The organism is Pseudomonas sp. JAI111, assembly GCF_024809425.1.
Lineage (GTDB): Bacteria > Pseudomonadota > Gammaproteobacteria > Pseudomonadales > Pseudomonadaceae > Aquipseudomonas.
In genome coordinates this window covers 568,966-618,330 of the sequence record NZ_JANUCB010000001.1, presented here as the reverse complement: position 1 = coordinate 618,330, position 49,365 = coordinate 568,966, and the positions used below count along the sequence as shown (strand labels likewise).

36 protein-coding genes and 1 pseudogene (1 of these 37 only partly in view) are annotated in these 49,365 nt (G+C 58.9%); 22 read left to right on the top strand and 15 right to left on the bottom strand.

The genetic code is table 11. The features are described from left to right. The first annotated feature begins 645 nt into the window (after window positions 1-645). Window positions 646-1,005 (top strand): DUF6124 family protein, encoded by a 360-nt coding sequence (locus HNR03_RS02975; RefSeq protein WP_259150575.1) that lies wholly within the window; start codon window positions 646-648, stop codon window positions 1,003-1,005. An 82-nt stretch (window positions 1,006-1,087) separates the two neighbouring features. On the opposite strand, the gene HNR03_RS02970 is transcribed toward HNR03_RS02975, so the two are convergent. Continuing rightward, on the bottom strand, window positions 1,088-1,282 hold the full coding sequence (locus HNR03_RS02970) for a hypothetical protein (protein ID WP_259150574.1): 195 nt from the start codon (window positions 1,280-1,282) through the stop codon (window positions 1,088-1,090). 469 nt (window positions 1,283-1,751) lie between these two features. On the opposite strand from HNR03_RS02970, the gene HNR03_RS02965 reads away from it, so the two are divergent. Next, complete coding sequence (locus HNR03_RS02965; protein ID WP_259150571.1) at window positions 1,752-2,111, top strand: DUF6124 family protein; 360 nt, start codon at window positions 1,752-1,754, stop codon at window positions 2,109-2,111. A 171-nt stretch (window positions 2,112-2,282) separates the two neighbouring features. Here HNR03_RS02965 and HNR03_RS02960 read toward each other — a convergent pair whose 3' ends face one another. The 3 genes from HNR03_RS02960 to acnA all read right to left on the bottom strand — a co-directional run bounded on the left by HNR03_RS02960 (window position 2,283) and on the right by acnA (window position 7,765). Beyond that, the gene (locus tag HNR03_RS02960; protein ID WP_259150567.1) at window positions 2,283-3,848 is read right to left on the bottom strand and encodes a PAS domain-containing methyl-accepting chemotaxis protein; all 1,566 of its coding nucleotides are present in this window, start codon (window positions 3,846-3,848) and stop codon (window positions 2,283-2,285) included. Between the two features lie 103 nt (window positions 3,849-3,951). Further along, complete coding sequence (locus HNR03_RS02955) at window positions 3,952-4,743, bottom strand: CPBP family intramembrane glutamic endopeptidase (RefSeq protein ID WP_259150565.1); 792 nt, start codon at window positions 4,741-4,743, stop codon at window positions 3,952-3,954. Window positions 4,744-5,023: 280 nt separating this feature from the next. Next, entirely contained in the window at window positions 5,024-7,765 is a 2,742-nt protein-coding gene (gene acnA / locus HNR03_RS02950; protein WP_259150563.1) for an aconitate hydratase AcnA, read from the bottom strand. A gap of 222 nt (window positions 7,766-7,987) precedes the next feature. Between acnA and rlmM the strand changes: the two genes are divergently transcribed. Then, window positions 7,988-9,061: a 23S rRNA (cytidine(2498)-2'-O)-methyltransferase RlmM gene (rlmM, locus tag HNR03_RS02945; protein WP_222585449.1), complete on the top strand. Its 1,074-nt coding sequence runs from the start codon at window positions 7,988-7,990 to the stop codon at window positions 9,059-9,061. A gap of 194 nt (window positions 9,062-9,255) precedes the next feature. After that, window positions 9,256-9,507 (top strand): sulfurtransferase TusA, encoded by a 252-nt coding sequence (gene tusA, locus HNR03_RS02940; protein WP_007945068.1) that lies wholly within the window; start codon window positions 9,256-9,258, stop codon window positions 9,505-9,507. Here the strand turns inward: tusA and HNR03_RS02935 are convergent. After that, window positions 9,504-10,913 (bottom strand): MATE family efflux transporter, encoded by a 1,410-nt coding sequence (locus HNR03_RS02935; RefSeq protein ID WP_259150556.1) that lies wholly within the window; start codon window positions 10,911-10,913, stop codon window positions 9,504-9,506. The two genes, tusA and HNR03_RS02935, sit on opposite strands and share 4 nt — an antisense overlap. Window positions 10,914-11,088: 175 nt before the next feature. Here HNR03_RS02935 and pdxB point away from each other — a divergent pair, with 175 nt between their 5' ends. After that, complete coding sequence (gene pdxB, locus HNR03_RS02930; RefSeq protein WP_259150555.1) at window positions 11,089-12,231, top strand: 4-phosphoerythronate dehydrogenase PdxB; 1,143 nt, start codon at window positions 11,089-11,091, stop codon at window positions 12,229-12,231. A gap of 183 nt (window positions 12,232-12,414) precedes the next feature. Here pdxB and HNR03_RS02925 read toward each other — a convergent pair whose 3' ends face one another. Then, complete coding sequence (locus HNR03_RS02925; protein ID WP_222585452.1) at window positions 12,415-12,594, bottom strand: PA1571 family protein; 180 nt, start codon at window positions 12,592-12,594, stop codon at window positions 12,415-12,417. A gap of 239 nt (window positions 12,595-12,833) precedes the next feature. On the opposite strand from HNR03_RS02925, the gene HNR03_RS02920 reads away from it, so the two are divergent. Both HNR03_RS02920 and HNR03_RS02915 read left to right on the top strand, forming a co-directional pair. Then, on the top strand, window positions 12,834-14,621 hold the full coding sequence (locus HNR03_RS02920) for an ABC transporter transmembrane domain-containing protein (RefSeq protein ID WP_259150554.1): 1,788 nt from the start codon (window positions 12,834-12,836) through the stop codon (window positions 14,619-14,621). Between the two features lie 61 nt (window positions 14,622-14,682). Further along, window positions 14,683-15,510, top strand: a pseudogene (locus HNR03_RS02915) (Fic family protein); the annotation flags it as partial. Window positions 15,511-15,577: 67 nt separating this feature from the next. On the opposite strand, the gene HNR03_RS02910 reads toward HNR03_RS02915, so the two are convergent. Then, the gene (locus HNR03_RS02910) at window positions 15,578-17,506 is read right to left on the bottom strand and encodes a transglycosylase SLT domain-containing protein (protein ID WP_259150552.1); all 1,929 of its coding nucleotides are present in this window, start codon (window positions 17,504-17,506) and stop codon (window positions 15,578-15,580) included. Between the two features lie 214 nt (window positions 17,507-17,720). Here HNR03_RS02910 and HNR03_RS02905 point away from each other — a divergent pair, with 214 nt between their 5' ends. Continuing rightward, window positions 17,721-19,640: an ATP-binding cassette domain-containing protein gene (locus tag HNR03_RS02905; protein WP_259150551.1), complete on the top strand. Its 1,920-nt coding sequence runs from the start codon at window positions 17,721-17,723 to the stop codon at window positions 19,638-19,640. A gap of 98 nt (window positions 19,641-19,738) precedes the next feature. Here HNR03_RS02905 and HNR03_RS02900 read toward each other — a convergent pair whose 3' ends face one another. Then, window positions 19,739-20,176 (bottom strand): universal stress protein, encoded by a 438-nt coding sequence (locus HNR03_RS02900; RefSeq protein ID WP_090182088.1) that lies wholly within the window; start codon window positions 20,174-20,176, stop codon window positions 19,739-19,741. A 104-nt stretch (window positions 20,177-20,280) separates the two neighbouring features. Between HNR03_RS02900 and HNR03_RS02895 the strand changes: the two genes are divergently transcribed. The 7 genes from HNR03_RS02895 (at window position 20,281) to HNR03_RS02865 (ending at window position 28,729) form a co-directional block, all read left to right on the top strand. Then, entirely contained in the window at window positions 20,281-20,718 is a 438-nt protein-coding gene (locus HNR03_RS02895; RefSeq protein ID WP_090182090.1) for a hypothetical protein, read from the top strand. A gap of 537 nt (window positions 20,719-21,255) precedes the next feature. Then, the gene (gene fadB, locus HNR03_RS02890) at window positions 21,256-23,403 is read left to right on the top strand and encodes a fatty acid oxidation complex subunit alpha FadB (RefSeq protein WP_222585457.1); all 2,148 of its coding nucleotides are present in this window, start codon (window positions 21,256-21,258) and stop codon (window positions 23,401-23,403) included. Between the two features lie 32 nt (window positions 23,404-23,435). Next, window positions 23,436-24,611 carry an acetyl-CoA C-acyltransferase FadA gene (gene fadA / locus HNR03_RS02885; RefSeq protein ID WP_090182092.1) on the top strand — a complete coding sequence of 392 codons (1,176 nt, stop codon included), beginning with the start codon at window positions 23,436-23,438 and terminating at the stop codon, window positions 24,609-24,611. Between the two features lie 99 nt (window positions 24,612-24,710). Continuing rightward, window positions 24,711-24,947, top strand: coding sequence for a DUF1653 domain-containing protein (locus HNR03_RS02880; protein WP_046047845.1), 237 nt, complete (start codon window positions 24,711-24,713; stop codon window positions 24,945-24,947). Between the two features lie 114 nt (window positions 24,948-25,061). After that, window positions 25,062-27,689, top strand: a complete 2,628-nt coding sequence (topA, locus tag HNR03_RS02875) for a type I DNA topoisomerase (protein ID WP_222585458.1) — start codon at window positions 25,062-25,064, stop codon at window positions 27,687-27,689. Between the two features lie 142 nt (window positions 27,690-27,831). Then, the gene (locus HNR03_RS02870) at window positions 27,832-28,356 is read left to right on the top strand and encodes a DUF6586 family protein (protein WP_259150548.1); all 525 of its coding nucleotides are present in this window, start codon (window positions 27,832-27,834) and stop codon (window positions 28,354-28,356) included. A 139-nt stretch (window positions 28,357-28,495) separates the two neighbouring features. Further along, window positions 28,496-28,729, top strand: a complete 234-nt coding sequence (locus HNR03_RS02865) for a hypothetical protein (protein WP_090188568.1) — start codon at window positions 28,496-28,498, stop codon at window positions 28,727-28,729. A gap of 90 nt (window positions 28,730-28,819) precedes the next feature. On the opposite strand, the gene sulA is transcribed toward HNR03_RS02865, so the two are convergent. Then, entirely contained in the window at window positions 28,820-29,293 is a 474-nt protein-coding gene (gene sulA, locus HNR03_RS02860) for an SOS-induced cell division inhibitor SulA (RefSeq protein WP_259150547.1), read from the bottom strand. Window positions 29,294-29,303: 10 nt separating this feature from the next. After that, complete coding sequence (lexA, locus tag HNR03_RS02855) at window positions 29,304-29,912, bottom strand: transcriptional repressor LexA (protein ID WP_090182100.1); 609 nt, start codon at window positions 29,910-29,912, stop codon at window positions 29,304-29,306. A gap of 229 nt (window positions 29,913-30,141) precedes the next feature. Between lexA and HNR03_RS02850 the strand changes: the two genes are divergently transcribed. The 4 genes from HNR03_RS02850 to HNR03_RS02835 all read left to right on the top strand — a co-directional run bounded on the left by HNR03_RS02850 (window position 30,142) and on the right by HNR03_RS02835 (window position 36,114). Beyond that, window positions 30,142-30,849 carry a TetR/AcrR family transcriptional regulator gene (locus tag HNR03_RS02850; protein WP_090182102.1) on the top strand — a complete coding sequence of 236 codons (708 nt, stop codon included), beginning with the start codon at window positions 30,142-30,144 and terminating at the stop codon, window positions 30,847-30,849. Between the two features lie 158 nt (window positions 30,850-31,007). Then, window positions 31,008-32,018, top strand: coding sequence for a beta-N-acetylhexosaminidase (gene nagZ, locus HNR03_RS02845; RefSeq protein WP_222585461.1), 1,011 nt, complete (start codon window positions 31,008-31,010; stop codon window positions 32,016-32,018). A gap of 12 nt (window positions 32,019-32,030) precedes the next feature. Further along, window positions 32,031-32,768, top strand: a complete 738-nt coding sequence (locus tag HNR03_RS02840; protein ID WP_259150542.1) for an S-methyl-5'-thioinosine phosphorylase — start codon at window positions 32,031-32,033, stop codon at window positions 32,766-32,768. Window positions 32,769-32,823: 55 nt separating this feature from the next. Further along, window positions 32,824-36,114 carry a DEAD/DEAH box helicase gene (locus HNR03_RS02835; RefSeq protein ID WP_259150541.1) on the top strand — a complete coding sequence of 1,097 codons (3,291 nt, stop codon included), beginning with the start codon at window positions 32,824-32,826 and terminating at the stop codon, window positions 36,112-36,114. A 141-nt stretch (window positions 36,115-36,255) separates the two neighbouring features. On the opposite strand, the gene HNR03_RS02830 is transcribed toward HNR03_RS02835, so the two are convergent. The 3 genes from HNR03_RS02830 to mfd are packed head-to-tail and all read right to left on the bottom strand — an operon-like array spanning window position 36,256 to window position 42,999. Further along, the gene (locus HNR03_RS02830; RefSeq protein WP_259150540.1) at window positions 36,256-38,949 is read right to left on the bottom strand and encodes a DEAD/DEAH box helicase; all 2,694 of its coding nucleotides are present in this window, start codon (window positions 38,947-38,949) and stop codon (window positions 36,256-36,258) included. Between the two features lie 11 nt (window positions 38,950-38,960). Continuing rightward, on the bottom strand, window positions 38,961-39,539 hold the full coding sequence (locus tag HNR03_RS02825) for a peptidoglycan binding protein CsiV (RefSeq protein WP_259150539.1): 579 nt from the start codon (window positions 39,537-39,539) through the stop codon (window positions 38,961-38,963). 10 nt (window positions 39,540-39,549) lie between these two features. Beyond that, window positions 39,550-42,999, bottom strand: coding sequence for a transcription-repair coupling factor (gene mfd, locus HNR03_RS02820; RefSeq protein ID WP_090182111.1), 3,450 nt, complete (start codon window positions 42,997-42,999; stop codon window positions 39,550-39,552). 362 nt (window positions 43,000-43,361) lie between these two features. Between mfd and HNR03_RS02815 the strand changes: the two genes are divergently transcribed. Then, window positions 43,362-44,825 carry a glyceraldehyde-3-phosphate dehydrogenase gene (locus HNR03_RS02815; RefSeq protein ID WP_259150538.1) on the top strand — a complete coding sequence of 488 codons (1,464 nt, stop codon included), beginning with the start codon at window positions 43,362-43,364 and terminating at the stop codon, window positions 44,823-44,825. 175 nt (window positions 44,826-45,000) lie between these two features. Here the strand turns inward: HNR03_RS02815 and HNR03_RS02810 are convergent, their stop codons facing one another. Next, on the bottom strand, window positions 45,001-46,299 hold the full coding sequence (locus tag HNR03_RS02810; protein WP_259150536.1) for an MFS transporter: 1,299 nt from the start codon (window positions 46,297-46,299) through the stop codon (window positions 45,001-45,003). 202 nt (window positions 46,300-46,501) lie between these two features. On the opposite strand from HNR03_RS02810, the gene HNR03_RS02805 reads away from it, so the two are divergent. Then, the gene (locus HNR03_RS02805; protein ID WP_259150535.1) at window positions 46,502-47,488 is read left to right on the top strand and encodes an FAD:protein FMN transferase; all 987 of its coding nucleotides are present in this window, start codon (window positions 46,502-46,504) and stop codon (window positions 47,486-47,488) included. 207 nt (window positions 47,489-47,695) lie between these two features. Beyond that, the gene (gene sthA / locus HNR03_RS02800) at window positions 47,696-49,090 is read left to right on the top strand and encodes a Si-specific NAD(P)(+) transhydrogenase (RefSeq protein WP_007907752.1); all 1,395 of its coding nucleotides are present in this window, start codon (window positions 47,696-47,698) and stop codon (window positions 49,088-49,090) included. Between the two features lie 42 nt (window positions 49,091-49,132). On the opposite strand, the gene HNR03_RS02795 is transcribed toward sthA, so the two are convergent. Then, window positions 49,133-49,365, bottom strand: the 3' end of a protein-coding gene (locus HNR03_RS02795) for a glycerophosphodiester phosphodiesterase (RefSeq protein ID WP_090182118.1). The gene runs 490 nt beyond the window's last position; only the last 233 of its 723 coding nucleotides appear in the window; its start codon lies beyond the right edge, outside the window; its stop codon occupies window positions 49,133-49,135.

The following is a 49,365-nucleotide window of genomic DNA, read 5'->3' as shown; positions in this document are numbered from 1 at the left end:
CCAGCCAACCAATTTCTAATTGAATGCACTCAACCCAACTGTGGGAGCTGGCCTGCCAGCGATGGCGGCTTGCCAGCCAACCAATTTCTAATTGAATGCACTCAACCCAACTGTGGGAGCTGGCCTGCCAGCGATGGCGGCCTGACAGCCGACCAATTTTTTACTGGTGTCCCCATCTAAATGTGCAAGCGAGCTTGCTCCGGGCGGCGATCTGCCGAAAGCGGTCTGACCAGATCACATCAAGGGATCAGGGAAATATCCGGCCGCTGTCTGTGCATAAACGTAATCCCGAGAGCACGTTTAAAGTACACGAACCGTTACGCCATAAGGGCTACAACACCTTGCGTCGTTGCCTACGCGTACGCCAGAATCCGCCGGCTTACGCGGCTATGGGGTGGGCTATATCGTATCCCTGTCACTGAAAAACAGTGATCGGGTTTGGTAGCCCGCTTCGAAACCGTCGTATGGCGTCACCGTATGCAGTCCTTTATTTGGGGCTCAGATTTTTATGGTGGGCATGCGTGGGGCTCCTTTGTGAGCGCCGGGTTTCCCGTTTCGACCGGTCTACCAACCCGCGTATGGCCACCACCCTTCGTTTGGTAGCGAGGGTGATGGCTCCTAAAATTCGAAACCGGAGTTACACCTATGTTCAAAGCCACACCCAACCCACCAGAAACCGATCCAACCTCCCACGATCCCGAGCTCGAATCTCAAAAGACAAAAGAAGCCGCCGACCGCGCACTCGACTATTACCTCTGCCCCGAAATCCCGAAGTACTTCCCACCCAAGACCCGCCCCATCTACCAGGTCGACCCCACGCTGGATGACGAAACGCTGCTCGTCGAAGCCAGTGAATCGCTGTCGTCGGCCAATACCATGGCCGGCAATATCGCCAACTCGGTGAGAGGTCCGGAGCGCAAACCGCTGCTGGCGCTGCAACAGCTGATCATGTTGAACGAGCTGCTGGTCAATCGATTGCTGGACAGGCTTCGTTTGCCGCAGTAATCGCGAATAACGCCAAGTCAAAAACAAAAAAACGGGTAGCTCTCACTATCCGTTTTTTTGTTATCACTTACTCAATCAGCGGTTAAACCGCGCCACCAACAAGCAATGAGCCTGGAGCACTCAGCAATGCCGAATTGTGCTGCTTCGCAACAGGCAACTCGCCAGAGATCACAAATTCATCGAACGCTTTCTGTCCATCAACCACGGCTTGCCGGACATCGAGAAAACTCAGTTCATCGCGAACAGGTTTTCTGTCGTTCTTTCTGGTGGTGTTCATTGGTGTTTCCCGATTTTGAATTCGTGATGAGTGCGAACGATGCGGCCTGCTCCTTTGGCGCACAAGTCAGTCGATTCCGGTTTTGCTGTAGGGCGGGGAGGGCATAAACGCAACTTTGCGAGCACGTTTAAAGTACACGAACCGTTACGCCATAAGGGCTACAACACCTTGCGTCGTTACCTACGCGTACGCCAGAATCCGCCGGCTTACGCAGCTTGGAGAGGGATATATCGTTTCCTTGTCACTGAAAAACAGTGATCGGGTTTGGTAGCCCGTCTGTAATAGCTGTATGGCAACACCGTATGCAGTCCCTTTTCATGGGGCTCGGTTTTATGGTGGTCATGCGTGGGGCTCATTCGTGAGCGCCGGGTTCCTATTGCAGCCGGTCTACCAACCCGCGTATGGCCGCCACCCATCGTTTGGTAGCGTGGGTGATGGCTCCTTGAAGTCTGCAATAGGAGTTACACCTATGTTCAAAGCCACACCCAACCCACCAGAAACCGATCCAACCTCCCACGATCCCGAGCTCGAATCTCAAAAGACAAAAGAAGCCGCCGACCGCGCACTCGACTATTACCTCTGCCCCGAAATCCCGAAGTACTTCCCACCCAAGACCCGCCCCATCTACCAGGTCGACCCCACGCTGGATGACGAAACGCTGCTCGTCGAAGCCAGTGAATCGCTGTCGTCGGCCAATGCCATGGCCGGCAATATCGCCAACTCGGTGAGAGGTCCGGAGCGCAAACCGCTGCTGGCGCTGCAACAGCTGATCATGTTGAACGAGCTGCTGGTCAATCGATTGCTGGACAGGCTTCGTTTGCCGCAGTAATCGGTGGCACTGGCGATTGACGTTTCAGCAGGTCAATAAAAAGCCCGGGAGCTTTCGCTTTCCGGGCTTTTGTTGAATGAAGAGCAAGATCAAAAGATCGCAGCCTGCGGCAGCTCCTACATTGGAATGCATTTCCCTGTAGGAGCTGCCGCAGGCTGCGATCTTTTGCTTTTAGCGGTTAAACCGCTCCACCAACGAATACTGGGTATTCGCGGTTTTGGTCAGCTCTTCACTCAATAACGCCGAGTTCTGCGCCTGTTCCGAGGTCTGGTCTGCCAAGTGCGAGATGTTGCTGATGTTGCGGCTGATTTCTTCGGCAACTGCACTTTGCTCTTCGGTTGCCGCAGCAATCTGCGTGGTCATGTCGGTGATGTTGGCCACCGCTTCGCTGATTCCCACCAGCGCCTGATCCGCTTCCAGTACCCGCGCCACGCCTTCTTCAGCCTGGCGATGCCCGGCTTCCATGGTTTGCACGGCGGTGCTGGCGGTCTGTTGCAGCTTGGCGATCAGGGCGTGGATCTGTCCGGTGGATTCGCTGGTGCGTTGCGCCAGTTGGCGCACTTCGTCGGCCACCACCGCAAAACCACGGCCCATTTCGCCGGCTCGGGCCGCTTCGATGGCGGCGTTCAAGGCCAGCAGGTTGGTCTGGTCGGCGATGCCTTTGATCACATCGACCACGCCACCGATTTCGTCGCTGTCCTTGGCCAGTTGGGTCACGGTCATGCCGGTCTCACCGACTACCACCGACAAGCGCTGAATGGCATCGCGGGTTTCGCCTGCGATGTCGCGACCGCGACCGGTCAGGCGATTGGCTTCCTGAGTCGCATCGGCGGTGCGTTGCACGTGGCTGGCGACTTCCTGAGTAGTGGCGGCCATTTGGTTGACGGCAGTGGCCACTTGCTCGGTTTCAACGCGTTGCCGTTCCAGGCCTGTGGAGCTGTTGTGCGCCAACGCGTCGGACTGCTTCGCTTGCTCGGTGAGGTGTTCGGCGGTGTCCTGCAGACGGGTCAGGCAGGTTTTCAGGCGTGCTTCCTGGCTGAGGATCGACATCTCCAGGCGCGCTTGCGCACCGCGGCTGTCGGTATACATCTGTGCGATCAACGGGTCGGAAGTGGTTTGCCCGGCCAGGACCAGCAGGCGTTTGAGGCCGCGCTGTTGCCAGCTCAAGCCCATCAGCCCCAACGGAACGGAAAGGCCGGCAGCCAGGGCAAAGCCCCATTGGGACGTCAGCGTGGCGCCGATCATGAAGCTCAGCTGGCTGACCAGAATGAACGGCAGCCAGTCCTGAAGCACCGGCAGCCATTTGTCCCTTGAAGGAATCGGCGACTTGCCCTGATTGATGCGTTGGTAAAGCGCTTCGGCACGGCGGATCTGTTCGGCGGTGGGTTTGATCCGCACCGACTCGTACCCGATCACCTGATTGCCTTCGAACACGGGCGTCACGTAGGCGTTAACCCAGTAATGATCCCCGCTCTTGCAGCGATTCTTGACAATGCCCATCCATGGCAAGCCTTGTTTCAGTGTGCCCCACATGTGCGCGAACACCGCCGCCGGCACGTCTGGGTGACGGACCAGGTTGTGCGGCGCACGGATCAGCTCTTCACGAGAAAACCCGCTGATTTCGACAAAGGCGTCGTTGCAGTAGGTGATCACGCCCTTGGCATCGGTGGTGGAAATCAACCGTTGCTGAGCCGGGAAGGTCCGTTCGCGCTGTGTGATGGGCTGGTTATTACGCATGGCTTTTTCAATCCGCAAGGCTTTGAGAGGTTGTCGGCGGTGTCAGGAATTTATTGAAATTATTTTTCGATAATCAGCAGCGCGTCGCAAAACAGCCATTGCATCAGCCGGCGAGCATCGGATACGTGAACAGCGCGAAATGCAGCACGTTCAGGCCGAAATGGGTGGCGATGGCCGCGCCCAAGCCGCCAAAACGGTAGGCCAGACCATAGCCGACACCCGCCAGGCTCGCCAGAAGCACCCATTGCGCGCCGGCACCCGCATGCACCAGGCCAAATAACAGTGAAGCAAGCAGTAACGCCAGATGTTCGCCGTAGGGTCGGTGTTTCAAAAACCGGCTCAGGCTGCCTTGGATATAACCGCGAAACAAGGCTTCCTCCACCAGCGTCACCAGCAACAGGTTGTTCAGCACCCACAACCCGGCTTGGTCCGGCCATTTCGGTGCCCAATGGATTACGCCCAGCAATAGCGCGCCCCCCAAGGCGAGCACGGCGCTCAGGGGCAGTGCGAGTGCGGTGGCAGTCAGGGAGCGGCGCAGCGAGTGCCGGCCGATGATCCACGGGCAAACCAGCAGTAACCAGAAACCGATCAGGGATTTGTCCAGATTCAGGTACATGGCGAACTGCACGGCATCATCGGTGAAGCGTTGCGGGTCGATAGCGCGACCGTTGTAGAAACCCGGCAGCCAGTGCGTCGCCAGCGCCAGGGCCAGGATAATGAACACCCCGTGACCCAGGTAGCGAGCGACGGGAACCAGTTGTTGGCGAACGGCAAAACCGGCAATCAGCAGCAACGCAAAGGAAATGCCGGCGAGCCCGCCAAGGTGACCGTAGGCCAGTGCGAGGGTGTAGCCGAGGGAGAGGAGGGCCAGATACATCCATGGCAGGGCAATCATTGGAAGTCCTTGTGTCCAGAAACTGGCCGGCACCGCGGTTCCCTGTGGAAGGTGTTGTTCAGGGGATTGGCGCTCGACACATAACCCCTGTGGGGGCGAGCCTGCTCGCGATAACGTCATCGCATTCAACTTCAATATTCCCTGATACACCGCTATCGCGAGCAAGCTCGCTCCCACAGTGACGGTGGTGTCCGGCATACAAAAGCGCGGCGATTATAGAGACGAAATATCCACACAACAAAAAACACCGCCCGAAGGCGGTGTTTTTGTCAGCGGTGGATCACGACGCAATCAACTGCCGCAACACGTAATGCAAAATCCCCCCTGACTTGAAGTATTCCACTTCGTTGAGCGTGTCGATCCGGCACAACACCTCGACTTTCTCGCGCTGGCCATCTTCGCGGGTGATTACCAGGGTCAGGTTCATTCGCGGCGTCAGCTCGACGCCAGTCAAACCCAGGATATCCAGGGTTTCCTTGCCGGTGAGGTTCAGGCTCTTGCGGTTCTGATCCAGCTTGAACTGCAGCGGCAACACGCCCATGCCCACAAGGTTGGAACGGTGGATGCGCTCGAAGCTTTCGGCTATGACCGCTTTCACCCCCAGCAGATTGGTGCCCTTGGCCGCCCAGTCGCGGCTCGAACCCGTGCCGTATTCCTGACCGGCGATCACCACCAGCGGCGTGCCCGACGCTTGATAGCGCATGGCGGCATCGTAAATCGGCATCCTTTCCCCGGTGGGGATGTAAATGGTGTTGCCGCCTTCTTCACCGCCGAGCATTTCGTTGCGAATACGGATGTTGGCGAAGGTGCCGCGCATCATCACTTCGTGGTTGCCGCGACGCGAGCCGTAGGAGTTGAAGTCCCGAGGCTCCACGCCTTTTTCGCGCAGGTAATGGCCAGCAGGACTGTCAGCCTTGATGTTGCCCGCGGGGGAGATGTGGTCGGTGGTCACCGAATCGCCGAGCAGCGCGAGAATCCTCGCCGCAGCGACATCCTTGACCACCGGCGGTGGCCCGCCGATGTCATCGAAGAACGGTGGGTGCTGGATGTAGGTCGAATCGTCCTGCCAGACATAAGTCGCCGCTTGCGGCACTTCAATGGCCTGCCACTGCTCGTCACCGGCAAACACTTCGGCGTATTCCTTGTGGAACATGGCGGTGTTGACTTGGTTTACCGCATCCGCGATTTCCTTGGTGCTCGGCCAAATGTCCCGCAGGTAAATCAGGTTGCCATCCTTGTCAGTGCCCAAAGGCTCGCTGCTGATGTCGATGCGTACCGTGCCGGCCAGCGCGTAGGCAACGACCAGCGGTGGGGACGCCAGCCAGTTGGTTTTCACCAGCGGGTGCACGCGTCCTTCGAAGTTGCGATTGCCCGACAGCACCGAGGCGACGGTCAGGTCGGCAGCCTGAATGGCTTTTTCAATCGGCTCCGGCAAAGGCCCGGAGTTGCCGATGCAGGTGGTGCAGCCGTAGCCGACCAGGGCAAAACCCAGCTCATCCAGGTATTGAGTGAGGCCTGCAGCCTTGTAATAGTCGGTGACCACTTTGGAGCCAGGGGCCAGCGAACTCTTGACCCACGGTTTGCGCTTGAGGCCTTTCTCCACGGCTTTCTTGGCCACGAGGCCCGCGGCCATCATCACGCTCGGGTTGGACGTGTTGGTGCACGAGGTGATAGCCGCGATCACCACCGCGCCGTTTTTCAACCGGTAGACCTGGCCGTCGTATTCGTAGTCGGCTTCACCGGCCATATCGGCATTACCCACCGCAACGCCACCGCCACCTTCACTTTCGAGGCGACCGACTTCCTTGCTGGTGGGTTTGAATTGCAGCTCGATGAAGTCGCTGAACGCTTGCGCGACATTCGGCAGCGAGACGCGGTCTTGTGGGCGTTTTGGCCCGGCAAGACTGGCTTCGACGCTGGCCATGTCCAGCGCCAGGGTGTCGGTGAACACCGGCTCCTGGCCCGGCAACCGCCACAGGCCCTGGGCTTTGCTGTAGGCCTCGACCAGTTTCACGGTTTCCAGTGGGCGCCCCGACAGGCGCAAGTATTCGAGGGTGATGTCGTCCACCGGAAAGAAACCGCAGGTGGCGCCGTATTCCGGGGCCATGTTGGCGATGGTCGCGCGGTCGGCGAGCGGCAGGTCGGCGAGGCCGTCGCCGTAGAATTCGACGAATTTGCCGACCACGCCTTTTTTGCGCAGCATCTGCGTGACGGTCAGCACCAGGTCGGTGGCGGTGATGCCTTCCTTGAGCTTGCCGGTCAATTTGAAGCCGATCACTTCCGGAATCAGCATCGACACCGGTTGCCCGAGCATCGCCGCTTCCGCTTCGATCCCGCCGACGCCCCAGCCGAGCACGCCGAGGCCATTGATCATGGTGGTGTGGGAATCGGTGCCGACCAGGGTGTCGGGGAAGGCATAGGTGCGGCCGTCCTCATCCTTGGTCCAGACGGTGCGGCCCAGGTATTCAAGGTTCACCTGGTGGCAAATGCCGGTGCCCGGCGGCACCACGCTGAAGTTGTCGAAAGCGCTCTGGCCCCAGCGCAGGAAGGCGTAACGTTCGCCGTTGCGCTGCATTTCGATATCGACGTTCTGCTCGAAGGCACTGGCGCTGGCGAACTTGTCGACCATCACCGAGTGGTCGATCACCAGGTCCACCGGCGACAACGGGTTGATCCGCTGCGGATCGCCGCCGGCCTTGGCCATGGCGGCGCGCATGGCGGCCAGGTCGACTACGGCGGGCACGCCGGTAAAGTCCTGCATCAGTACTCGCGCGGGGCGGTACTGGATTTCGCGATCGGAGCGTCGCTCTTTGAGCCAGGCGGCAATCGCTCGCAGGTCGGCGCCGGAGACGGTTTTTTCGTCCTCCCAGCGCAGCAGGTTTTCCAACAGCACTTTCAACGACATCGGTAATTTGTCGAGGTCACCGAGGCTCTTGGCAGCGTCGGGCAGACTGAAATAATGATAGGTCTTGTCGTCGACTTGCAGGGTTTTAAGGGATTTAAGGCTATCGAGGGACGGCATTGCGATCACTCCTTTGAGTCCGCACGGCTGCGGACTGAGGGGACGGACAGAGCATTCAACCTAGCCCTGTTTGAGCGTTAAAGCTAATAACTGGACTCTATGGATAAGTCCAAGGTTCCGATCTCGGCTATCATGCGCCGGTTTTCGTGACAGGCTTTGCTTCAACGCAAGTCTGGGCATCGCGCAGTGGCTGAATTCCTCGCCATCTGCCCAGGAGTAACAATGAACACCCTCTTTATGCATTGCCGGCCAGGCTTCGAAGGCGAAGTCTGTTCCGAGATTTCCGAACATGCCGCACGGCTGAACGTGGCTGGTTATGCCAAGGCCAAGACCGCCAGCGCCTTTGCCGAGTTCATCTGCACCGAAGAAGACGGCGCCGAGCGCTTGATGCGCGGCCAACGGTTTGCCGAGTTGATCTTTCCACGCCAATGGGCTCGCGGGATCTTCATTGACCTGCCGGAAACCGACCGCATCAGCGTGATCCTCGCGCACATGGCCGACTTCCCGCTGTGCGGGAGCCTGTGGCTGGAAATGGTCGACACCAATGATGGCAAAGAGCTTTCAAACTTCTGCAAGAAATTCGAAGTTCACCTGCGCAAGGCGCTGATGGCGGCGGGCAAGTTGGTCGAAGACGCCCACAAGCCACGCCTGCTGCTGACGTTCAAAAGTGGCCGCGAAGTATTCATGGGCCTGGCCGAGTCGAACAACTCGGCGATGTGGCCGATGGGCATTCCACGCCTGAAGTTCCCGCGTGAAGCGCCAAGCCGTTCGACGCTTAAACTGGAAGAGGCCTGGCACCACTTCATCCCCCGCGATCAGTGGGATGAGCGCTTGCACAGTGACATGACCGGCGTCGACCTCGGCGCCGCGCCCGGTGGCTGGACCTGGCAGCTGGTCAATCGTGGCATGCTGGTGACCGCCATCGACAACGGGCCAATGGCCGAAAGCCTGATGGACACCGGCCTGGTGCAGCACTTGATGGCCGACGGTTTCACTTTCAAGCCCAAGCAGCCAGTGGACTGGATGGTCTGCGACATCGTCGAGAAACCGGCGCGTAACGCCGCGATGCTCGAAGAGTGGATTGGCGAGGGGCATTGCCGCGAAGCGGTGGTCAATCTCAAGTTGCCAATGAAACAGCGTTATGCCGAAGTGAAGCGTTTGCTGGAGCGGATTGCCGATGGCTTCAAGGCCCGTGGCATTCGGGTCGAGATCGGCTGCAAGCAGCTCTATCACGACCGCGAGGAAGTGACCTGCCATTTGCGCCGGCTTGACGTAAAGAAACCCAAATCCCGCTGAAGTTGTGCACTGATCGTTCCCACGCTCCGCGTGGGAATGCCGCCGGGGACGCTCTGCGTTCCGCCTTTGGATGTGACGCAGAGCGTCACGGGATGCATTCCCACGCGGAGCGTGGGAACGATCAACGCGTAACGCAATAGATGACCGAACACCCGGCAATGCGAGACAATGCCGGCCAGTTTCAGGAGTTAATCATGAGTGAAATGCTTGATACGCCGGTAGACGGCACCCTCGACGCCACCGGCCTGAATTGCCCGGAACCGGTGATGATGCTGCACCAGCACATCCGTGACCTGGTGCCTGGCGGCCTGCTCAAGGTCATCGCGACCGATCCCTCGACCCGTCGCGACATTCCCAAATTCTGCGTGTTTCTCGACCACGAACTGGTCGCGCAGCACGAAGAGGCGGGCACTTACCTGTACTGGATCCGCAAGAAACTCGCTTAACCCGCCGAAGAGCTGATGCGGATCCGCTTGCGTGCGCTACGCGTGAGGCGGATCGACAGCATCAGCGCCGCGCAGCTCAAGCCCACGATCAATCCCTGCCACAGCCCGCTCGGGCCGCTCGGTGTGCCGAACCAGTCGGTCAAGCCCAAGGCGTAACCCACCGGCAAACCGATCCCCCAATAGGCGAACAGCGTCAGGATCATCGTCACCCGCGTGTCCTGATAACCGCGCAACGCGCCGGCCGCGGTCACCTGGATCGCATCAGAAAACTGGAACAGCGCCGAATACACAATCAGCATCGACGCCACGCGAATCACTGTCGGATCAGCCATATAGATCGTTGCGATGTGTTCGCGCAGCACCAGCATCATGCTCGCCGAAATACACGCGTAAGCCAGCGCCGTGCCCATGCCGACCCCGGCAGCGAAGCGCGCCTCGCGTGGTTCCTGGCGCCCGAGTGCCTGGCCGACCCGAACCGTCACGGCCATGCCCAGGGAGTAGGGGATCATGAACACCAGCGAGCTGAAGTTCAGCGCGATCTGATGTCCGGCAACCACTGTGGCGCCGAGGCTGCCAATCAGCAGGGCGATCACCGCGAAAATGCTCGACTCGGCGAACACCGCAATGCCGATGGGCAGGCCGATGCCCAGCAGGCGTTTGATCACTGACCATTGTGGCCAGTCAAAACGGCTGAACAACTGACTCGACTGGTAGGCCGGTGCCCAGCGCTCCCAGCCGGCCATCCCCAGCGCCATCACCCACATCACGATCGCCGTGGCCCAGCCACAGCCAACACCGCCCATGGCGGGCACACCGAAGTGGCCGTAGATGAAGACGTAGTTCAGCGGAATGTTCAGCGCCAGGCCGCACAGGCCCAGGACCATCGCCGGGCGTGTGCGGCCCAGGCCGTCACTGAAGCAGCGCAACACATGGTAGATGGCAACGGCGGGCAGGCCGCTGGCGATGCCGTGCAGGTACTGCATGCACGGGCCGATCAGCTCTGGATCGACCTTCATCTTGTGCAGGATCGGTTCGGCGCTGAACAGCATGGCCGTCGCCATCAGGCCCACGACCAATGCCAGCCACAGCGCCTGACGCACGATCGGACCAATCTCGCTGTGGGTGCCGGCGCCGAAACGCTGGGCGACTTTCGGGGTGGTGGCCAGCAGCGTGCCGGTCATCAGCAGGAACACCGGCACCCAGATCGAGTTGCCAAGCGCCACCGCCGCCAGATCGCGCGGTCCGACCCGACCGGCCATCACCGCATCGACGAAGCCCATGGCGGTGGTTGCCAACTGCGCGATCATGATCGGCAGCGCGAGCGCGAGCAGGGTTCTGAGCTCCAGGCGAACCCGGGCCGGGCGGGTGAGGGAAGTAGCGGCGGGGCGGTCAGTCACGGAATTCAAGGGCGAAACGTCCAAAGATTTTGAGGCGCGAGGCGGCGCATTCTACGCGTTGACGCTGCGGTCAGGAAAAGTCCTGTGTTAGGGATTTGTAAGCGGTTTGCGGATCTTTATGCATCCCGGGTGGCCCATCACCTTCATCTACGCCTAAACTGCCGATCCCCCAAAGGAGCCTGCCATGCTGATTGTTGCCGACGAAAATATCCCGCTGCTCGATGCCTTCTTCGAACGTTTCGGCGAAATCCGCCGAGTGCCGGGACGCTCCATCGACCGCGCCACTGTCGAGCAGGCCGATGTATTGCTGGTGCGTTCGGTGACCAACGTCAACCGCGCGCTGCTTGAAGGCAGCAAGGTGCGTTTTGTCGGCACCTGCACCATCGGCACCGATCACCTGGACCTGGACTACTTTCAGAGCGCTGGCATCACTTGGTCCAGCGCACCTGGCTGCAATGCCCGCGGCGTGGTCGACTACGTGCTCGGCAGTCTGTTGACCCTGGCCGAGATCGAGGGCGTCGACCTGAACCAGCGCACTTACGGCGTGATCGGTGCCGGCGAAGTCGGTGGTCGCCTGGTCAAGGTTTTGCGTGGCCTGGGCTGGAACGTGCTGGTGTGCGATCCACCAAGGCAAGCCGCTGAAGGCGGCGATTACGTCAGTCTTGAACAGATCATCGAACAGTGCGACGTCATCAGCCTGCACACCCCTTTAAAGAAACACGGCGCCCAGTCGACCTGGCATCTGTTCGACAGAAACCGCCTGAACCAGCTCAAGCACGGCGCCTGGCTGATCAACGCCAGTCGTGGCCCGGTGGTGGATAACGCCGCCCTGCGCCAAGTGTTGATGCAGCGTGAAGACCTGCAAGCGGTGCTCGACGTTTGGGAAGGTGAGCCCGAAGTCGATGTGGCGCTCGCCGAGCTCTGCGTTTTGGCGACACCGCACATTGCCGGTTACAGCCTTGATGGCAAACAGCGCGGGACGGCGCAGATCTACCAGGCGTATTGCGAATTTATCGGGCAAGCGCCGCAGGTCAGTTTGAGCGATTTGCTGCCGGCGCCGTGGTTGTCGCAGGTCACCCTGAGCGCCGAAAGCGATCCAGCCTGGGCACTAGCGATGCTGTGCCGCGGCGTGTACGACCCGCGCCGCGACGATGCGGATTTCCGTCGTAGCCTTGTCGGCAATGTGAGCGAGCAGCGTGCGGCGTTTGATGCGTTGCGCAAGCATTATCCGCAGCGGCGCGAGATCGATGGGCTCAAGGTGCGGATCGAGGGGGATTCGCCTGAGTTGCTGAAGATTGTGTCGGCTTTGGGTGCGTTGACTGTCTGAAAAATGGGGTTGGCGCCATCGCGAGCAGGCTCGCTCCCACATTGATTTGTGGTACGCAAAAGCTGTATTCGCTGGAGATTTCTTGTGGGAGCGAGCTTGCTCGCGATGGTCGCGCCACAATTTCCAGAAAGCACCCATAAAAAACCCGGCCATCAGTGCCGGGTCAAGAAGACGGTGGCTATATCACTCTTGTTCGGCAGGCTTGACCAATCGCTTTTCCAGTTCGCGGCAAGCGTTCTGGATCATGTCTTCAGTGATCGGTACTTCGCGCCCATTCTCATCAATAATCGAGCAACCCAGAGACTGGTCGGGCTGTGTGCGGATCACTTGAATCTTGTCATCGCTGCTGTGTTGCAAGGACATGGCCTGTCTCCTCTTCAGGTTGTGCGCCTACTTTAAAACCGCCAGGTGACCGGGCTGTGACAACTCCCTACGGTCTTTCCAGATCGGCAACTCCACTCCACCAGAAATTCCCGAACGTTGCCACCTGCACTTTAGACCAATAGCGTCTAGCGCCTAGTCTCTGCGGACATAATTAAAGTGACTCATTGTGATTTACAGCGTTTCAGCCCACGTTGAGCGGTGTAGGCTGAGCCCATCCGATGCGTACCTGGAAAACCTCGATGCTCTCTGCCCGTCACCGCCGCGCGCTCCGCCTTACCCTGCGATTTCTGGTCCCCTATCGTTGGCAAGCCTTCGGCGCTTTGCTTGCGTTGATCGTCACCGCCGGCATCACCTTGTCCATGGGGCAGGGAATTCGGTTGTTGGTGGATCAGGGGTTCATGACCCAGTCGCCGCACTTGCTCAACCAGTCCATCGGCCTGTTCATGGTGTTGGTGGTGGGGCTGGCGATCGGCACCTTTGCGCGCTTTTATCTGGTGTCCTGGATCGGCGAGCGCGTTGTCGCGGACATCCGCCGGCAAGTGTTCAATCACCTGGTTTATCTGCATCCGGGTTTCTACGAAGACAATCGCAGTTCCGAGATTCAGTCACGCCTGACCGCCGACACGACGTTGCTGCAATCGGTGATCGGCTCTTCGTTGTCGCTGTTTTTGCGCAATTTGCTGATGGTGATCGGCGGGATCGTCTTGCTGTTCATCACCAACCCCAAACTCACCAGTATCGTGGTGGTGGCGCTGCCCCTGGTGATCGCGCCGATCCTGATCTTCGGTCGCCGGGTGCGCAGTTTGTCGCGCCTGAGTCAGGACCGGATTGCCGACATCGGCAGCTATGTTTCCGAAACCCTTGGCCAGATCAAAACCGTGCAAGCCTACAACCACCAGGTCCAGGACGAGCAACGATTTGCCGTCACCGTTGAAGAGGCGTTCGACACCGCTCGCAAACGCATCTTCCAGCGGGCCTGGCTGATTACGTTGGTGATCGTGCTGGTGCTGGGCGCCGTCGGCGTGATGCTCTGGGTCGGCGGCATGGACGTGATCGCCGGGCGCATCTCGGCGGGGGAACTGGCGGCATTTGTCTTCTACAGCCTGATTGTCGGCAGCGCCTTCGGCACGTTGAGCGAAGTGATCGGCGAGCTGCAGCGCGCGGCAGGGGCGGCGGAACGTATTGCCGAGTTGCTGCGTTCGGAAAACATCATCCAGCCCCCAACCACTGGCCTGGTGACCCTGCCTGATCGGGTAAAGGGCAATCTGGCTCTGCAAGACGTGCGCTTTTCCTATCCTTCACGCCCGGAAAGTTATGCCGTCGATGGCTTGAGCCTCACCATCAATGCCGGGGAAACCCTCGCCTTGGTCGGTCCGTCCGGTGCTGGCAAGTCAACGGTGTATGACCTGCTGCTGCGTTTCTACGATCCGGCCTCAGGGCAGATTCTTTTGGATGGCGTGCCGCTGACCCAGCTCGATCCCCTCGACCTGCGCCGCTGTTTCGCCCTGGTCTCGCAAAACCCGGCGTTGTTCTTCGGCAGCATCGAAGAGAACATCCGTTACGGCAATCCGACGGCAACCCTGGCTCAGGTCCAGGAAGCCGCAAAAATCGCCTACGCCCATGAGTTCATCGAGCAAATGCCCAATGGCTATCAGACTCACCTGGGTGACGGCGGTCTCGGATTGTCCGGCGGCCAGCGTCAACGCCTGGCCATCGCCCGGGCGCTGCTGGTGGACGCACCGATCCTGCTGCTGGACGAAGCCACCAGCGCCCTCGACGCACAGAGCGAACACCTGATCCAGCAAGCCCTGCCAAGCCTGATGAAAAACCGCACCACGCTGGTCATCGCCCATCGTTTGGCTACAGTGAAAAACGCAGACCGGATCGCGGTGATGGACCAGGGAAAACTGGTGGCGGTGGGGACGCATCATGAGCTGATTGCGAGCAATGCGCTGTATGCGCGGCTGGCGGCGTTGCAGTTCAGTGATGGGCACGAAGCGGCATGAACGAGATCTGCTGAATGCTGCCGGGTTCGGGCATTATGTCGACCTCTGTTGCGAACGCGACGTACTTGGCCTGCCGCGAGAAATCCAGGAAGTGCGTAATGCGTTTGCGACTTATGAGGCCATGCCTGAGTGGCGGTCGTGCAGCCGCGCGGACCTGTTACGGGCGCATGAGTTGCTGATGGGTGGATTGATTGACGACTGTGGGCAGTTTCGCCGAGCCGGTGTAGGTATTTACCGTGGCGAAAAGTTGGTCCACATGGCCCCGCCGCCGAGTCGTGTTGCGCACTTGATGGACGATTTATTGGCATGGCTCGGGGATTCGGATTGGCATCCTTTGATTGTCAGCTGCGTGTTCCACTACGAATTCGAGTTCATTCATCCCTTCGCTGATGGAAATGGTCGAATGGGGCGACTCTGGCAAACCTTGATACTCAGTCAATGGAGATCGGTGTTGGCTTATCTGCCAGTCGAAGCGGTTATTCGAGAGCAGCAGGATGCCTATTACGCAGCATTGTCGGCGGCAGACCAGTTGGCTGAATCGACACCTTTCGTCGAGTTCATGCTGCAAGCGTTGAGTGTTGCGTTGAAGGAGGCGGCCGCCACTGAAGCAGTAACCGACCCAGTAACCGACCCAGTAACCGACCTAGTAACCGACCCAGTAGGGAAGTTGTTGGCTGCGCTTCATGTTAATGGTCCGCTTAAAATCAACGACTTGATGGCTGAGGTCGGTTTGGTGCACAAGGCCACCTTTCGGGCTAACTACCTCAAGCCTGCATTGGCTGCTGATTTGATTGAAATGACCCATCCCGAATCGCCAAGTAGCCCGGCTCAAAAGTATCATCTGACCTCGCAGGGTAAACAGACTGCCACACGGCTCAAATCGGTGTAGACGTTCATAAACAAAAATGCCCGCATCAATCGATGCGGGCATTTTTGTTTAGTGCGTCAAACCAGCTTCACTGATCGTCAAAATACCGCTCATGCCAGTCCACCAGTGGCTGTGGCGAGTTGAGTTTCTGGCCGTAGATCACCGAGTACGACAGCACGTTTTGTACGTACTGGCGGGTTTCGTCGAACGGGATGCTCTCCACCCACACGTCGAAGCTCAGGTGATCGGCGCCGCGCAACCATTGACGAACGCGGCCAGGGCCGGCGTTGTAGGCGGCGGAGGCGAGGACGCGGTTGCCGTTGAACTGACTGTGAACCTGGCTCAGATAGGCGGCGCCGAGCTGGATGTTTTTGTCCGGGTCGAGCACTTGTTGCGGCGAGGCCAACGGGATGCTGAATTTACGCGCGGTTTCCTTGGCGGTGCCCGGCATCAGTTGCATCAAGCCGCTGGCGCCGACGCCGGAGCGGGCGTCGTCCATGAAGGCGCTTTCCTGACGAGTGATGGCAAACACCCAGCTCGAGTGCAGGCCCCGGACCTTGGCTTCACGCACCATGGTTTCGCGGTGGGCCATCGGGAAGCGAATGTCCAGATCGTCCCAGTATTGCGCCTGGCTGATGGTGCGGATCGCCGGGAAATACCATTTCAGGTCGTAGGCCAGTTTTGCCTGGGCGACCATTTCATCCCGATTGAAGTGCCGGCTGACGTGGTACCACTCACGACGGCCATCGACGATCTGCCCGCGGGCGTGAAACTCCAGGGCGCGACGAATGCCCGGCGTGTTGCGTACCTTGTTCATCAATGCCTGGCTCAGCACCAGCGGCTTGTTCGCCAGCGAGTACGGAGACTGCGAACGGTCGGCGGCGAGGAAACCGTAGAAATCGCGCTCACGGGCGAGGTTCTTGTAGAGCGTTTGCGCTTCCGGGTTCTGCGGCTGCGCCAGTTCCAGGCTGCGAGCCTGCCAGTAACGCCAGCGATTGGTGGTCGCCAGATCCTGCGGCAGGCGGCGAGTCAACTGATAGGCATCTTCCCAGCGGGCCAGACGCAGCAATAGGCGCAGGCGCCATTCCGACACGGTGTTGTCGCGCAGCTCAGGGTCATATTTGGTCATGACGTCCAGCGCGCGAGGGTCGAAGCGGCGGGCGAGGGTCAAACCGATTTCACGGGCGATGGCCACTTTCTCATCACGGGAGAAATGCATGCTGCTGGCATAGCCATCCAGCAAGTTCATGGCCTTGTCGGGATCCTCGCGGGCCAGGCGGCGCAAGCCGAGGCTGACCACGTCGGACATTGGCTCATCGGCCGGGGTGAAGCGCGAAGGCTGGTTGAGCAGCTCGGGTTTTTGCGCCACATCGATCAGCAAGCGGCCTCGAGGGGCCAGGGTCGTCAGGCCGCTGACCAGACTGTTGGCTAACGGATAGTTGCGCGCCTGGGCGGCGAGCTTGGTGCGCTCCCAGCGTTTCTGTTCGGTCAGCTGACCTTCGGCGGCCCATTGCCCAAACAGTGCATCGCACGCAGCGGGCTGGGACTTGCCGGTCAGCCAGAGTTTATTCGCGTTGGCGTAGCCTTCGGTTTTCTGGTTGTGACCGATCTGATATTGCGCGTTCAGGCAGTCCAGCTCCGTGAAGTTGAGCTTGGGGTCGTAGTACTTGACGAAAGTCGCCCAGTCACCGCGCTCGGCCAGCCAGCGCAACCAGCGCAGTTTCATCCAGTTGGCCTGCGGCAGGTCACCATGTTCGGCCAGAAATTTTTCGATCTCGGCATTGCTGGCGGTTTTCAGCCGAGCGGTCAGCTCATCGTAAGCCAGGTAGGGTTCCAGCGGATAATCGCTGAGGGCCTGGCTGTAGCGGAAATAAGGGCCGGTATCGCCCTTGGCCAGGGCACGCTTGGCCTCATCGTAATATTGACGTTGGGTAGACAGGTCCACCGCCTGGGCGGTTTGAACGGCAGCGGCAGAGAGAATCAAACAAGATAAAAAACTAAAAAGGCGACTGCGCATGAGACGTCCGGGCAGAGAAAATCATGACAAGTGCTGACGTAAGTCGCACTGGATAATCTGTAGCTTAGCCTTTTGCCAGCAACGGGCGAAAGCTTTGCCGGCCTCGCGGCACAAGTTCGCAACAATTGTCATGCAGAGTGAGACGAAGGTGAAATTGCCGGCCTTCTGAAGCCTCAAGTCAGGTAGAATACGCGCCCGGTTTTTGGAGAAGCTCATGACCCTGCTCAAATTCAGCGATGTGTCCCTTGCTTTCGGCGCTATGCCGTTGTTGGACAAGGTGTCCTGGCAGATCGCCCGTGGAGAGCGGGTGTGCATCATCGGCCGCAACGGCACTGGCAAGTCCAGCATGATGAAGCTCGTCAAGGGCGACCAGAAGCCCGATGAGGGCTCCGTTTGGCGTGCGCCAGGCCTAAAGATTGGCGAATTGCCGCAAGAATTGCCGGTAGCCGACGAGCGGACCGTGTTCGACGTGGTTGCCGAAGGCCTGGACGGTGTCGGCGAGCTGCTCGCGCAGTATCACCACCTGAGCCAGAACATCGTCACCGATGCCGACCTGGACAAACTGATGCATGTCCAGCATGACCTCGAAGCCCGTGATGGCTGGCGTCTGCAGCAACTGGTCGACAGCACCTTGAGCCGTCTGCAATTGCCGGCCGACAAAACCCTCGCCCAATTGTCCGGCGGCTGGCGTCGTCGCGTCCTGCTGGCTCAGGCCCTGGTTTCCGAACCGGACCTGCTGCTGCTCGACGAACCCACCAACCACCTGGACATCGGTGCGATTGCCTGGCTCGAAGAAGCGCTGAAGGATTTCCAGGGCGCCGTGCTGTTCATCACGCACGACCGTTCATTCCTGCAGAACCTCGCCACCCGCATTCTGGAACTGGATCGCGGTGGCCTGATCGACTGGAATGGCGACTACGCCAGTTTCCTCGTTCACAAAGAAGCCTCGCTGGCGGCTGAAGAGACCGCCAACGCGCTGTTCGACAAGAAGCTGGCCCAGGAAGAAGTCTGGATCCGCCAGGGCATCAAGGCGCGTCGCACCCGTAACGAAGGCCGCGTACGCGCCTTGAAAGCCCTGCGCGTCGAGCGTAGCGAGCGTCGTGAACGCACCGGCAAGGCCAACATTCAGTTGGACACCGCTGACAAGTCCGGCAAGCAGGTAATGGTTCTCGAGAACGTGAGCTTCGCTCACCCGGGTGGCCCGTTCCTGATCAAGGACTTCTCGATGGTCCTGACGCGCGGCGACCGTATCGGTCTGCTCGGCGCCAACGGTACCGGCAAGACCACATTGCTCAAGTTGATGCTCAGTGGTCTGCAACCGACCAGCGGCACAGTGGAGGAGGGGACGCGCATCGACGTGGCCTATTTCGACCAGTTGCGCCATCAGCTGGATCTGGAAAAGACCGTGATCGACAACGTTGCCGAAGGTCGCGACTTCATCGATATCGACGGTCAGAGCCGTCACGTCCTGAGCTACCTCGGCGACTTCCTGTTCAGCCCGCAGCGTGCCCGCACGCCGGTCAAGGCGCTGTCGGGTGGTGAGCGTGCGCGCCTGCTGCTGGCGAAACTGTTCAGCAAGCCGGCCAACCTGCTGGTCCTCGACGAACCGACCAACGACCTCGACGTGGAAACCCTCGAGCTGTTGGAAGAGGTCTTGCTGACCTTCAACGGCACCGTGCTGATGGTCAGCCACGACCGGGCATTCCTCGACAACGTGGTGACCAGCACCCTGGTCTTCGAAGGTGAAGGCAAGGTTCGCGAATACGTCGGTGGTTATCAGGACTGGTTGCGTCAGGGCGGTTCGCCGCGTCTGTTGGGCGTGACCGAAAGCAAATCCGGCAAGGCCGACTTGACCTCCGCGGTCGTGACTGTCGAAGCAGCGCCGGTGGCAGCAGCGGTCGAAGCACCGGTGGCGAAGAAAAAGCTCAGCTACAAATTGCAGCGTGAGCTGGAAATGTTGCCGGGCCAGATTGAAGTCATGGAAAAGCAGATCGCTACCGTTGAAGCTCAGATGGCAGATACGGCTTTCTATCAGCGTCCGGCGACGGAGACAGCAGCGGTAATCGCCCAGCTGGAACAGTTGCAGGCTGAACTGGACGTGATGGTCGAGCGCTGGGCCGAGCTGGATGCCTGATTGACCCTGCGATAAAAAAGCCCGGCGCTCAGTGATGAGCGCCGGGCTTTTTGTATGGATTGCGATCTACAGGCTGTTGTAGGTGCCCTGTGGCGCGGTTAGCTCTTGATCAGGCGAACCGCGAGTACATCGCAAGGCGCACCGTGCAGCACGTCATTGGCGGTCGAGCCCAGCAGCAGTGCGAGGCCGTGTCGACCATGGCTACCCACCACGATCAGGTCGCAGGTTTGCTCCTTGGCCAGGTGGTGGATCTCCTGGCGTGGCTGGCCGTAGGTCAGGTGGCTGTATTCCTTGGAGAGTTCCGGGTATTTCACGATCAGCCGGTCCAGACGCTCCTTGGCCTGATCAAACTGTTGTTGTTGCAGTTGTGACAGGTCCATGGGGACGTCGCCGCCAAAGGCCATGGCCATGGGTTCGACGATGTGCACCAGGGATAATTTCGCACCGCTACTCACTGACAGCTCGCGAGCACGGTGGATGACAGGGTCGCACTCTTCGGTTAGGTCTACAGCGACCAGAATGTGGGTGTAGGGCATGAGGTGCTCCTCCTGAGGATTGCAATATTGGTAAGTATGGCTGGTTTCAAGCGCATTGGTTCCAAAGTGACTCAAAGCGCCCATCAAGAATCGGGAGTACAGATATGACGGTCTGGATAGTGGTGTCAATCCTGCTGGTGGTACTGAGCCCGCTGGCATGGTTGCGCCCGTCTCGCGGGCAGAGTGGTCGAATGGCGTTGCGCATGGAGGCGCGACGCATCGGGCTGTCCATGCAACTGGCACCGCAAGAGTGGCCGCACTGGCTGAGTCAGGAGCCGCCAAGCCCTTGTGCCCAGTACCATCGGCCGCGTCGTGGCAATCAGCCCGCGTGCTGGAGCTACTGGCAAAAGTCGCCGGGTGTGTGGGTGAATCAGTGGCAGGAAGTCTGTGAAGATCAGGCACTGCTCAATCATTTCGAAAAATTGCCAGCCAATGTCTACAAGGTTGAGGCGGACAAGCAAATGATTACGCTGTATTGGGGCGAAAAAGGAGAAGCGACAGTATTGCAGGACATTGATGCGGTGCTGAAAGCGCTGGCATGACCCGTGGACATTTCGCGCTGCAATGGCGCGAAACCTCCGACAGACAGGCAATAAAAAGCCCGACATCATCATCGGGCGGGGTTGGCCAGGCAGGCCGGTAATTCTTTGCGTCGCCAAATCTTCGCCGGGCATTCGCCAACAGCGTTGATATTTTTTCCTCAGGTTCCTGCCAGCGTAGCTTGTTAAACAAAGGCTGCAGCGAATTAGGGCGACTTTTCTAACTATTGATTCTATGAATGGCTAGACATGCATCCGCGTGTTGAAGATCTTCGCAGTACGGAAGTGACCGCAAAGTCGCGTTTCAACCCGTATTTTGGGCGATTGACAATTGTCGGAAATTCCGTGAAGGTGGCGTACCCAAATCAAACGGGCGTATGAATTGAGCGTTTGTTTTCAGAATGCTCCTACAGAATCCCGACTATCGCGTTGGCGGGTGTGCCGGGTGGATGGGCGTAGCATCGACGTTAAACGTCCTGCCAAGCCATTTGCCTGCGTCCGACGTGTACTGTTCAGCTTCCATATCGTGGAGATCAGTTGATGATTTACGAAGGTAAAGCCATCACGGTTAAGGCTCTTGAAAGTGGCATCGTCGAATTGAAATTCGACCTCAAGGGTGAGTCCGTCAACAAGTTCAACCGTCTAACCCTGAACGAACTGCGTCAGGCCGTAGACACCATCAAGGCAGATGCTTCGATCAAGGGTGTGATCGTCAGCAGTGGCAAGGACGTCTTCATCGTCGGCGCCGACATCACCGAATTTGTCGAGAACTTCAAGCTGCCTGATGCCGAGCTTGTTGCTGGCAATCTGGAAGCCAACAAGATTTTCAGCGATTTCGAAGACCTCAACGTCCCGACTGTCGCCGCGATCAACGGTATCGCCCTGGGTGGCGGTCTGGAAATGTGCCTGGCGGCGGACTATCGCGTCATGTCGACCAAGGCCAAGATCGGTCTGCCGGAAGTGAAGCTGGGCATCTACCCTGGCTTCGGCGGCACCGTGCGCCTGCCGCGCCTGATCGGTGCCGACAACGCCATCGAGTGGATTGCCTCCGGCAAGGAAAACCGTCCTGAAGACGCACTGAAAGTCAGCGCCGTCGATGCAGTGGTTGCACCTGAGAAGCTGCAGGAAGCAGCCCTTGAGCTGATCAAGCGCGCCATCTCCGGCGAGTTCGACTACAAGGCCAAGCGTCAGCCGAAGCTGGAAAAGCTCAAGCTGAACGCCATCGAACAAATGATGGCTTTCGAAACCGCCAAAGGTTTCGTTGCCGGGCAAGCGGGCCCTAACTACCCGGCGCCGGTTGAAGCGATCAAGACCATCCAGAAAGCCGCGAACTTCGGTCGTGACAAGGCGCTGGAAGTCGAGGCGGCCGGTTTCGTCAAACTGGCCAAGACCTCTGCCGCGCAGAGCTTGATCGGTCTGTTCCTGAACGATCAGGAACTGAAGAAAAAGGCCAAGGCCTACGACGAAATCGCCAAGGACGTGAAGCAGGCTGCCGTATTGGGCGCTGGCATCATGGGCGGCGGTATCGCCTATCAGTCGGCGTCCAAAGGCACTCCGATCCTGATGAAGGACATCAACGAGCACGGCATCGAGCAAGGTCTGGCTGAAGCCGCCAAGCTGCTGGTTGGCCGCGTTGATAAAGGTCGCATGACCCCGGCGAAAATGGCTGAAGTGCTCAACGGCATTCGTCCGACCCTGTCCTACGGTGATTTCGGTCACGTGGATCTGGTGGTTGAAGCTGTCGTCGAGAACCCAAAGGTCAAGCAAGCCGTGCTGGCTGAAGTCGAAGACAAGGTCAAAGAGGACACCATCCTCGCGTCCAACACCTCGACCATTTCCATCACCTTGCTGGCCAAAGCCCTCAAGCGTCCGGAAAACTTCGTCGGCATGCACTTCTTCAACCCGGTGCACATGATGCCGCTGGTTGAAGTGATTCGTGGCGAGAAGTCCAGTGAGCTGGCGGTTGCCACCACCGTTGCCTACGCCAAGAAAATGGGCAAGAACCCGATCGTCGTCAACGACTGCCCGGGCTTCCTGGTCAACCGCGTGCTGTTCCCGTACTTCGGCGGTTTCGCCAAGCTGGTCAGCGCTGGTGTGGACTTCGTCCGTATCGACAAGGTCATGGAAAAATTCGGCTGGCCGATGGGCCCTGCCTACCTGATGGACGTGGTCGGCATCGACACCGGTCACCACGGTCGTGACGTTATGGCTGAAGGCTTCCCGGACCGCATGAAAGACGACCGCCGCTCGGCTGTCGACGTGCTCTACGAAGCCAAGCGCCTGGGCCAGAAGAATGGCAAAGGCTTCTACGCCTACGAGACCGACAAGAAAGGCAAGCAGAAGAAGGTGGCCGATCCGTCGGTGCTGGAAGTGCTCAAGCCGATCGTTTACGAGCAGCGCGAAGTCACTGACGAAGACATCATCAACTGGATGATGATCCCGCTGTGCCTGGAAACCGTGCGTTGCCTGGAAGACGGCATCGTCGAAACTGCTGCCGAAGCCGACATGGGTCTGGTCTACGGTATTGGTTTCCCTCCATTCCGTGGCGGTGCGCTGCGCTACATCGATTCGATCGGTGTTGCCGAGTTCGTTGCCCTGGCTGACCAGTACGCTGATTTGGGCGCGCTGTACCACCCGACCGCAAAACTGCGTGAAATGGCCAAAACCGGCCAACGGTTCTTCGGTTAAGCGTCCCAACTTTTGAGCGAGAGTGAAATTTTATGAGCTTGAATCCAAGAGACGTCGTGATTGTCGACTTCGGTCGTACTCCGATGGGCCGCTCCAAGGGCGGCATGCACCGCAACACCCGCGCCGAGGACATGTCGGCGCACTTGATCAGCAAATTGCTGGAACGCAACGTCAAGGTCGACCCGAATGAAGTCGAAGACGTCATCTGGGGCTGCGTAAACCAGACCCTGGAGCAGGGCTGGAACATCGCCCGCATGGCGTCCCTGATGACTCAGATCCCGCACACTGCCGCCGGCCAGACCGTCAGCCGTCTGTGTGGTTCGTCGATGAGCGCTCTGCACACCGCCGCACAAGCGATCATGACCGGTAACGGTGACGTGTTCGTGGTCGGCGGCGTCGAGCACATGGGCCACGTGAGCATGATGCACGGTGTCGATCCGAACCCGCACATGTCGCTGTACGCGGCAAAAGCTTCGGGCATGATGGGCCTGACCGCTGAAATGCTGGGTAAAATGCACGGCATCACTCGCGAACAACAGGATGCTTTCGGCGTGCGTTCCCACCAGCTCGCTCACAAGGCGACTGTGGAAGGCAAGTTCAAAGACGAAATCATCCCGATGCAGGGCTACGACGAGAACGGTTTCCTGAAACTGTTCGACTACGACGAAACCATTCGTCCGGAAACCACCCTGGAAAGCCTGGCGGCTCTCAAGCCTGCTTTCAACCCTAAGGGCGGCACCGTGACAGCGGGTACTTCGTCGCAGATCACCGACGGTGCTTCGTGCATGATCGTGATGTCGGCGCAGCGTGCGCAAGACCTGGGCATCCAGCCTATGGCGGTGATCCGCTCGATGGCAGTGGCAGGTGTGGACCCGGCTATCATGGGCTATGGTCCAGTACCGGCCACCCAAAAAGCCTTGAAGCGCGCGGGCCTTGGGATTAACGATATCGACTTCTTCGAGCTCAACGAAGCTTTCGCCGCACAGGCCTTGCCAGTGCTGAAAGATCTGAAAGTGCTCGACAAGATGAACGAGAAGGTTAACCTGCACGGCGGCGCAATCGCCTTGGGTCACCCGTTCGGTTGCTCCGGTGCCCGTATCTCCGGCACTCTGCTGAACGTGATGAAGCAAAATGGCGGCACCTTCGGGGTAGCCACCATGTGCATTGGTCTCGGCCAAGGCATCTCCACCGTCTTCGAACGCGTTTAAGCGTTCCGTTGACGGAAGCCGGGGCCAAGTGCCCCGGTTTTTGTTTTTCTGAATTTATTTTTGTTTTTATTTTTAAAAGATTTGAGTGAGGGCCAAGCCATGCCGATACAACCTGGGCTCTACCAGCATTACAAAGGTCCTCAGTACCGCGTATTCAGCATTGCGCGGCACTCGGAAACCGAAGAAGAAGTGGTCTTCTATCAAGCCCTGTATGGCGATTACGGCTTTTGGGTGCGTCCCTTGAGCATGTTCCTGGAGTCGGTCGAAGTTGACGGCGAACAGGTGCCACGCTTTGCTTTGGTGCAAGCCGAACCGAGCCTTTTTTCGAAGCCATAAGCTGAGTGCGCGTAAAACCCTGCGCTTGACCTCACCTTGTAGCCACTATATATAGCGGTGCCGCGTCAGGCGCCAACCGCCTTTCACTTCTAGAATTCAGGAATTTTCTGATCCATGGGCAAATCGCTGGTCATTGTGGAATCCCCGGCTAAGGCCAAGACCATCAACAAGTATCTGGGTAACCAATACGTGGTGAAGTCGAGTATCGGCCATATCCGAGACCTGCCCACCAGCGGTTCGGCTAGCGCCAGCAAAGAGCCAGCCGCCAAGCGCGGCAAGGCCGCCGCGGGTGAAGGTCCGGTGCTCACGCCGAAAGAGAAAGCGCGCAAGCAGCTGGTCTCGCGCATGGGTGTCGATCCCGATCATGGCTGGAAAGCCAAGTACGAGATCCTCCCGGGCAAGGAAAAGGTCATCGAAGAGCTGCGCCGGCTCGCCAAGGATGCTGACACCATCTATCTCGCAACCGACTTGGATCGCGAGGGGGAAGCCATTGCCTGGCACCTGCGCGAAGCCATCGGTGGTGACGACAGCCGCTACAAGCGCGTGGTGTTCAACGAAATCACCAAGAAAGCGATCCAGGAAGCCTTCTCCAAACCGGGCGAGCTGGACATTGATCGTGTAAACGCACAGCAAGCACGTCGTTTCCTCGACCGTGTCGTGGGTTACATGGTTTCTCCGCTGCTGTGGGCCAAAGTTGCCCGTGGTCTGTCTGCCGGTCGTGTGCAGTCGGTGGCGGTGAAGCTGGTCGTTGAGCGTGAGCGTGAAATTCGCGCGTTCAACCCGGAAGAGTACTGGGAAGTTCACGCTGACCTGGGCACCGCCAAGGGCGCGACCGTGCGCTTTGACGTGGCTCGCGAGAAAGGCGAGGCCTTCAAGCCGCTCAACGAAGCCCAGGCCATGGCTGCGCTGGAGAAGCTCAAGGCTTCCAGCTACAGCATCGTAAAACGCGAAGACAAGCCGACCAGCAGCAAGCCGTCGGCACCGTTCATCACGTCCACCCTGCAACAGGCTGCGAGCAACCGCCTGGGCTTCGGCGTGAAGAAAACCATGATGATGGCCCAGCGTTTGTACGAAGCGGGCTACATCACTTATATGCGTACCGACTCCACCAACCTCTCGGCCGATGCCGTGACGATGGCGCGCACTTATATCGAAGGCGAGTTCGGCAAGAAGTACCTGCCGGAAACTCCGAACGTCTACAGCAGCAAGGAAGGCGCACAAGAGGCTCACGAAGCGATTCGTCCGTCCGACGCCAATACCGAGCCAAGCAAGCTGTCGGGCATGGAGCGTGACGCAGAGCGGCTCTATGAGCTGATCTGGCGCCAGTTCCTCGCTTGCCAGATGCTGCCGGCTCAATACCTGTCGACCACGGTTACTGTCGGTGCCGGTGATTTCGAGCTGCGCGCCAAGGGCCGTATTCTGAAGTTCGACGGTTACACCCGCGTCATGCCGCAAATCGCCAAGCCAGGCGATGACGATGTGCTGCCGGACATGGCCCAGGGCGACGCGATGAAGCTGATCAAGCTTGATCCGACCCAGCACTTCACCAAGCCGCCGGCGCGTTACTCGGAAGCGAGCCTGGTTAAAGAAATGGAAAAACGCGGCATCGGTCGTCCTTCGACCTATGCAGCGATCATTTCGACCATTCAGGACCGTGGTTACGTCGCGCTGCACAACCGTCGTTTCTACTCGGAAAAGATGGGTGACATCGTCACTGAACGTCTGGCCGAGAGCTTCTCCAATCTCATGGACTACGGCTTCACCGCCGGCATGGAAGAGAACCTCGATGACGTGGCCCAAGGCGAGCGCGACTGGAAAAACGTGCTCGACGAATTCTACGGCGACTTCAAGAAGAAGCTCGAAGTAGCCGAAAGCGCCGAAGGCGGCATGCGCGCCAACCAACCGGTAATGACTGACATTCCGTGTGTGGTGTGCGGTCGTCCAATGCAGATTCGTACAGCGTCCACTGGTGTGTTCCTGGGTTGCTCGGGCTACAGCCTGCCGCCGAAAGAACGCTGCAAGGCCACGGTCAACCTGGTGCCGGGCGATGAAATCGCTGCGGACGACGAGGGTGAGTCGGAATCACTGGTCCTGCGCGGCAAACACCGTTGCCCGATCTGCAGCACGGCGATGGATGCTTACCTTCTGGATGAAAAGCGCAAGCTGCACATCTGCGGTAACAACCCGGATTGCGACGGCTACGAAGTTGAAGAGGGCAACTATCGCATCAAGGGCTATGAAGGTCCGAGCCTGGAGTGCGACAAGTGCGGCAGTGAGATGCAGCTCAAGACTGGCCGTTTCGGCAAGTTCTTCGGTTGCACCAATCCAACGTGCAAGAACACCCGCAAACTGCTGAAAAGCGGTGACGCGGCGCCGCCGAAGATGGACCCGGTGAAGATGCCTGAGCTTAAATGCGAGAAGGTCAACGACACTTACATCTTGCGTGACGGTGCTTCCGGTCTGTTCCTGGCGGCCAGCCAATTCCCGAAAAACCGCGAGACTCGTGCTCCGCTGGTCATGGAAATCGTGCCGCACAAGGATGAGATCGATCCGAAGTACCATTTCCTCTGCGAAGCACCGAAAAAGGATCCGGACGGCCTGCCTGCCGTGATCCGTTACAGCCGCAAGACCAAAGAGCAGTACGTACAGACTGAAGTCGACGGTAAGCCGACTGGCTGGAAAGCGTATTACGACGGCGGCAAGTGGACTGTTGAAGACAAGCGTCCGGCAGCCAAGGCTTAATCAGGCGCGATATACAGAAGGCCGCATGCAAACCCTCGGGTTTTCATGCGGCCTTTTTGTTTTGTGCTTGCGGGAGGCGGAGGTGATCCACGACACTGTCTGACCTGCGTGAAGCAATTATTTCGTTGTGGAGACTGCCGTCATGGCCCACGAACTCTATACCCGCACCAACCAGAAGATTTATTTCGCCGGCCTGTCGCTGGAAGCGCTGGCCAAAGCCGAAGAAGGGCGGGCAATGAACTCCCTGGCGTTGATTCAGGCAGGACGTGAATCGGCGCTGTTCCACCTGTACGGTGCTCTGCTGGGCTTGTGTCATGAAATCGCCGGCTTCTATCGCCTGCCTCAGGCCAACGCGCCTCGGGCCGAGTTACTGCTGACTCGCGAGGTGCTGGACACTATCGCCATTCCCGAAATGGCCGAGATGGTCGAGTTGGCGCAAAACCCTGAAACCTGGCTGGCCAAACTGTTGGCGGCGCATGCAGCGTTGTTTCAACCACCTCGCGCTCCGCACAAGCCTAAAGGCGATGTGACGCAACCACTCATCCTGGCGGTTAACCTGGATGATGAACAGGCGCCAGAGGAGCTGAGTCGGGAAGAGCTGGAGAGCTGGCGTCAGAACCTGAAAGGGTTGGCGATTCGGTTTCGCGAAGGTTTGAACGAGTGTTAAGGGAAGGATGACCCGATGGGTCGTCTGCTCAGGGATGAGCGCTGGTAGATGTTGCTTCGTGATGACATCTGGTCAAGTTACTGAGCGAAGCCTGGCCGATGCCTATATAATCCCCGCCTTTCGTGGAGAACAGACCTTTATGCCAACGTCCTTTCTAGAAATTGTCGAGTTACCAGACGGCCGAATCGAGCTGCGCAGGGCCGAGGACGAAGGTTCTCTGGTTACTTTGGATTTCTCCGAGGATGCCAAAGTGTTCCTGCAAGGCCAGCACGTGGAAGTCGCCAAGGCGATGTTGAGCGTCGGCGTGCAGATGGCAGGGCGCCTGGTTGAAGGTGAATTCAATACGGATGAGAGCTCGCGGGTCCTTCATTGATCCCGTTCGTCGCTTTCTGCTGATACCGCTCCAGTCCGGCTTCTCTGTCCGTTGAGAAGCCCTGCGCTATTCATGGCGCCTTGTTGCACGTTAACCCAGTCGAATATTCAGACTTTGGGCGTCCCCGATACGGGCTGCGCTGATCAGTTGTTGCCGTGAGTTTGTGTTCAGCGGGTTGAGCCAGCTGACAACCGTGTGGCTGCGGCCCAGGCGCAAGGCTTCGCAAGTCAGCTGCTGGGCGCTCTGAGTGCCGCGCGGTTGCAGCAGCAGGATGCGTTCGCGATTGAGGCCAGCTTCGCGCAGCCATACTTGAGTCAGGCTGGCGGGCGGAGCAATCAGTGTCAGCCAGCGTGCGTCCTGATCCTGACTCAGCTCCCGAAGAATGGGCGCCAGAAGATTCAGGCAGTTCCCCGCCGCACCACGCAATGACAGCTCGCTGAAGACTTCGGGTTCTGCGCCCCAAGGCGACTCGACCACGTCTTTCAGGATCGGTGCCAATGGCTGTGCCAGAAATGCCTCGAACAATGGCAGTTGGGCTTGTTGTGGTGTGTGTGGGAACTGCATAGAGCCTCCTTTAGCGGCGAATGACGCCAACACTCAAGCCTTCAATCACCAGCTCCTGATCTTTCAGGTTCACTTCGATAGGGGCGAATTCAGGGTTTTCGGCAAGTAACCAGACTTTGCTGCCATCGCGCTTGAAACGCTTGACGGTCACTTCGTCACCGATCCGAGCCACGACGATCTGGCCGTTGCGGGCTTCACGGGTGGTGTGGACCGCCAGCAAGTCGCCGTCGAAAATACCGACATCTTTCATGCTCATGCCATGAACGCGCAGCAGGTAGTCGGCGCGCGGATGGAAGAAAGCAGGGTTGATGTTGCAGGACTCTTCGATGTGCTGCTGGGCCAGGATCGGCGCACCGGCGGCCACCCGGCCAATGATCGGCAGTGTGGACTCGTCGGCCTTGGCTTCGAAGCCAGGGATGCGAATGCCGCGGGAGGCGCCCGGGGTCATTTCGATCGCACCTTTTCGGGCCAGTGCCTTCAGGTGTTCTTCCGCCGCGTTGGGCGATTTGAAACCCAGTTCCTGAGCGATTTCCGCACGTGTTGGCGGATAACCGTTGTCTTCGAGGCAGCGTTTGATGAAGGCCAGAATCTCTGCTTGGCGTGGCGTCAGCTTTAGCATATTGATCGCTCTGTCTTTTTATACAGTGACTGGGATTATATACAGTGGATCGGTCTTGGCAATGCCCCTTTTTTTACTGGCCGCTGGACGGTCAATCAGGCAGCTTATTAAAGCGTCGACGATGTATGGTTAAATAGCTGACCGACCATTCCCAAAACGAACCGGCAGGCTTGACAACGCACAGGCTGAAACGTATGTTTCAAACAAGTGTTTGTCAGGCGGAGTAGCCATGGCCCAGTCGGAAACCGTTGAACGCATTCTTGATGCTGCCGAGCAGTTGTTCGCCGAAAAAGGTTTCGCGGAAACCTCTTTGCGTCTGATCACCAGCAAGGCCGGTGTCAATCTGGCGGCGGTGAACTATCACTTCGGATCGAAAAAGGCGCTGATTCAGGCCGTCTTCTCGCGTTTTCTCGGCCCGTTCTGCCTGAGCCTCGATAAAGAGCTCGAACGCCGTCAGGCCAAGCCTGAAAACAAGCCGACGCTTGAAGAGTTGCTCGAAATTCTTGTCGAGCAGGCGCTCGTCGTGCAGCCCCGCAGTGGCAACGATCTGTCTATTTTCATGCGGTTGCTGGGCCTGGCTTTCAGTCAGAGCCAGGGCCACTTGCGACGTTATCTGGAAGACATGTACGGCAAGGTATTTCGCCGCTACATGATGCTGGTCAACGAAGCCGCACCGCGTATTCCACCGATCGAATTGTTCTGGCGCGTGCACTTCATGCTCGGGGCCGCGGCATTCAGCATGTCGGGGATCAAGGCGCTGCGTGCGATTGCCGAAACCGATTTCGGCGTCAACACCTCCATTGAGCAGGTGATGCGCCTGATGGTGCCGTTCCTGGCCGCTGGCATGCGCGCCGAAACCGGCGTTACCGATTCGGCGATGGCCACTGCGCAGTTGCGCCCGCGCAGCAAATCAGCCCCGGTTGCCGCCAAGGTTTAACCGCACACGGGTGGGCGGGGCAGCTGACATCCGCTAAGCTAGCCGCCCATGCCGACTCTCGTTCTGAACCCGCTCCCTATTGATATCGCCGTCCTGCCGGGCACCGCCTACGGCGGCGATTATGTGCGAGACGGATTCATCGTTCTCAAGGAATCTTTATGACTGCTGGCCTGCAAGGCTCGTTGATGGTGGACGTCGCCGGTACCTGGCTGACGGCCGAAGATCGCCAATTGTTGCGCCAGCCCGAAGTGGGCGGCCTGATCATTTTTGCCCGCAACATAGAGCACCCACGCCAGGTGCGCGAGTTGAGCGCTGCAATCCGCGCCGTTCGCCCCGATCTGCTGTTGGCGGTAGACCAGGAAGGCGGGCGGGTTCAGCGTCTGCGTCAGGGCTTTGTCCGGCTGCCGGCCATGCGTGCCATCGCCGACAACCTGAACGCCGAATACCTGGCCGAGCAGTGTGGCTGGATCATGGCGACCGAAGTATTGGCCGTTGGCCTGGACCTGAGCTTCGCCCCGGTGCTCGACCTGGATTACCAGCGCAGCGCCGTTGTCGGCACCCGTTCCTTTGAAGGTGACCCGGAGCGCGCCGCACTTCTGGCCGGTGCCTTCATCCGCGGGATGAACAGTGCTGGCATGGCCGCCACGGGCAAGCATTTCCCGGGTCACGGCTGGGCCGAGGCGGACTCCCACGTGGCCATTCCCACCGACGAGCGTAGCCTCGACGAGATCCGCGCCAAAGACCTGGTACCGTTTGCCCGATTGAGCAAGCAACTGGCCGCCGTCATGCCGGCGCATGTGATTTATCCACAGGTCGATTCCCAGCCTGCCGGTTTCTCCCGGCGCTGGTTGCAGGACATCCTGCGTGGCGAGTTGCAGTTCGATGGCGTTATCTTCAGTGATGATCTTTCCATGGCTGGCGCCCACGTGGTCGGCGATGCCGCCAGTCGAATCGAAGCCGCGCTGACCGCCGGTTGCGACATGGGCCTGGTGTGCAATGACCGCGCTGCCGCGGAGTTGGCGCTGAGCGCCGCCCAACGCATGAAGGTCAAGCCGTCGCCGCGTATCGCGCGGATGCGCGGGCAGTCGTTCGCCGGCACCGAATACCGTCAAGACCCGCGCTGGCTCGCCGCAGTCGGCGCGCTCAAAGAAGCTCAACTGATTGATTAAGGACTTTTCGTTATGACGGTTTACGCGATTATCGGTGGCACCGGCCTGACTCAGTTAGAAGGCCTGAACATTCGTCAGTCGCTAGCGGTGGATACCCCTTACGGCGCCCCTTCGGTTGAGGTGCAGATCGGTGAGTACGCGGGCAAGGAAGTGCTGTTCCTCGCGCGTCACGGTCACCCGCACCGATTCCCGCCGCATCAGGTGAACTACCGCGCAAACCTCTGGGCACTGAAGCAGGCCGGTGCCGAAGCGATCCTGGCGGTCAATGCCGTGGGCGGTATTCACGCGGCGATGGGCACCGGGCATTTCTGCGTGCCGCACCAACTGATCGACTACACCAGCGGCCGCGAACACACCTATTTTGCCGATAATCTGGAACACGTCACTCACATCGATTTCAGCTACCCCTACAGCGAATCACTGCGTCAGCAATTGATTGCAGCGCTGGCTGCCGAAGGCGTTGGCTACAGCGATCAAGGCGTGTATGCCTGCACCCAAGGTCCTCGCCTGGAAACCGTTGCTGAAATCGCGAAACTGGAGCGTGACGGCTGTGACATCGTTGGCATGACCGGCATGCCGGAAGCAGCGTTGGCGCGTGAACTTGAACTGGATTACGCCTGTCTGGCGCTGGTGGTAAACCCGGCAGCGGGCAAGTCCTCGGCGGTGATCACCATGGCCCAGATCGAGCAGGCGTTGCATGACGGGATGGGCAAGGTGAAGTCGACGTTGGCGCGGGTATTGGCGGGTTGAATTTCGGCCTGATGAAATGTCCGGCTGCCTTACTGATTTCAAGCGGCGTTGATTTATGACGGCAATAACCAAACAACTTCATGCACTTCGTTGGGCAGAGGTGTTCAGTCATCGCGCTCTGGAGAAGGCCCGCAGTTACGCGGATGAGGATCGGATAACGATCCATCAGATCGACGATTCGATGATTGTCGCATCGTGCGTCGGCTCCAAATCGCAGGTGTATGAGCAAGTCATTGAGCTCTCTGAATCTCTGCAGGGGCAAGAAGAGCTTCGATGCGTTTGTTCCTGTCCTGTCATGTTCAATTGCAAGCACTGCGCTGCAGTTATCTATCACCTGCAAGATCATCACGGTCAACAGCCTGAAAGCGCCGTTCAGGTCCACCTGAATCGCGAATTGGAGCGCTGGCTCGACGCAATTCCTTTAACAGACAAGACGCCCGGTGAGCCGGCGCTGGGGACGAATGCCTGCCTGCTCTACAGGCTCAAGGCAACGCCTGTCGCCGGGAAATGGACGCTGGAGGTTTTCAAGGCTCGCCAGCTCAAGAACGGCGCCTTTCAAGACATCAGGGCCATGTACTCATTGTCGGAAATGCTGGTGCGACAACCCGCCTATGTGTCTGAACTGGACCTTCGAGTCGCCAGGCTTCTGGTGGCCGTTCACTCCCATCACGCGTATTACGGCGGTTACCCCTTGGAGGGCAGCAGTGGCGCCGAACTCCTGGAGATGTTGTTGCGTAGCGCTCGGCTGTTCCTTGATTTCGAGCAACCGCCCTTGGCTCCAGGAGCGAAGAGGGCGGGTAAGTTTGCCTGGGTCGAAAGATCCAACGGCAGTTTCTACCCTCAGTGGAGCAGCGACGAAGCCGCGTGCGAAACAGTGCTGGCCGTGGCGCCCCTGTACTACCTGGATCGCGAGCAGCTACAAGTCGGAACGCTGTTCAACGAACTGGATGACAAACTGGCTTGTCACCTGACTTTGGCTCCGGAAATCCCGGCACATCAGGCAATGCAATTCAGCCATCGGATGAGTGCCTCGACGAAAGTTGCTCCACCGCACAGGCTGACGGAGCGGGTGATCGATGACATTAATCCCCAAGCGCACCTGACGCTCAATAGCGGCATGCGCTACAAAAACTGGAAGTATGAGCCTGAGCATCGCGCCGCATTGGCGTTCACCTACGACGGGCATCCGACGTCGGACAGAAACCCGGAAGTGTTGATCTTTTCCGGTACTGAAACCCGGCGAATTCAGCGCCAGCCCGCCGCCGAAAAAGCCTTGCGTCAGACCCTGCAAAAATATGGTTTCAAAAAGGCCACGCGCAAAAGCAGCGTGGACCGCCCCGGCGAGATGTTCGATCTGCCGGATGATGCGGCCTGGCTGGCCTTTGTTCAAAACGGGCTTCCGGCGCTGCGCGAGAAAAACTGGCACATCGATATAAGCCATGGCTTTCACTTCAACGTGCAGCCTGTAGAAGACTGGTATGCGCAAGTCGAGGAAGAGTCGGGGCATCAGTGGTTTGACCTGCAACTGGGCATCGTGGTCAACGGCGAGCGTCACAGCCTGCTGCCGATATTGCTGCATTTGCTGCGTAGCCAGCCACAGTTGATGGATCCTGCAACTCTGGCCCAACGCAACGATGATGAATTGTTGCTGATTGGACTGGGTGATGGTCGTTTCGGTGCCAAACCCGATGGCAAAGTCGCGCTGCCCTATGGGCGGATAAAACCGCTTATGGCCACCCTGGGCGAGTTGTACCTGGGAGGGCATCAAGGTGATTCACTGCGTTTGAGTTTGCCGGATGCCGCGCGCCTCAGTGCACTGGAGGGCGTCCCGCTGGTTTGGCAGGGCGGTGAACGACTGCGCAGTTTTGCACAGCGTCTGCGTGAGTCGAACCATGCTCACGTCTCGGCGCCCGAGGGCTTGAAAGCGACACTGCGACCTTACCAGCTGGAAGGTCTGAACTGGATGCAAACCCTCCGCGAGCTGGAAGTCGGTGGCATTCTCGGTGACGACATGGGGCTGGGCAAAACCCTGCAAACCCTGGCTCACCTGCTGACAGAAAAGCAGGCCGGGCGGCTTGATCGTCCGGCACTTGCCGTGATGCCCACCAGCCTGATCCCCAACTGGCTCGACGAGTCACAGCGCTTTACTCCGCAATTGAAGGTGTTGGCGCTGCATGGCGCGGCACGGCAAAAAGACTTTGCCAACCTGGCCGAATACGACCTGGTGTTGACCACCTACGCATTGCTGTCGCGGGATCTGCCGGTTTTACAGCCTCAGGTCTGGAGCGTGCTGATTCTCGATGAGGCGCAGAACATCAAGAACCCGGTCAGCAAAGCCGCTCAGGCCGCCCGTGATCTACAGGCGCGTCAACGGCTTTGCCTGAGTGGCACACCGCTGGAAAACCACCTCGGCGAGCTCTGGTCCCAATTTCACTTTTTGCTGCCCGGTTGGCTTGGCGACAGCAAAACCTTCAATCGCGACTACCGCACACCGATTGAAAAACACGGCAACAGTGAGCGGATGCGACATTTGACCGCTCGGATAAAACCCTTTTTGCTGCGTCGCAAGAAAGATCAGGTCGCCACCGAATTGCCGCCGAAAACCGAAATCATCCACTGGGTTGATCTCAGCGATGGGCAACGGGATGTGTACGAAACCGTGCGCGTGGCGATGGACAAGAAGGTCCGCGACGAAATCGCCCGCAGTGGCGTCGGTCGCAGTCAAATCATCATCCTCGATGCATTGCTCAAGTTGCGTCAGGTCTGCTGCGATCTGCGCTTGATCAACATGCCGATCACGGCAAAGGCCCTTCGATCAGGCAGTGGGAAACTGGTCAGCTTGATGGAGATGCTGGAAGAGTTGCTCAGCGAAGGCCGTAAGATTTTGCTGTTTTCGCAGTTCACCTCGATGCTGGCGTTGATCGAGGAGGAGTTGCAGCAGCGTGGCTACGGTTATTCATTGCTGACGGGCGAAACGACGGATCGGCGTACACCGGTCAGGGATTTCCAGAGCGGTAAAGTGCCGCTGTTTCTGATTAGCCTGAAGGCCGGAGGTACAGGTCTGAATTTGACGGCTGCGGACACGGTGATCCATTTCGATCCGTGGTGGAACCCGGCGGTAGAAAATCAGGCGACCGACCGTGCCTACAGGATTGGGCAAAACAAACCGGTGTTCGTCTACAAGCTGATTGCCCGTGGCACCGTCGAGGAAAAAATACAGGCATTGCAACAGGAGAAGGCCGCGTTGGCGGGGGCGGTGCTTGAGGGTGGGACGACGGGTGGATTGAAGCTTGAGCAGAGTGATATCGAGGCGTTATTTGCGCCGCTGCCGGGTCTCAAATCTTGATCAATAGTTTATGAGTGAGGGTCTCTTCGCGAGCAGGCTCGCTCCCACAATGGTTTGATGCTGCCCCCGGTATTGCGGGCAATCCAAATCCAATGTGGGAGCGAGCCTGCTCGCGAATGCAATCTATCAGGCACCGGCGATTCAGCGCTTCTCCAGCTTGTCCGGCAACGGCGCAAACAACGCTTCGATATCATCGCTCTGCAACTTCCAGTCCCCGGTCTGACGTCCATCCAGTACGCCGGCCGCCAGGTCGGATTTTTCCTTTTGCAGATGCTGAATCTTCTCTTCCACCGTCCCGCGGGCAATCATCTTGTAGACGAACACCGGCTTCTCCTGACCGATGCGATACGCCCGGTCAGTCGCCTGGTTTTCCGTCGCCGGGTTCCACCACGGGTCGTAGTGAATCACCGTATCCGCTTCGGTCAGGTTCAAGCCAACACCACCGGCCTTCAGGCTTATCAGAAAGATCTGACGCTTGCCGCTCTGGAAGTCTTTCACCGGCGCGCGCCGGTCTCGGGTCTGTCCGGTCAGCAGTGCATATTCAACGCCGCGTTTCGTCAGCTCCACTTCGATGAGCGCCAGCATCGAGGTGAACTGCGAAAACAGCAGAATCCGCCGACCTTCTTCGAACAATTCCTCAAGCATTTCCATCAAGCTGTCGAGCTTGCCTGACGTGCTGCCGCGAGTGGGCAATGCCGCGTCGTTGACCAGGCGCAAATCGCAGCACACCTGACGCAGCTTCAGCAGCGCCTCAAGAATGATGATCTGACTGCGCGCCACGCCTTTTCGGGTGATTTCGTCGCGGACTTTCTTGTCCATCGCCAGGCGCATGGTTTCGTACACATCGCGCTGCGCTTCATTGAGTTCGACCCAATGGATGATTTCGGTCTTGGGCGGCAATTCCGTTGCAACTTGTTCCTTGGTCCTGCGCAACAGGAACGGCTTGATCCGACCGTTCAGATGCTGAAGCCTGATTTCGCTGGCACGCTTTTCGATCGGTACTCGGTAATCGCGGTTGAAGCTTTTGACGTCACCGAGCCAGCCGGGCAGCAAAAAGTGAAACAGCGACCACAGTTCGCCCAAGTGGTTTTCCAGCGGCGTGCCACTCAGGCACAGGCGCTGGCGTGCGTTCAACTCGCGGGCAGCTTGAGCGGCCTTGCTGTTGGGGTTTTTGATGTATTGCGCTTCGTCCAGAACCAGCACGTGTAACGGCTGCGCCGCCAGGCGTTCGATGTCTTTGGGCAGCAATGCATAAGTGGTGAGGATCAGATCGTAATCGGCCAGAGTGTCGAAATGCTTTTTGCGACTGGCACCGTACAGCGCCAGTACGTTGAGCTGCGGCGTAAAGTGCGCCGCTTCATCCAGCCAGTTCGGGATCAGGCTGGTGGGCATTACCACCATGCACGGCCGGTCGAGGCGTCCGGCGATTTTCTCGCTGAGAATGTGCGCCAGGGTTTGCAGGGTTTTGCCCAGGCCCATGTCGTCCGCGAGAATTCCGCCGACTTCCAGTTGCCGCAACGACTGCATCCAGCTCAGGCCTTCGAGCTGATACGGACGCAAGGTCGCATTCAGGCCTTCCGGCGCGGCAGCGGTAAAGTCTTTGATGTCACGCAGGCGCTGGGCAAAGGTGCGGATCTGCTCGCCGCCTTCCCACAGCAGCGGTATGCCTTCCAGTGGATTCAGGCGTATGGCATCGGCCTTGCTCAGGCGCAATGTGGTTTCGCCAGGTTCCTGCAGATAAAACTCGCCGAGGGTTGCCAGCACCGGTTTCAATCGACCGAAGGGCAGGGCGACTTGCAAGGGGCCGTGCTCGGAATTCGGGCGATTGGGGATGTTCACCAAAATCAGCTCGTCATCACGACGGCGGGCGAGGCGTTCCGGGTTGAGGATTTCGGTGTGGGAGCGCATCAGGTTCAGCAGGATCGGCAGCAGGCTTAGTCGCTCGCCGTTGACGATGATGCCCAGCTCCAGATCAAACCAGTCGCGCTCCGGCGCCTGTTCGACGGTGGCGTACCAATCATCCACGGCCGTCAGATCGAAACCGAAATCCTCGTCGATCTGCAGCTCCCAGCCCTGGGTACGCAGTTTCGGCAGCTCATTGAGGGTGAAGGTCAACCAGGCGCTGTCATTGACCATCTCATAGAGTTCGCCGGCGCTTTCCGGCAAGGCCTTGCTTTGCCGGGTCGCAACTTTGAAACCGAGGATTCGCAGCTGTTCCCTGTAGGCCTGTTCGACTTCCGGGTGGCGCTTTATCCGCAGTGTCTGGGTTTCCTGGCGAATCAGGATGTCGGCATTCTTCTGCCCGCTGACGTATTCATCCAGATAGCTGAACGACAACGCCGCGCGATGCTGGATGTAGCGCTGCATCTTGCCGTTGCGCGGTTCGAAGGCGCTGAACTCGATACTCGCCAGCCACAGGCGCGGCACCGGTTGCACGTTGTCCACCAGCACTTGTGGCGGCGCCTTGGGGCTACGGTTTTCCAGCACCGCCTGAAGTTTTTCCAGCAGCTCGGCATCTTGCGCGGCAGCGGGGTAGTCCAGGGTTTCCTGAACTTTCAGCAACACCGCCGCGCAATGTTTGCAGTTGCTGTGCACCGGGCATGTACATGTCGCATCGATCATCAGCAGCGTGGATTTGGCTGACTCGCGCAGGCGAATGGTCTGACGGTAGACGTTACCGCCAGAGCCTTCGCACGCAGCGAGGATCGTTGCGTCGCCGGCCTCGACGATCCTGACGCGGTTCTCAAGCGCGTAGCGGCGGCCGCGCTCCAGGCTTTGTTCCTTGAATCGGCTGACCCAGGAAGGTGCCAGGGGTTTGCTCAGGGTCGGGGCCATAAGGACTTCAATCAGTCCGGAATTTCATCGGGGACTGGCCGAGGCGCAGGGACGGTCAGCGAAGTGATCTTGATCAGCAGGGCCAGGTGGCCGTTATCGAGGAAATTCAGTTGTCCGTTCTTGGTGTGACTGTTCTGCTTCAGGCGTTCGCTGGCGGTGACCAGGCCGTTGGCGTCAATCTGGTTGACCCAGAAGTCGGCATCGACGTCGGTGAAACGCCCCAGTTTCAGGGTCAGGGTGCCTTCGATCGGGAACTGGCCGAACTGTTCCTTGCCGTCGTTGATCGCAACTTTGGTGGCTTCTTCGCCCAGGGTTTGTTGCCAGGCCTTGTGCAGCAACACCGTGTAATCCGTGCTGGCGGTAAGTTTTGCCACTTCACCGTTGAGGCTCGGCGTGCGCAGACTGTCGGGGCTGATGCGTTGGGCGCCGGCCGCCCAGTCTTCCGGTGCGGCTTTGCTGACAATGGCAGGCACGGCGTTCTGCCGGATCAGGATCATTTCAATCTGATACAGGTCATCGGCAAACGCCGTCGGGGCGAACGACGTTATCAGCAACGTTGTCAGCAAGGTCAGTAAACGAAACAGGCGCATGCGGCGTCCTTCAAGCAGTTTTCGGGATGAGGCATTCAAGCAGCGCCTCTACAGTATTAAAGCGCTCTTGCGGGCTTTCCATCGGGACCATGAATTTAAACATCGTGGCGCCTTCGAATTTGTAGCGTTTTGGCTGGCCCTGAATCAGTTTGATCAGCGTCAGCGGGTCGACCGGTGTTTGCGCCGCGAACTCGATTCGACCGCCTTGCGGGCCACCGTCGACTTTCTTGATGCCCAGCAGTTCGGCCTGCAACTTCAACGCCGTGATGCGCATCAGGTTCTTGGTGGGCTCTGGCAACAGGCCGAAACGATCGATCATCTCCACCTGCAGGTCCTTGAGGCCTTCCTCGTCAGTGGCCGAGGCGATGCGTTTGTAGAGAATCAGTCGGGCATGCACGTCCGGCAAATAGGCTTCGGGAATCAACGCCGGGACTCGCAGGTTGACTTCCGGACCTCCGCCGAGCGGCTGATCGAGGTTCGGTTGCTCGCCCTTGCGGATCGACTTCACCGCGCGCTCAAGCATCTCCATGTACAGCGTGAAACCGACGGCCTGGATCTGACCGCTTTGGCCGTCGCCCAGCAGTTCGCCCGCACCACGGATTTCCAGGTCGTTGGTCGCGAGGACGAAGCCCGCGCCGAGGTCCTGGGTATTGGCGATCGCTTCCAGACGTTTTTCCGCATCCGGGGTGATTTGCTGGCGCGGCGGTGTCAGTAGATACGCGTAAGCCTGGTGGTGGCTGCGACCGACCCGGCCGCGCAACTGGTGCAACTGCGCCAGGCCGAACTTGTCGGCACGCTCGATGATGATGGTGTTGGCGCTCGGCACGTCGATGCCGGTCTCGATGATGGTCGAGGCGATCAGCACGTTGAAGCGCTTGTGATAGAAGTCGCTCATCACCTGTTCGAGATCACGCTCGCGCATCTGTCCGTGGCCGATGCCGATCCGTGCTTCCGGCACCAGTTCGGCGAGGTCGGCGGCGCATTTCTCGATGGTCTTCACGTCGTTGTGCAGGTAATAGACCTGGCCGCCACGCAACAGCTCACGCAGCAGGGCTTCTTTGACCGTGCTCTTGTTCTGTTCCATGACGAAGGTGCGCACCGAGAGGCGACGGGCCGGCGGCGTGGCGATGATCGACAGGTCACGCATGCCCGACACCGCCATGTTCAGCGTGCGCGGAATCGGCGTGGCAGTCAGGGTCAGGATATCGACTTCGCTGCGCAGGGCCTTGAGCTGTTCTTTTTGACGGACACCAAAGCGGTGTTCTTCGTCGATGATCACCAGCCCCAGGTTTTTGATTTTCACGTCATCCTGCAGCAGCTTGTGCGTGCCGATGACGATGTCGATCTTGCCTTCGGCAAGGTCTGCGACCGCCGCGTTCACTTCCTTGGCCGACTTGAAGCGGCTCATGACTTCCACGGTCACCGGCCAGTCGGCGAAGCGGTCGCGGAAGCTGTTGTAATGCTGCTGGGCGAGCAGGGTGGTCGGTACCAGGATCGCTACCTGGCGACCGCCATGCACGGCGATGAACGCGGCGCGCATCGCCACTTCGGTCTTGCCGAAACCGACGTCACCGCAGACCAGTCGATCCATCGGCTTCGGCGCGAGCATGTCGGCGCGTACGGCATCGATGGTGGTTTGCTGATCTGGCGTTTCTTCGAACGGGAAGCCAGCGCTGAATGTCGCGTAATCGGCTTTCGGGTCTTCGAAGGCATAACCTTCGCGAGCGGCGCGACGGGCATAGATGTCGAGCAACTCGGCGGCCACATCGCGCACCTGTTCGGCGGCTTTGCGCTTGGCTTTCTGCCAGGTTTCGGAGCCAAGACGATGCAACGGGGCCAGGGCGTCGTCGCTGCCGGTGTAACGCGCGATCAGGTGCAGGTTGGCCACCGGCACGTAAAGCTTGGCGCCCTCGGCATATTGCAGAGTCAGGAACTCGGCGGCCTGATTGTCGATTTCGAGGGTCGCAAGTCCCAGGTAACGACCGACGCCGTGATCGATATGAACCACTGGTGCGCCTTCGCGCAGCTCGGTGAGGTTCTTGATGACCGCATCATTGTTGGCGTCGGCGCGTTTTTCGCGGCGACGGCGTTGCATCACGCGCTGCCCGAACAACGGGCTTTCGGCGACCAGCGCCAGGGCCGGATCGTCCAGCAACAGGCCTTCGTCGAGCGGCGCAATGGTGATTGCCAGGCGTTCCTTGCTCGCCACGAAGTCCGGCCAGCTGTCGACGGTCTTCGGTCGTAGCTTCAGGCGTTCAAGCAATTCCAGCAGCACTTCGCGACGCCCCGCGGACTCGGCGGTGAACAGCACGCGTCCGGGGAACTCGTCGAGGAAACCGGCCAGCGCCGCCAATGGCTGGGTGGCCTTGGCTTCGATGGCCAGGTTCGGCAATTCGCGCGCCGGGAAGCGCTCGCGGCCGACACCGGTTTCCACGTCCTGTTGACTGGCCACCACCCGAGGCCAGTTTTTCAGGCGGGCAAAGCAATCTTCCACCGGCAGGAACAGTTCGGCCGGTGGTAATAAAGGACGGGACGGATCGACGCGGCGCTCTTCGTAGCGATTGCGCACATCGTTCCAGAAGTTTTCCGCCGCCTGCTCGATGCCCGGCAAGGAGAACACTTGCGTGTCCTGAGGCAGGTAATCGAACAGCGTCGAGGTGTCATCGAAAAACAGCGGCAGGTAATACTCGATACCGGCCGGGGTGATCCCGCTGCTTAAGTCCTGAAAGATCGGGCAGCGGCGGAAGTCGACATCGAAGCGTTCACGAAAGCGTGCCTTGAAGCGTGTGACCGCGTCTTTCTGCAGCGGGAATTCTCGCGCGGGCAACAGGCGAACGGTGTCCACTTTGTCGATGGAGCGCTGGTTTTCCGGATCGAATGTACGAAGCGTCTCGATTTCATCGTCGAACAGATCAATCCGGAAGGGCAGTTTGCTGCCCATCGGGAACAGATCGATCAGCGAACCGCGCACGGTGAATTCACCGTGTTCGTAAACCGTATCGACATAGCGATAGCCGCTGGCTTCCAGTCGGGTACGCATTTGCTCGACATCGAGCTTCTGACCCACATCCAGAACAAGGCTGCTGCCAAGCAGGAATTTGGTCGGCGCCAGGCGATGCAGGGCCGTGGTGATCGGCACCACCAGCACGCCGTGGCTCAGTTCCGGCAATCGATAAAGGGCGGCGATGCGCTGGGAAATGATGTCCTGGTGTGGCGAAAACAAATCGTAGGGCAGGGTTTCCCAGTCCGGGAAATGCAACACCGGCAAATCCGGGGCGAAGAAACTCAGCTCCTGTTCCAACCGTTCGGCACTTTGGCTGTCGGCGGTGAGCAGCAGGGTAAAGCGCTTGGCAGCGCTGGCGGCCTCGGCGATGGCCAGGCTCAGGGCGGCACCGGGCAAGTTGCCCCAGTGCTGTTTACCTGCCGCGGCAGGGAGAAGCGGTAGACGCAGAACGGGCACGGAAGGTTGAGCTCCAAGCGTTGCGACAAAGTCGGTAATTGTAGCGGCCCCGGGTGCCGCCTGTCAGTTGCTAGTGTGTCTATTACGCAGGTTTGGCGAAATGTAGTGGTAAAGACAAAATCTGGCCGTTTTTTACTGAAAATTGATGATTATGTAGTGGCAAAACGACCGAGTGTTACGGAGGGTTACGGATAAGACAGCGGTATCTCCAAAAAATTGACTGCGCTGAAAGCCGCGTATTTACTGGGCTTTAGCGATGCGTGATTTTTTTGAACAGAAATTTGTTACGGATCGCACGACAGGCGCGCATTGCTACGGGAGGCACTCGGCGGCATAATGTAGCCCCTTTTTTCTGCCCCTACATGTGGAAGGTTCCCGTGACTCAGAAGCCCGACCAGTGTCTTGGTGAATGGATCGACCGTGAAGCACTCGCAGAAGCGATGATTCCGCTTATCGGTCAGCTCTACCGCAATAACAACGTGGTGAGCTCGATCTATGGCCGCAGCCTGATCAACCGTTCAGTCATTGCGATTCTCAAAGCTCACCGCTTTGCTCGTCACCGCCAGTCCGATGACAGCGAACTCTCCGTCCACGAAACATTCCCGCTGCTCAAGGCGATGAGCGAGCTCAAACTCGGCGCCGCTTCGGTCGACCTGGGCAAGCTTGCGGTCAAGTTCAAGGCCGAAGGCAATGGCCGTACTGCCGAGCAGTTCGTGCGTGAAGAACTGTCTGACGTGGTTGGCCAGCAGAACGTTGCCGCGCGCAAAGGCACTGACGTGGTTCTCTACGGCTTCGGTCGTATCGGCCGTCTGCTGGCGCGTATCCTGATCGAGAAAACCGGTGGTGGCGACGGCCTGCGTCTGCGCGCCATCGTTGTCCGCAAGGGCGCCGAGAACGATCTGGTCAAGCGTGCAAGCCTGCTGCGTCGTGATTCGGTTCATGGTCCGTTCGATGGCACCATCACTATTGATGAAGCCAACAACACCATTACCGCCAACGGCAACCTGATCCAGGTTATCTACGCGAAAAACCCGACTGAGGTGGATTACACCCAGTACGGCATCAAAGACGCACTGCTGGTGGACAACACCGGCGTATGGCGTGACGCCGAGGGCCTGGGCCAGCATCTGTCCTGCCCGGGCATCGACCGCGTCGTGCTGACCGCGCCTGGCAAAGGCAAGCTGAAGAACATCGTTCACGGCATCAACCACGGTGAAATCACCGCTGATGACAAGATCGTTTCGGCCGCTTCCTGCACCACCAACGCCATCGTGCCGGTACTGAAAGCTGTCAACGACAAGTTTGGCATCATCAATGGCCACGTCGAAACCGTTCACTCGTACACCAACGACCAGAACCTGATCGACAACTTCCACAAAGGCGATCGCCGTGGTCGTAGCGCCGCGCTGAACATGGTAATCACCGAGACCGGTGCTGCCACCGCTGCTGCCAAGGCATTGCCTGAGCTGGCCGGCAAGCTGACCGGTAACGCGATCCGCGTTCCGACGCCAAACGTGTCGATGGCGATTCTCAACCTGAACCTTGAGAAAGCCGCCACCCGTGAAGAGATGAACGAATACCTGCGCTACATGGCGTTGCACTCCGATCTGCATAAGCAAATCGACTACGTCAACTCGCAGGAAGTGGTTTCCACCGACTTCGTTGGCTCGCGCCACGCTGGCGTTGTGGACGCTGAAGCGACCATTACCCAAGACAACCGCGTTGTTCTGTACGTTTGGTACGACAACGAATTCGGTTACAGCTGCCAGGTGGTTCGCGTGATGGAAGACATGGCCGGTGTAAACCCGCCAGCTTTCCCGCGCTAAGCTTCAATAGCTGCACATGAAAACGCCCCGACCTAGGTCGGGGCGTTTTTGTTTGTGTATCTGTTGGGTCTTTGTTGCCTGCACTGGCCTCATCGCTAGCAGGCTAGCTCCCACAGAGGACTTGTGAACGCCACAGATCCAGTGTGGGAGCTCGCCTGCTGGCGATTGCGGTCTGTCAGGCGCCGCGGACCACTGACGCCTGCGCAGTCCGCAACTCATGCCGATTGCCGCGGAACAACACCAGCGTGGCAATCAAGCCCAACACCGCTGCGCCGCTGAGCCAGATCCCCGGCGCTGCCTTGTTGTCCAGCACATGGATCAGATAAGTACAGGCCGCCGGTGTGAAACCACCGAAGGTCGCAGTCGCCAGGCTGTAGGCCAGGGAGAACCCGGTCGTACGAACCTCAACCGGCATGATCTCGGTCAGCGCCACCACCATGGCGCCGTTGTACGAGCCATACAGGAACGACAACCACAACTCGACGATCAGCAAATGGCTGAAACTCGGGTTCGCCACCAGCCACGACAGGGCAGGGTAAGCCGTGAGAATTGCCAGAATCGTCGCCGCCAACAGCAGGGGTTTACGACCAATCTTGTCGGAAAGCGCGCCCATCACCGGCAGCCAGAAGAAGTTCGACAGCCCGATGCACACCGTTACCAGCAGCGCATCCAGATCCGACAAATGCAGCTCGGCTTTGCCGAAGGTCGGTGTATAGGCGGTGATCAGGTAGAACGACACGGTGGTCATCACCACCAGCGCCATGCCTGCGATAACGATGCCGAAGTTCTGGCTGATCGAACGGAGGATGTCCCGCAGGGTCGGGCGATGTTTGCGTGCCTGGAATTCGGGGGTTTCTTCCAACGAACGGCGAATCACGAAGATCACCGGCACGATCATGCAGCCGATCAGGAACGGCACGCGCCAGCCCCAGTCACCCATTTGTTCCGGGCTGAGCCAGTGGTTCAAGCCCACACCCAGCAGGCCGGCGAACACCACCGCGGCTTGCTGACTGGCAGACTGCCAACTGACGAAGAAGCCTTTGCGGCCCGGGGTGGAGATTTCAGCGAGGTACACCGACACGCCGCCCAATTCCACGCCAGCCGAGAAGCCTTGCAGCAATCGGCCAAACAGTACGATCAGCGGCGCCGCGACACCCAGCGTGGCATAACCCGGTACGCAAGCAATCAAGACCGTACCGGCAGCCATCATTGCCAGGGTAATGATCAGTCCTTTGCGACGGCCATGACGGTCAATGTAGGCACCGAGGAATATGGCCCCCAACGGACGCATCAGGAAGCCGGCACCAAAGGTGGCCAGTGACAACATCAAGGAAGCGAAGGCGCTGTCGGCAGGGAAGAAGGTTTTGGCGATGGCCGTGGCGTAAAAGCCGTAGACCATAAAGTCGAACATTTCGAGAAAGTTACCGCTGACAACGCGAAAAATCGCTTTGCCTTTGCCCGTATTGGAAGCCATTTATAGATACTCACTCTGGTAAATCTTGTTTGAAAGCGCTGCACCTGCGTCGGCCTGTGTGGCTAGCGGGAGCGCGAGCACAGGTTTTGCTTGCGGGCAGCAGAGGCAGGTCTCGCTCTCATTCGCTCCGAAGCCCATAATGGCGGGCGCGGTTTTGAGGGGAGATGAAGATTTGTTAACTGGACGGTGGGGAGCAATTGTGATGCTGGCCGGCGTTTTGTCCGGTTGTGGTAACGGCGACAGTCTGGAAACCTTCGGCGGTCCGACCATGGGCAGCACCTATTCGATCAAGTACGTACGTCACGCCGGTCTTCCTGCTCCGAACGCAGTCCAGGCCCAAGTCGAAAAAATCCTCGCCGAGGTCGATCAACAACTGTCGACCTACCGCAGCGACTCCGACATCGAGCGATTCAACGATTTGCCGGCCAATCGCTGTCAGAAAATGCCTGCGCCGATCCTCAAGCTGATCCGCGTCGGAGAGCAGCTCTCTGAACAAAGCGAAGGCGCCTACGACCTGACGGTGGAGCCGCTGCTCAATCTCTGGGGGTTCGGTCCGCAGGCTCGTGAGGAAAAAGTCCCCACCGTGCAGGCGCTGGCTGATGTCAGGCAGCGAGTCGGGTATCAGCACCTGCGCATCGACCGCGATCAACTGTGCAAGGACGCCGCCGTCGAAGTCGACTTCAACAGCATCGCTGCCGGTTACGCCGTCGACACGATTGCCGCAAAACTGGAAGCGATGGGCATCCACGACTACCTCGCCGAAGCCACCGGGGAACTCAAGGCGTCGGGCAAGAAGCTCGATGGCTCGCCTTGGAAGATCGCATTGGAAGAGCCCCGCGACGATCAGCAGGTTGCGCAAAAAATCATCGCGGTCGACGGCTATGGTCTGTCCACCTCCGGCGACTACCGCAACTATTTTCAGCAGGGTGGCCGGCGCTATTCCCACACCTTCGATGCCCGTACCGGTGCGCCGGTCTCGCACACCTTGGCGTCCGTCACGGTAATTAATCCTTCCGCGTTGATGGCCGATGGCTTATCGACGCTGTTGCTGATTCTCGGCCCCGAACGGGGTTGGGACTACGCAGAAAAACACGATATCGGCGCATTTTTTGTAATTCGTGCCGATACAGGTTTTGTCACACGATCCAATCAGGCTTTTGAGCGGCTCAGTGCCGGAAAAACCGAATGATCACGGCGATTCGCGCATTGAAAGACTGGCGTTGTAGTGCAGGCAAAACTAGCCTACGACGCGACCAAGGGTTAATGTGCCCGGCGTTGACGCTTCTATAGACTGTGTCCGGGTTCTGCATTGGCCCCAAATTGTTCCTTCACGCCGCAGATGGCGTGATTTAGCCGCAGGTGCCGAGGGCGCCGCGGCCTGTTCTGAGGAGTACGCATGGCTGTCTACAACTACGACGTGGTGGTGCTGGGTTCCGGCCCGGCGGGAGAAGGCGCGGCAATGAACGCCGCTAAAGCAGGGCGCAAGGTGGCGATGGTCGATAGCCGTCGCCAGGTCGGCGGTAACTGCACCCACTTGGGCACCATTCCGTCAAAGGCACTGCGTCACTCGGTCCGGCAGATCATGCAGTTCAACACCAACCCGATGTTCCGGGCCATTGGTGAGCCGCGCTGGTTTTCGTTCCCGGACGTGCTGAAAAGCGCTGAAAAAGTCATTTCCAAACAAGTCGCTTCGCGCACTGGCTACTACGCCCGTAACCGTGTCGACGTGTTCTTCGGCACCGGCAGCTTCGCCGACGAGCAAACCATCGAAGTAGTCTGCGCCAATGGCGTGGTCGAAAAGCTGGTCGCCAAGCACATCATCATCGCCACCGGTTCGCGCCCGTATCGCCCGGCGGACATCGATTTCCATCACCCGCGTATCTACGATAGCGACACCATCCTCAGCCTCGGTCACACCCCGCGCAAACTCATCGTTTACGGCGCTGGCGTGATCGGCTGCGAATACGCCTCGATCTTCAGTGGCCTGGGTGTATTGGTTGAACTGGTGGACAACCGCGGTCAGTTGCTGAGCTTCCTTGACTCGGAAATTTCCCAGGCCCTGAGTTACCACTTCAGCAACAACAACATCACGGTTCGCCACAACGAAGACTACGACCGCGTCGAAGGCGTGGACAACGGTGTGATCCTGCACCTCAAGTCCGGCAAGAAGATCAAGGCCGACGCCTTGCTCTGGTGCAACGGCCGTACCGGCAACACCGATCAGTTGGGTCTGGAAAACATCGGCGTGAAGGTCAACAGCCGTGGCCAGATCGAAGTCGACGAAGCCTACCGCACCTGCGTGCCGAACATTTACGGTGCCGGTGACGTGATTGGCTGGCCGAGCCTGGCCAGTGCCGCGCACGACCAGGGCCGTTCGGCCGCTGGCAGCATCGTCGATAACAACAGCTGGCGCTTTGTGAATGACGTGCCGACCGGTATCTACACCATTCCGGAGATCAGCTCGATCGGCAAGAACGAGCAGGAGCTGACCCAAGCCAAAGTGCCGTACGAAGTGGGCAAGGCGTTCTTCAAGAGCATGGCGCGTGCGCAGATCGCCGGCGAGCCTCAGGGCATGCTGAAGATCCTGTTCCACCGCGAGACCCTGGAAGTGCTGGGCGTTCACTGCTTCGGCTATCAGGCGTCGGAGATTGTTCACATCGGCCAGGCGATCATGAGCCAGCCGGGAGAGCTGAACACGCTGAAGTACTTCGTCAACACGACGTTCAACTACCCGACCATGGCCGAAGCCTATCGGGTAGCGGCGTACGATGGCCTCAACCGGCTTTTTTGAGCGGCTCCGGCCGGTGGCCTGAGCCGGCCGGGGAGACCGATTTCAGCAATTCTCGAGCGTGGCGCTGGCCAAACCGGGAAAGTCTGTAATCAGGCTGTCAACGCCGAAGTCGGCGAGTCTGCGCATCAGCGCGGGCTCGTTGACTGTCCATACCGACACATGCAACCCCTGACGTTGCGCCTTTTGCAGGCGTTCCGGCGTACACAGGGTCCAGTTCAGCGCCAGAATCTCACAGCCATAGCTTTGTGCGACCTTCAGCGGGTCGAGCCAGGCGT

Coding starts and splice junctions, on each gene's coding strand:
- HNR03_RS02975 (WP_259150575.1), top strand. CDS start 646: ATGTTCAAAGCCACACCCAACCCACCAGAAACCGATCCAACCTCCCAC.
- HNR03_RS02970 (WP_259150574.1), bottom strand. CDS start 1,282: ATGAACACCACCAGAAAGAACGACAGAAAACCTGTTCGCGATGAACTG.
- HNR03_RS02965 (WP_259150571.1), top strand. CDS start 1,752: ATGTTCAAAGCCACACCCAACCCACCAGAAACCGATCCAACCTCCCAC.
- HNR03_RS02960 (WP_259150567.1), bottom strand. CDS start 3,848: ATGCGTAATAACCAGCCCATCACACAGCGCGAACGGACCTTCCCGGCT.
- HNR03_RS02955 (WP_259150565.1), bottom strand. CDS start 4,743: ATGATTGCCCTGCCATGGATGTATCTGGCCCTCCTCTCCCTCGGCTAC.
- acnA (WP_259150563.1), bottom strand. CDS start 7,765: ATGCCGTCCCTCGATAGCCTTAAATCCCTTAAAACCCTGCAAGTCGAC.
- rlmM (WP_222585449.1), top strand. CDS start 7,988: ATGAACACCCTCTTTATGCATTGCCGGCCAGGCTTCGAAGGCGAAGTC.
- tusA (WP_007945068.1), top strand. CDS start 9,256: ATGAGTGAAATGCTTGATACGCCGGTAGACGGCACCCTCGACGCCACC.
- pdxB (WP_259150555.1), top strand. CDS start 11,089: ATGCTGATTGTTGCCGACGAAAATATCCCGCTGCTCGATGCCTTCTTC.
- HNR03_RS02925 (WP_222585452.1), bottom strand. CDS start 12,594: ATGTCCTTGCAACACAGCAGCGATGACAAGATTCAAGTGATCCGCACA.
- HNR03_RS02920 (WP_259150554.1), top strand. CDS start 12,834: ATGCGTACCTGGAAAACCTCGATGCTCTCTGCCCGTCACCGCCGCGCG.
- HNR03_RS02910 (WP_259150552.1), bottom strand. CDS start 17,506: ATGCGCAGTCGCCTTTTTAGTTTTTTATCTTGTTTGATTCTCTCTGCC.
- HNR03_RS02905 (WP_259150551.1), top strand. CDS start 17,721: ATGACCCTGCTCAAATTCAGCGATGTGTCCCTTGCTTTCGGCGCTATG.
- HNR03_RS02900 (WP_090182088.1), bottom strand. CDS start 20,176: ATGCCCTACACCCACATTCTGGTCGCTGTAGACCTAACCGAAGAGTGC.
- HNR03_RS02895 (WP_090182090.1), top strand. CDS start 20,281: ATGACGGTCTGGATAGTGGTGTCAATCCTGCTGGTGGTACTGAGCCCG.
- fadB (WP_222585457.1), top strand. CDS start 21,256: ATGATTTACGAAGGTAAAGCCATCACGGTTAAGGCTCTTGAAAGTGGC.
- fadA (WP_090182092.1), top strand. CDS start 23,436: ATGAGCTTGAATCCAAGAGACGTCGTGATTGTCGACTTCGGTCGTACT.
- HNR03_RS02880 (WP_046047845.1), top strand. CDS start 24,711: ATGCCGATACAACCTGGGCTCTACCAGCATTACAAAGGTCCTCAGTAC.
- topA (WP_222585458.1), top strand. CDS start 25,062: ATGGGCAAATCGCTGGTCATTGTGGAATCCCCGGCTAAGGCCAAGACC.
- HNR03_RS02870 (WP_259150548.1), top strand. CDS start 27,832: ATGGCCCACGAACTCTATACCCGCACCAACCAGAAGATTTATTTCGCC.
- HNR03_RS02865 (WP_090188568.1), top strand. CDS start 28,496: ATGCCAACGTCCTTTCTAGAAATTGTCGAGTTACCAGACGGCCGAATC.
- sulA (WP_259150547.1), bottom strand. CDS start 29,293: ATGCAGTTCCCACACACACCACAACAAGCCCAACTGCCATTGTTCGAG.
- lexA (WP_090182100.1), bottom strand. CDS start 29,912: ATGCTAAAGCTGACGCCACGCCAAGCAGAGATTCTGGCCTTCATCAAA.
- HNR03_RS02850 (WP_090182102.1), top strand. CDS start 30,142: ATGGCCCAGTCGGAAACCGTTGAACGCATTCTTGATGCTGCCGAGCAG.
- nagZ (WP_222585461.1), top strand. CDS start 31,008: ATGACTGCTGGCCTGCAAGGCTCGTTGATGGTGGACGTCGCCGGTACC.
- HNR03_RS02840 (WP_259150542.1), top strand. CDS start 32,031: ATGACGGTTTACGCGATTATCGGTGGCACCGGCCTGACTCAGTTAGAA.
- HNR03_RS02835 (WP_259150541.1), top strand. CDS start 32,824: ATGACGGCAATAACCAAACAACTTCATGCACTTCGTTGGGCAGAGGTG.
- HNR03_RS02830 (WP_259150540.1), bottom strand. CDS start 38,949: ATGGCCCCGACCCTGAGCAAACCCCTGGCACCTTCCTGGGTCAGCCGA.
- HNR03_RS02825 (WP_259150539.1), bottom strand. CDS start 39,539: ATGCGCCTGTTTCGTTTACTGACCTTGCTGACAACGTTGCTGATAACG.
- HNR03_RS02815 (WP_259150538.1), top strand. CDS start 43,362: ATGTGGAAGGTTCCCGTGACTCAGAAGCCCGACCAGTGTCTTGGTGAA.
- HNR03_RS02810 (WP_259150536.1), bottom strand. CDS start 46,299: ATGGCTTCCAATACGGGCAAAGGCAAAGCGATTTTTCGCGTTGTCAGC.
- HNR03_RS02805 (WP_259150535.1), top strand. CDS start 46,502: ATGCTGGCCGGCGTTTTGTCCGGTTGTGGTAACGGCGACAGTCTGGAA.
- sthA (WP_007907752.1), top strand. CDS start 47,696: ATGGCTGTCTACAACTACGACGTGGTGGTGCTGGGTTCCGGCCCGGCG.